General features: G+C 66.4%; 49 protein-coding genes and 3 pseudogenes (1 of these 52 running past the window's edge). 28 read left to right on the top strand and 24 right to left on the bottom strand.

The features are described 5' to 3' along the window. Positions 1–30 carry the 5' portion of a LacI family DNA-binding transcriptional regulator gene (locus tag WT53_RS11280; protein WP_060259778.1) on the bottom strand. It extends 1026 nt beyond the left edge of the window, so 30 of the gene's 1056 nt are visible here — the first part of the coding sequence; the start codon lies at positions 28–30; the stop codon falls past the left edge of the window. Between the two features lie 189 nt (positions 31–219). Here WT53_RS11280 and WT53_RS11275 point away from each other — a divergent pair, with 189 nt between their 5' ends. From WT53_RS11275 to WT53_RS11255, 5 genes are all read left to right on the top strand, one after another. Further along, positions 220–1377 carry an ABC transporter ATP-binding protein gene (locus tag WT53_RS11275; RefSeq protein ID WP_034205843.1) on the top strand — a complete coding sequence of 386 codons (1158 nt, stop codon included), beginning with the start codon at positions 220–222 and terminating at the stop codon, positions 1375–1377. An 8-nt stretch (positions 1378–1385) separates the two neighbouring features. Next, on the top strand, positions 1386–3380 hold the full coding sequence (locus WT53_RS11270) for a beta-galactosidase (protein WP_034205842.1): 1995 nt from the start codon (positions 1386–1388) through the stop codon (positions 3378–3380). Between the two features lie 66 nt (positions 3381–3446). Then, a complete protein-coding gene (locus WT53_RS11265; protein ID WP_034205841.1) occupies positions 3447–4706 on the top strand; it encodes an ABC transporter substrate-binding protein in 1260 nt (419 codons plus the stop codon). 54 nt (positions 4707–4760) lie between these two features. Then, complete coding sequence (locus WT53_RS11260) at positions 4761–5705, top strand: carbohydrate ABC transporter permease (protein WP_034205840.1); 945 nt, start codon at positions 4761–4763, stop codon at positions 5703–5705. 21 nt (positions 5706–5726) lie between these two features. Next, positions 5727–6578, top strand: coding sequence for a carbohydrate ABC transporter permease (locus WT53_RS11255; RefSeq protein WP_034205839.1), 852 nt, complete (start codon positions 5727–5729; stop codon positions 6576–6578). A gap of 217 nt (positions 6579–6795) precedes the next feature. Here the strand turns inward: WT53_RS11255 and WT53_RS11250 are convergent, their stop codons facing one another. After that, on the bottom strand, positions 6796–7194 hold the full coding sequence (locus WT53_RS11250) for a nuclear transport factor 2 family protein (RefSeq protein ID WP_179949010.1): 399 nt from the start codon (positions 7192–7194) through the stop codon (positions 6796–6798). Positions 7195–7276: 82 nt separating this feature from the next. Between WT53_RS11250 and WT53_RS11245 the strand changes: the two genes are divergently transcribed. Next, a complete protein-coding gene (locus WT53_RS11245) occupies positions 7277–8218 on the top strand; it encodes a LysR substrate-binding domain-containing protein (protein ID WP_034205837.1) in 942 nt (313 codons plus the stop codon). An 82-nt stretch (positions 8219–8300) separates the two neighbouring features. Here WT53_RS11245 and WT53_RS11240 read toward each other — a convergent pair whose 3' ends face one another. Beyond that, positions 8301–8684 carry a hypothetical protein gene (locus WT53_RS11240; RefSeq protein WP_034205836.1) on the bottom strand — a complete coding sequence of 128 codons (384 nt, stop codon included), beginning with the start codon at positions 8682–8684 and terminating at the stop codon, positions 8301–8303. Between the two features lie 165 nt (positions 8685–8849). After that, entirely contained in the window at positions 8850–10298 is a 1449-nt protein-coding gene (locus WT53_RS11235; RefSeq protein ID WP_034205835.1) for a DEAD/DEAH box helicase, read from the bottom strand. Between the two features lie 106 nt (positions 10299–10404). On the opposite strand from WT53_RS11235, the pseudogene WT53_RS11230 reads away from it, so the two are divergent. The 7 genes and pseudogenes from WT53_RS11230 to WT53_RS11200 form a co-directional block, all read left to right on the top strand. Next, positions 10405–10647: pseudogene (locus tag WT53_RS11230) on the top strand (heme-binding protein); the annotation flags it as partial. A 44-nt stretch (positions 10648–10691) separates the two neighbouring features. Continuing rightward, on the top strand, positions 10692–12866 hold the full coding sequence (locus WT53_RS11225) for a malate synthase G (protein ID WP_034205834.1): 2175 nt from the start codon (positions 10692–10694) through the stop codon (positions 12864–12866). 566 nt (positions 12867–13432) lie between these two features. Next, positions 13433–14998 (top strand): sensor domain-containing diguanylate cyclase, encoded by a 1566-nt coding sequence (locus WT53_RS11220; protein ID WP_034205833.1) that lies wholly within the window; start codon positions 13433–13435, stop codon positions 14996–14998. Positions 14999–15159: 161 nt separating this feature from the next. Further along, positions 15160–16545, top strand: a complete 1386-nt coding sequence (locus WT53_RS11215) for a cache domain-containing protein (protein ID WP_034205832.1) — start codon at positions 15160–15162, stop codon at positions 16543–16545. A gap of 31 nt (positions 16546–16576) precedes the next feature. Beyond that, positions 16577–17221, top strand: a complete 645-nt coding sequence (locus tag WT53_RS11210) for a response regulator transcription factor (RefSeq protein ID WP_034205831.1) — start codon at positions 16577–16579, stop codon at positions 17219–17221. Positions 17222–17429: 208 nt separating this feature from the next. Further along, on the top strand, positions 17430–17993 hold the full coding sequence (locus tag WT53_RS11205; RefSeq protein ID WP_034205830.1) for a PAAR domain-containing protein: 564 nt from the start codon (positions 17430–17432) through the stop codon (positions 17991–17993). Next, positions 17993–18586, top strand: coding sequence for a type VI secretion system amidase effector protein Tae4 (locus WT53_RS11200; RefSeq protein WP_034205829.1), 594 nt, complete (start codon positions 17993–17995; stop codon positions 18584–18586). The genes WT53_RS11205 and WT53_RS11200 overlap by 1 nt, the downstream gene beginning before the upstream one ends. 686 nt (positions 18587–19272) lie before the next feature. On the opposite strand, the gene WT53_RS11190 is transcribed toward WT53_RS11200, so the two are convergent. After that, positions 19273–19869: a phospholipid-binding protein MlaC gene (locus WT53_RS11190; RefSeq protein WP_034205827.1), complete on the bottom strand. Its 597-nt coding sequence runs from the start codon at positions 19867–19869 to the stop codon at positions 19273–19275. Between the two features lie 326 nt (positions 19870–20195). Between WT53_RS11190 and WT53_RS11185 the strand changes: the two genes are divergently transcribed. After that, the gene (locus WT53_RS11185; RefSeq protein ID WP_060259775.1) at positions 20196–22829 is read left to right on the top strand and encodes an MMPL family transporter; all 2634 of its coding nucleotides are present in this window, start codon (positions 20196–20198) and stop codon (positions 22827–22829) included. Further along, a complete protein-coding gene (locus WT53_RS11180) occupies positions 22822–23814 on the top strand; it encodes a VacJ family lipoprotein (RefSeq protein ID WP_059780213.1) in 993 nt (330 codons plus the stop codon). Before WT53_RS11185 ends, WT53_RS11180 begins: the two co-directional genes overlap by 8 nt. Before the next feature lie 112 nt (positions 23815–23926). Here the strand turns inward: WT53_RS11180 and WT53_RS11175 are convergent, their stop codons facing one another. The 5 genes from WT53_RS11175 to WT53_RS11155 all read right to left on the bottom strand — a co-directional run bounded on the left by WT53_RS11175 (position 23927) and on the right by WT53_RS11155 (position 29329). Continuing rightward, positions 23927–24583 carry a phosphorylase gene (locus tag WT53_RS11175; protein WP_052100230.1) on the bottom strand — a complete coding sequence of 219 codons (657 nt, stop codon included), beginning with the start codon at positions 24581–24583 and terminating at the stop codon, positions 23927–23929. A 54-nt stretch (positions 24584–24637) separates the two neighbouring features. Then, the gene (shc, locus tag WT53_RS11170; protein ID WP_059786231.1) at positions 24638–26611 is read right to left on the bottom strand and encodes a squalene--hopene cyclase; all 1974 of its coding nucleotides are present in this window, start codon (positions 26609–26611) and stop codon (positions 24638–24640) included. 12 nt (positions 26612–26623) lie between these two features. Continuing rightward, positions 26624–27877, bottom strand: a complete 1254-nt coding sequence (gene hpnE / locus WT53_RS11165) for a hydroxysqualene dehydroxylase HpnE (RefSeq protein WP_060259772.1) — start codon at positions 27875–27877, stop codon at positions 26624–26626. 13 nt (positions 27878–27890) lie between these two features. Continuing rightward, positions 27891–28739: a presqualene diphosphate synthase HpnD gene (hpnD, locus tag WT53_RS11160; protein ID WP_034205821.1), complete on the bottom strand. Its 849-nt coding sequence runs from the start codon at positions 28737–28739 to the stop codon at positions 27891–27893. 257 nt (positions 28740–28996) lie between these two features. After that, entirely contained in the window at positions 28997–29329 is a 333-nt protein-coding gene (locus tag WT53_RS11155) for a hypothetical protein (protein WP_060259769.1), read from the bottom strand. Positions 29330–29520: 191 nt separating this feature from the next. On the opposite strand from WT53_RS11155, the gene WT53_RS11150 reads away from it, so the two are divergent. After that, the gene (locus WT53_RS11150; protein ID WP_034205819.1) at positions 29521–30405 is read left to right on the top strand and encodes an alpha/beta fold hydrolase; all 885 of its coding nucleotides are present in this window, start codon (positions 29521–29523) and stop codon (positions 30403–30405) included. Between the two features lie 19 nt (positions 30406–30424). Here the strand turns inward: WT53_RS11150 and WT53_RS11145 are convergent, their stop codons facing one another. Genes WT53_RS11145 through WT53_RS11135 form a run of 3 tightly spaced genes read right to left on the bottom strand, consistent with a single transcriptional unit; the run spans position 30425 to position 32347 of the window. Then, on the bottom strand, positions 30425–31363 hold the full coding sequence (locus WT53_RS11145; RefSeq protein ID WP_060259766.1) for a GGDEF domain-containing protein: 939 nt from the start codon (positions 31361–31363) through the stop codon (positions 30425–30427). Continuing rightward, entirely contained in the window at positions 31360–31986 is a 627-nt protein-coding gene (locus tag WT53_RS11140; protein ID WP_034205817.1) for a chemotaxis protein CheC, read from the bottom strand. The genes WT53_RS11145 and WT53_RS11140 overlap by 4 nt, the downstream gene beginning before the upstream one ends. Next, positions 31979–32347 carry a response regulator gene (locus tag WT53_RS11135; protein WP_011548759.1) on the bottom strand — a complete coding sequence of 123 codons (369 nt, stop codon included), beginning with the start codon at positions 32345–32347 and terminating at the stop codon, positions 31979–31981. Before WT53_RS11135 ends, WT53_RS11140 begins: the two co-directional genes overlap by 8 nt. A 482-nt stretch (positions 32348–32829) precedes the next feature. Here WT53_RS11135 and WT53_RS11130 point away from each other — a divergent pair, with 482 nt between their 5' ends. Beyond that, a complete protein-coding gene (locus WT53_RS11130; RefSeq protein WP_034205816.1) occupies positions 32830–35079 on the top strand; it encodes a hybrid sensor histidine kinase/response regulator in 2250 nt (749 codons plus the stop codon). A 58-nt stretch (positions 35080–35137) separates the two neighbouring features. Here WT53_RS11130 and WT53_RS11125 read toward each other — a convergent pair whose 3' ends face one another. Beyond that, complete coding sequence (locus WT53_RS11125; RefSeq protein ID WP_034205815.1) at positions 35138–35692, bottom strand: NADPH-dependent FMN reductase; 555 nt, start codon at positions 35690–35692, stop codon at positions 35138–35140. 378 nt (positions 35693–36070) lie between these two features. Here WT53_RS11125 and WT53_RS11120 point away from each other — a divergent pair, with 378 nt between their 5' ends. Together WT53_RS11120 and WT53_RS11115 are read left to right on the top strand one after the other, a co-directional pair. Continuing rightward, entirely contained in the window at positions 36071–36670 is a 600-nt protein-coding gene (locus tag WT53_RS11120) for an RNA polymerase factor sigma-70 (RefSeq protein ID WP_034205814.1), read from the top strand. After that, complete coding sequence (locus WT53_RS11115; protein ID WP_034205813.1) at positions 36648–36863, top strand: zf-HC2 domain-containing protein; 216 nt, start codon at positions 36648–36650, stop codon at positions 36861–36863. Before WT53_RS11120 ends, WT53_RS11115 begins: the two co-directional genes overlap by 23 nt. A 136-nt stretch (positions 36864–36999) precedes the next feature. Here WT53_RS11115 and arsC read toward each other — a convergent pair whose 3' ends face one another. Continuing rightward, entirely contained in the window at positions 37000–37356 is a 357-nt protein-coding gene (gene arsC / locus WT53_RS11110) for an arsenate reductase (glutaredoxin) (RefSeq protein ID WP_034206293.1), read from the bottom strand. A 984-nt stretch (positions 37357–38340) separates the two neighbouring features. Here arsC and parA point away from each other — a divergent pair. Both parA and WT53_RS11095 read left to right on the top strand, forming a co-directional pair. Then, the gene (parA, locus tag WT53_RS11100) at positions 38341–39003 is read left to right on the top strand and encodes a ParA family partition ATPase (protein ID WP_006480195.1); all 663 of its coding nucleotides are present in this window, start codon (positions 38341–38343) and stop codon (positions 39001–39003) included. A 23-nt stretch (positions 39004–39026) separates the two neighbouring features. Continuing rightward, entirely contained in the window at positions 39027–40088 is a 1062-nt protein-coding gene (locus WT53_RS11095) for a ParB/RepB/Spo0J family partition protein (protein ID WP_060259760.1), read from the top strand. A 91-nt stretch (positions 40089–40179) separates the two neighbouring features. Here WT53_RS11095 and WT53_RS11090 read toward each other — a convergent pair whose 3' ends face one another. Then, positions 40180–41547, bottom strand: coding sequence for a replication initiation protein (locus WT53_RS11090; protein ID WP_034205810.1), 1368 nt, complete (start codon positions 41545–41547; stop codon positions 40180–40182). A 1819-nt stretch (positions 41548–43366) separates the two neighbouring features. Here WT53_RS11090 and WT53_RS11080 point away from each other — a divergent pair. Further along, positions 43367–44545: pseudogene (locus tag WT53_RS11080) on the top strand (DNA-binding protein); the annotation flags it as partial. Positions 44546–44683: 138 nt separating this feature from the next. On the opposite strand, the gene WT53_RS11075 reads toward WT53_RS11080, so the two are convergent. From WT53_RS11075 to WT53_RS11065, 3 genes are all read right to left on the bottom strand, one after another. Beyond that, positions 44684–45703, bottom strand: a complete 1020-nt coding sequence (locus WT53_RS11075; protein ID WP_034205809.1) for a tyrosine-type recombinase/integrase — start codon at positions 45701–45703, stop codon at positions 44684–44686. A gap of 102 nt (positions 45704–45805) precedes the next feature. Beyond that, positions 45806–46183 (bottom strand): DUF2471 family protein, encoded by a 378-nt coding sequence (locus WT53_RS11070; protein WP_034205808.1) that lies wholly within the window; start codon positions 46181–46183, stop codon positions 45806–45808. A 141-nt stretch (positions 46184–46324) separates the two neighbouring features. Then, positions 46325–46936, bottom strand: coding sequence for a helix-turn-helix domain-containing protein (locus tag WT53_RS11065; protein ID WP_034205807.1), 612 nt, complete (start codon positions 46934–46936; stop codon positions 46325–46327). 158 nt (positions 46937–47094) lie between these two features. Between WT53_RS11065 and WT53_RS11060 the strand changes: the two genes are divergently transcribed. The 4 genes from WT53_RS11060 to WT53_RS11045 all read left to right on the top strand — a co-directional run bounded on the left by WT53_RS11060 (position 47095) and on the right by WT53_RS11045 (position 51037). After that, positions 47095–48294 (top strand): glycine C-acetyltransferase, encoded by a 1200-nt coding sequence (locus tag WT53_RS11060; RefSeq protein ID WP_034205806.1) that lies wholly within the window; start codon positions 47095–47097, stop codon positions 48292–48294. Positions 48295–48307: 13 nt separating this feature from the next. Further along, positions 48308–49336: an L-threonine 3-dehydrogenase gene (tdh, locus tag WT53_RS11055; RefSeq protein ID WP_034205805.1), complete on the top strand. Its 1029-nt coding sequence runs from the start codon at positions 48308–48310 to the stop codon at positions 49334–49336. A 552-nt stretch (positions 49337–49888) separates the two neighbouring features. Beyond that, on the top strand, positions 49889–50494 hold the full coding sequence (locus tag WT53_RS11050; protein WP_034205804.1) for a TetR/AcrR family transcriptional regulator: 606 nt from the start codon (positions 49889–49891) through the stop codon (positions 50492–50494). A 63-nt stretch (positions 50495–50557) separates the two neighbouring features. Beyond that, the gene (locus tag WT53_RS11045) at positions 50558–51037 is read left to right on the top strand and encodes a nuclear transport factor 2 family protein (RefSeq protein WP_034205803.1); all 480 of its coding nucleotides are present in this window, start codon (positions 50558–50560) and stop codon (positions 51035–51037) included. A gap of 468 nt (positions 51038–51505) precedes the next feature. Here WT53_RS11045 and WT53_RS11040 read toward each other — a convergent pair whose 3' ends face one another. Next, positions 51506–52591, bottom strand: coding sequence for a tartrate dehydrogenase (locus tag WT53_RS11040; protein WP_034205802.1), 1086 nt, complete (start codon positions 52589–52591; stop codon positions 51506–51508). A 115-nt stretch (positions 52592–52706) separates the two neighbouring features. On the opposite strand from WT53_RS11040, the gene WT53_RS11035 reads away from it, so the two are divergent. Beyond that, positions 52707–53630 carry a LysR substrate-binding domain-containing protein gene (locus WT53_RS11035; RefSeq protein WP_034205801.1) on the top strand — a complete coding sequence of 308 codons (924 nt, stop codon included), beginning with the start codon at positions 52707–52709 and terminating at the stop codon, positions 53628–53630. 65 nt (positions 53631–53695) lie between these two features. Here WT53_RS11035 and argC read toward each other — a convergent pair whose 3' ends face one another. After that, on the bottom strand, positions 53696–54637 hold the full coding sequence (gene argC, locus WT53_RS11030) for an N-acetyl-gamma-glutamyl-phosphate reductase (protein ID WP_034205800.1): 942 nt from the start codon (positions 54635–54637) through the stop codon (positions 53696–53698). A 121-nt stretch (positions 54638–54758) separates the two neighbouring features. Between argC and WT53_RS11025 the strand changes: the two genes are divergently transcribed. After that, on the top strand, positions 54759–55643 hold the full coding sequence (locus tag WT53_RS11025) for a LysR family transcriptional regulator (RefSeq protein ID WP_034205799.1): 885 nt from the start codon (positions 54759–54761) through the stop codon (positions 55641–55643). 42 nt (positions 55644–55685) lie between these two features. Here WT53_RS11025 and WT53_RS11020 read toward each other — a convergent pair whose 3' ends face one another. The 3 genes and pseudogenes from WT53_RS11020 to WT53_RS33460 all read right to left on the bottom strand — a co-directional run. Beyond that, the gene (locus tag WT53_RS11020; protein WP_060259753.1) at positions 55686–56150 is read right to left on the bottom strand and encodes a hypothetical protein; all 465 of its coding nucleotides are present in this window, start codon (positions 56148–56150) and stop codon (positions 55686–55688) included. 60 nt (positions 56151–56210) lie between these two features. After that, a complete protein-coding gene (locus tag WT53_RS11015; RefSeq protein ID WP_034205797.1) occupies positions 56211–57428 on the bottom strand; it encodes a patatin-like phospholipase family protein in 1218 nt (405 codons plus the stop codon). Positions 57429–57554: 126 nt separating this feature from the next. Then, positions 57555–57671 (bottom strand): annotated as a pseudogene (locus WT53_RS33460) (3-hydroxybutyrate dehydrogenase); the annotation flags it as partial.

Here is a 57671-nt window from a genome sequence, read left to right as displayed (position 1 = left end):
GCGGCGCGCCACTTCATCCAGAGTTGCCATCGTTTGCCCACTATATGAGACGTCGATCCAATATTTGCTTCGCTCACCGAAGCGGCGCACTATCGCCGCACACCTTGCCGCCCGACCGACGGGCGCGACTCGGCCGCGATCACGTCGCCTCTTTTTTTGATCGCGATGATTAAGCGCTTAATCATGCAGTAAGGCGCATTAAAACATGGAGCGGAGACAATGGCGAGCATCTCGATGCGACGCGTGCAGAAAGCCTATGGCGAGCATGCGCCGGTCATTCGCGACGTCGATCTGGAGATCGGCGCGCACGAGTTCTGCGTGTTTCTCGGGCCGTCCGGATGCGGGAAATCGACGCTGCTGCGCATGATCGCCGGGCTGGAGGATTTGAGCGCGGGCGAGCTGTCGATCGACGGCCGCCGCGTCGACGACGTGCCGGCCGCCGAGCGCGGCGTCGCGATGGTGTTCCAGAGCTACGCGCTGTTTCCGCACATGACGGTGTACGAGAACATGGCCTTCGGGCTGAAGCTCGCGCGCGTGCCGAAGGCCGAGATCGACCGGAAGGTGCGCGACGCTGCGCGGATCCTGCAGCTCGACGCGCTGCTCGAACGCAAGCCGAAGGCGCTGTCGGGCGGCCAGCGGCAGCGCGTCGCGATCGGCCGCGCGATCGTGCGCGAGCCCGGCGTGTTCCTGTTCGACGAGCCGCTGTCGAATCTCGACGCGGCGCTGCGCGGCCAGACCCGCATCGAGATCGCGCGGCTGCACCGGCAGTTCGAACGCGCGAGCGTCGTCTACGTGACGCACGACCAGACCGAGGCGATGACGCTCGCCGACAAGATCGTGCTGCTGCACGCCGGCGCGGATACCGCGCGGCACGGCAGCATCGCGCAGGTCGGCGCGCCGCTCGACCTCTACCACCACCCGGCCAGCCGCTTCGTCGCGGGTTTCATCGGCTCGCCGCGCATGAACTTCCTGCCGGCCGTCGTGACCGCGTGCGACGCGCATCGCACGACCGTCTCGCTCGTGCCGTCCGGCGAAATCTTCGTGCTGCCGCGCGACGGCTCGGCGCTCGGCGCCGGCGCCGCCGTGACGCTCGGCATCCGCCCCGAACACCTGACGCTCGGCGCCGCGCCCGATGCGACGACGCTCGCGCGCGACGTCGCGCTCGTCGAACGCCTGGGCGAGCAGACCTACGTGCACCTCGATCCGTGCGGCCAGCCCGGTGCGACGCCGCTGATCGCGAAGGTGCCGGGCGACGCGCAGGTGCGCACCGGCGAACGCGTGCCCGTGCACGCGTCGGCCGCGGCCTGCCATCTGTTCACCGAAGACGGCCGCGCGGTGCCCGCGTGCGCCGACGTCCACGTTCACCACTACGCATAAGGATCGGCATGCGCCTCGGAGTCTGCTACTACCCGGAACACTGGCCGGAATCGATGTGGGCCGACGACGCCCGTCGGATGAAAGCGCTCGGCATCGCGCAGGTACGGATCGCCGAATTCGCGTGGAGCCGCATCGAGCCGTCGCCGGGCGAATACGACTGGGGCTGGCTCGACCGTGCGGTCGACGTGCTCGGCGCGGCCGGCCTCGAGATCGTGATGTGCACGCCGACCGCCACGCCGCCGAAATGGCTGGTCGACCGCCATCCCGACATCCTCGCGATCGGCGCCGACGGCCGGCCGCGCGCATTCGGTTCGCGCCGCCACTACGATTTCTCGTCGCCGACCTATCTCGAAGCGTCGCGCCAGATCTGCACGGCGGTCGCCGAACGCTACGGCCGTCATCCGGCCGTGCGCTACTGGCAGACCGACAACGAGCTGGGTTGCCACCAGACCGTCGTCAGCTACTCGCCGGCCGCGCTCGTGCGCTTCCGTGCGTGGCTGCAGGCGCGCTACGGCACGATCGATGCGCTGAACCGTGCGTGGGGCACCGTGTTCTGGAGCATGGAGTATCGCCATTTCGACGAAGTGGACGCGCCCGTGGGCACCGTGACCGAAGCCCATCCGTCGCACCGCCTCGACTACCGGCGCTTCGCGTCCGACGAACTCGCGCGCTATCACCGGATGCAGGTCGACGTGATCCGTGCACACTCGCCGGGCCGGCCGGTCGCGCACAACTTCATGCAACTGTTCACCGAGTTCGATCACTACGAAGTCGCGCGCGACCTCGACCTCGCGACGTGGGACAGCTACCCGCTCGGCGCGCTCGAGGAGCTGTGGTTCGCGCCCGACGTGAAGGCGCGCTGGCTGCGCACCGGCCATCCCGATTTCGCGTCGTTCAATCACGACCTGTACCGCGGCATGTCGAAGCTGCCGTTCTGGGTGATGGAACAGCAGCCGGGCCCCGTGAACTGGGCGCACTGGAACCCCGCGCCGCTGCCGGGCATGGTGCGGCTCTGGAGCTGGGAAGCGTTCGCGCACGGCGCCGGCTGCGTGTCGTACTTCCGCTGGCGGCAGGCGCCGTTCGCGCAGGAGCAGATGCACGCGGGCCTGAACACCCCCGACAACCGGCTCGACGAAGGCGGCCGCGAAGCGCAGCGCGTCGCGCAGGAGATCGCCGCCGTGCTCGACGCCGGCGCGGATGCCGACGCGGACGGCCCGGTGCGCGCACCGGTCGCACTGGTCTTCGACTACGAGGCGAAGTGGCTGTTCGAAGTGCAGCCGCAGGGCGCCGATTTCCACTACCCACGTTTCGCATTCGAGTACTACTCGGCGCTGCGCTCGCTCGGCCTCGACGTCGACATCGTGTCGGCGCACGCGCCGCTCGACGGCTACCGCCTCGTCGTCGTGCCGCCGCTGCCTATCGTACCGGACGATTTCGCGTCGCGGCTCGCCGCGTCGGGGGCACATGCGGTGTTCGGGCCGCGCACCGGCTCGAAGACCGCCGACCTGCAGGTTCCGCCGGCGCTGCCGCCCGGCCCGCTCGCGTCGATCCTGCCGGTACGCGTGTGGCGCGTCGAATCGCTGCGTCCGAACGTGATCGAACGGATCGACGGCACGCTGCGCGACGGTTCGCCGTTTGCGGGCGAAGCGCGTCACTGGCGCGACCTCGTCGAATTGAACGACGGCGGCGCACACAGCGTCGTGCACGCGCGCTTCGCCGACGGCCATCCGGCGTGCATCTCGCACGGTACGCTGCACTACTGGGCCGCGCCGTTCGACGATGCGACCACCGTGCGACTGTTCGCCGATGTCGCGGCCGAAGCAGGCCTCGCGCCGACGCCGCTCGGCGACGCCATCCGCGTGAGCCGGCGCGGCGGCCTGACTTACGTGTTCAACTACGCGAACACACCGCACACGATCGACGCGGTGCCGCCGTCCGCGTTCGTGGTCGGTGCCGCGCAGGTCGAGCCGCAAGGCGTCGCCGTGTATCGAAGCCGTTCGTAGCAACCGCCCCGGCGCCGCCGCGCGCCGGTCACGCACAAACAACGACACACAGGACTGGAGACACTCATGACCCATCGCCCTCTTCGCGTCGCTGCCCGCCTGGCGAGCGCCGCCGCCATCGCGTTCGCCTCGTTCGGCGCGACGACGCCCGCCGACGCCGGCACGCTGACGATCAACATCGCGTTCAAGGGCGCGAGCCAGCGCGCCGTGTGGCAGTCGACGATCGAAGCGTTCCACAAGGCGCATCCCGACATCGACGTGAAGCCGACCTTCGTCGACGAGGAAGCGTACAAGGTGCAGCTCCCCGCGTGGCTCACGACCGTCGCGCCGGACGTCGTGAACTGGCACGCGGGCGAGCGGATGACGTACTACGCGAAGCGCGGGCTGTTCGAGGACCTGAGCGGCGACTGGACGAAGAACGGCTGGGATGCGATGTACGCGTCGACGCGCAGCGCATCGTCATACAACGGCAAGCAGTACGCGGCGCCGACCGTCTACTACTCGTGGGGGCTGTTCTACCGCAAGGACCTGTTCCGCAAGGTCGGCATCGCCGACGAACCGAAGACGTGGGACCAGTTTCTCGATGCGTGCAAGAAGCTGAAGGCCGCGGGCATCACGCCCATCGCGATCGGCGGCCGCGATGCGTGGACGCTCGCCGGCTGGTTCGACTATCTCGACCTGCGGCTGAACGGCAACGCGTTCCACCAGCAACTGATGGCCGGCGACGTGCCGTACACCGACCCGCGCGTGAAAAAGGTCTACACGACGTGGAAATCGCTGATCGACGCCGGTTACTTCATCGACAACGCGCTGTCCTACGATCTCGACGGCGCGCAGCCGTTCCTGTTCCAGGGCAAGGCCGCGATGATGCTGATGGGCACCTTCATCGCGGCGGGTTTCCCGCCGAACGTCAAGCAGGAAATGGGCTACTACCGCTTCCCGATCATCGATCCGAAGGTGCCGACCGCCGAAGACGGCCCGGTCGAATCGCTGCACATCCCGACCAAGGCGAAGAACAAGGCCGACGCGCACACGTTCCTCGCGTTCGTCGAAACGCCGGAGATCGGCGCGAAACTGGCCGAAGGGCTCGGTTCGCTGTCGGCCAACAGCAAGTCGCCGGAGCCGGCCGATCCGATCTCGCGCATCGGCTTCCGGATCCTCGCCGACACGAAGGGCGGCGTCGCGCAGTTCTACGATCGCGACATGACCAAGGAAATGGCCGACGAAGGGATGAAGGGCATGCAGCAGTTCCTCGCGAATCCCGCGCAGCTCGATACGGTGCTCGCGCAGCTCGAACAGACCCGCAAGCGGATCTACAAGAAGTGACCGCGTGACCCAACCGGCGGCCGCGCGCCGCCGTGTCCGTTCAGGAGGCTTGCCGTGTCCAGTCCGATCGCGTCCCCCCCGCCCGCCGGCACCGCGCCGCCGCCGCGCGGCCCATCCGCCGCCACGCTGCCCGCGCGCCGCCCGTCGCCCGCCGTGCGGCGGCAACGGCGCGCCGCGTGGCTCTTTCTCGCGCCGGCCTGCGCGATGGTGGCCGTCTATGTGATCTGGCCGATCCTGTCGACGCTGTGGCTGAGCCTGTACAACTGGGACGGGATGACCGAGCGCACCTTCGTCGGTCTCGCGAACTATGCGGAGCTGCTGCACGCGCCGACGTTCTACACGGCGCTGCGCAACAACGTGATCTGGCTCGTGCTGTTCATGCTCGCGCCGCCGCTCGGCCTCGCGCTCGCGCTGTACCTGAACCAGGCGGTCGGCGGCATCCGGCTCGTGAAGTCGCTGTTCTTCGCACCGTTCGTGCTGTCGGGCGTGGTCGTCGGGCTGATCTTCTCGTGGTTCTACGATCCGACCTTCGGGCTGCTCGCGCTGCTCGCCGGCCATGGCATCCCGGTGCTCGGCGACGCGCGCTATGCGACGTTCGGCATCGTGTTCGCCGCGCTGTGGCCGCAAACGGCGTACTGCATGATCCTGTACCTGACCGGCCTCACGTCGGTCAACCCGGAACAGATCGAGGCCGCGCGAATGGAAGGCGCGCGCGGCTTCGCGCTGCTGTGGCACGTCGTGCTGCCGCAACTGCGGCCGACCACCTTCATGGCGATCGTCGTCACGGTGATCGGCGCGCTGCGCAGCTTCGACCTGATCTCGGTGATGACGGGCGGCGGCCCGTTCGAAAGCTCGACCGTGCTCGCGTATTACATGTACGACCAGGCGATCAAGTACTACCGGCTCGGCTATTCCGCGTCGATCGCGGTCGTGCTGTTCGCGATCATGCTCGTCTACATCGTGTTCCAGTTGCGCCGCATGCTGCGCAACGAGCAGTGACCTTTCGGGAGTGCGCTCATCATGTTTCCGACACCCGTCGCCCACTGGAAGCCGGTATCGCGCCGGCTGTACAAGCTGTCGCTGCCCGTCGCGCTGCTCATCTGGCTGCTGCCGATGATCGCGGTGTTCGTCACGTCGGTGCGCTCGACCGAGGAGCTCGTCGAAGGTCACTACTGGGGCTGGCCGCGCCGCTTCGCGATGATCGAGAACTATCGCGACGCGCTGACCACGTCGCCGATGCTGCATTACTTCTGGAACAGCGTGCAGATCACCGTGCCGTCGGTCGTCGGCTCGATCGCGCTCGCGGCGATGGCCGGCTTCGCGCTCGCCACCTACCGGTTTCGCGGCAATACCGCGCTGTTCGGCACGTTCGTCGCCGGCAATTTCGTGCCGGTGCAGGTGCTGATGATTCCGGTGCGCGACCTGTCGCTGCGGCTCGGCGTGTTCAACACCGTCGAAGCGCTGATCCTGTTTCACGTCGCGTTCCAGACGGGCTTCTGCACGCTGTTCCTGCGCAACTTCATCAAGCAGTTGCCGTTCGAGCTGATCGAGGCGGCGCGCATCGAAGGCGCGGGCGAATGGACGGTGTTCTGGCGAATCGTGCTGCCGCTGATCCGGCCGGCGCTCGCCGCGCTCGCGATTCTCGTGTTCACGTTCGTGTGGAACGATTACTTCTGGGCGCTGTGCCTCACGCAAGGCGACGAGGCGGCGCCGATCACGGCGGGCGTCGCGGCGCTGAAGGGGCAATGGACGACGTCGTGGAATCTCGTATCGGCCGGATCGATTCTCGCCGCGCTGCCGTCGGTCGCGATGTTCTTCGCGATGCAGAAGCATTTCGTCGCCGGGCTCACGTTCGGTGCGACGAAGGGCTGAACGCGCCGCGTCTTCTCATCTCCCCCTCCGCATCGTGAGGTTGCCCGCTTCGGCGGGCTTTTTTCGTTGCGGATTTTGTTGCGGATCCGGGTAGGGTCGCCTGGCGAACCCGGCCCGCCGTCCAGGCTTCGACGTCATCGACCGATCGAACTCGTCGCTCGGCGGAGCTTCGACGCGCGTGGGCGTCAGGGCACGACTTTGCCCGACATCGATTCAACTAGGCATACTTGTCGCCGACCGTACTGCGAATCGGATGGGTGTCGTACACGATGACCATCCGTTCGATGAGCCCCGCCGTGTCGAACTCGAACACGTCGACGCATTCGAAGCGCGCCACCGAACCGTCTTTCAGGGTCCAGTCGTAGATGAAGTAACCTGTCGCACGTCGAGCCCCGCTCGTGCTGACGCAGATATCGATCGGCGTGATCCTGCTTGCTCCCGATGCGGCAGCGACCTTCGAAAAGAAGGGCCCGGGATGCATCCAGCCGAGAAATGGCGAGAAAATCTGCGCGTCCGGCGTAAACAGCGCGCAAATGGCGCTTACGTCGCCTCGCTCCAGTTCCCGAAGGTAAGCGCGAACCTGTTCCGTGTAGAGTGATTCCGACGTTGAGCCCAAAATTATCCTCCGATCATTCGTCGACGACCCCGTTCATTCGCGAGAACAGGGCATCCGGTAGACGCACGATAGCGACGCGCCGATGACCGAACAATCGAAAAATTTGCAACCCGGGTATGCGGCGCATGCATATCCGCTGGCCGATCTGACGCGGCCGCTCCCGCCGCTGGCGGCGATTCAGTCGTTCGTCGCCGCGGCGCAGCTGGGCAGCGTCAGCAAGGCCGCGGATCATCTCTGCCGCACGCAGGGCGCAGTGAGCCGCCAGATACAGCAGCTGGAAACGCATTACCGATGCGCACTGTTCGTGCGCCATGTATCGGGGCTGACGTTGACGCCGGAAGGCAATGCACTGCTGACGGTCGCGGTCGACGTGCTCGCGCAATTGGTCGGGCATGCGGATGCCCATGCACGGGCGACCTCGGTGCTCACGTTGAAGTTGCCGTCCACGTTCGCCGTTCGCTGGTTGCTCCCACGGCTGCCGGACATTCATCGCGCGATGAGCGGGACGGAGCTGCGTATTTCGACATCCGCGGACGACACGCCGGATTTCGCCACGTCCGACGTCGACGCCATCATCGTGCGGGGCACGGGACAATGGACCGGCACGGAAGCGATACCGCTGTTTCCCGAGCGGCTCACGCCAATGTGCGCGCCCGCATTGGCGACATCGCTGCGATCCGTTGCCGACCTCGCGCATGTCGATTTGCTCCATCCCGGGCCCAGCCGCGCAGAGTGGCGATGCTGGCTCGATCACGTGGGGGCACGCCAGATCGATGCGGGACGCGGGCTCGTATTCGATACCCTCGAATTGACGCTCGCGGCATCGACGGAAGGACACGGAATTGCAATCGGCGACCCGCGCATGGCGCGAGACCGACTCCGTGCCGGATCGCTCGTGACACCGTTCGAGGATGTGGCTGAAGACGGCCTTTCCTACTTCCTCGTCTATCCGCCGCAACGGGCGGCACAACCGAAAATTCGCGCCCTCGCCGATATCCTGCTACGACTGGCGCGAGAAGATTGATCGACAGGCAAGCGTCCGATACGCGGTGCGGCGCCGACCTTCGAATGGCGCCCCCAAACCTGTCGACGAATGACGGTCCCGGTCAGAGATCTCCGCGCACTTCACCGGTTCCCAGCGCGCTGCGCTGCCGGTTGACTTCCGCCCAAAGCGCATCGCTGTCGTCTTCGCGCAATACGGCAATGCAGTCCAGTTGATCGTCGGTCACGCCGAAGTACGCCAGAATTTCCCGCCGAACGCCGTCGATGAACTCCGCGTATTCCGGCGTGGCCTGCGCCTGCGCGTGCAGAGCGTCGTATTCCGCATCGTCCACGCCGCCGCCATGCTCGTCGATATAGCGCGAGATCCACTGGTCTCGTTCGCGGTCGTAATCGGCCTCGGCGCGCATCGCTTGCGCGGCCGTGTAGAAATCCAGTTGGGCAAAGGCGGCGATCGCCGCCGTCGTCGTCTTGTCGAATGTCGTCGTCATTCCATCTCTCACTTCAGTCATCGCCCATCATGGGTCACGCGGGGAAGCCGCGATCGCGCGCGGTTTCAGGTCGCGAACGAGAAAGCCGGCAGCGCGGTTCCGAACCGCGGTCACTGCATCGGACGGTTCGATCGTATCGGGCACGTTGAAAGGGAAGGGTTCAGTCTACCTGGACGGTTTGCCAGGTTTGCCACGCCCGCCGGCCGATTTGCCGGCAGCCTTCCCCGCCGGCGGCTTGGCCGCAGGTTTGCTGCGCGGCTTCTGCACGCTGAACGGGCTACCGATGGTGTAGTCCCGATCCTGACCCGCGGCCGTCGCATGCTGCGCGCCGGACTTGCGCTTGGCTTCGCCACCTTGCGTACGCGGCTGCTTGCCCGGCGCCTGCCTGGCGACCGGCGCAGCGTGCGGCACCTTGGGCTTCTTCGGCTTTTTCGGTTTCTTGATGATCTGGCCCGTCGCGCTGGTTTCCGGCACGCGGTGTTCGGCTTCGAAGCCCGGCTCTTCTTCCCGCCGCAGCGTCTGCCGGATCAGTGCTTCGATCGCGGCCAGTTGCGGCGCTTCATCGGCGCACACGAGAGACACCGCCACGCCGCTGGCGCCCGCGCGGCCGGTGCGGCCGATACGGTGCACGTAGTCTTGCGCGACGATCGGCAGATCGACGTTGATCACCAGCGGCAGATCGTCGATATCCAGCCCGCGCGCCGCCACGTCGGTGGCGACCAGCATCTGCACCTCACCCGTCTTGAATCGCTCCAGCGCGCGCAAACGCGCGGGTTGCGGCTTGTCGCCGTGGATCGTATCGACCGCGTAGCCCGCTTTCTCCAGCATGAGCGCCAGATAATCGACGCCATTGCGGGTCTTGACGAATACCAGCGCGTGCTCCCACTTGTTTTGCGCCACCAGGTGCATGAAGAGATCGGGCTTGTTCCGCTTGTCGACCGGCACCACCCATTGCTTGATCTTGCTCGCCGTGGCGTTGGGCAGGCTGACGCTGATATCGACCGGGTTGCGCAGAATGCCCGCCGCCATCTTCCGGATTTCGTCGGAGAACGTGGCCGAGAACAGCAACGTCTGGCGCTCGGCGGGCAATGCGGCAAAGACCGCGTCGAGTTCGCGCGCGAAGCCGAGATCCAGCATGCGGTCGGCTTCGTCCAGCACCAGCGCCTGCACCTGATCGAACTGCACGGCGTTCTGGCGATGGAGGTCGAGCAAGCGGCCCGGCGTGGCAACGAGCACATCCACGCCCTTGCGCAGCTTCATCATCTGGGGATTGATGCTCACGCCGCCGTACGCGGCCAGAAATCGCAGATCGAGCCCTTTGCCGTATTCGACGAAGCTTTGCAGCACCTGTTCGGCCAGTTCCCGCGTGGGCACCAGCACCAGCACGCGCGCGCGGTTGCTGGACACCGCCGGGCCGTGTTGCACCAGCCGTTGCAGCAGCGGCAGCGCAAAGCCGGCCGTCTTGCCGGTGCCGGTCTGCGCCGCGGCCATGACGTCCTTGCCGCCGAGCACGGCGGGAATCGCCTTGGCCTGCACCGGCGTGGGTGTCTGGTAATTGAGGCTCTGCACATTACGCAGCAACGGCTCGATCAGGCCAAGCGAGGCAAAAGACATGGACATATTCCGGGCGAAAACCGCAATTCTAGCGGTTGCCGCCGAGGTTGCGCCCCGTCCGCGCCGCCGCGCAACCGCATAGCCACCGCCCCGATATGCTTCTCGTGCGCAACCGGCATCGGCGACAACGCGCGCGGCGGCGCGCGGCCGTCGCGAGACGAAGGCGTATGAGGATATGATCGACGGTGGGCGCACCGCGTTCCTGAGCGCGCCGTCGGCGGGATGGCTCGACGGCGGCGTGCCGGTCGCGGTCGGCGGCCGGATAACGGGCGCGATCGGCGTGTCTGGCGTAAAGTCCGAACAGGACGCGCAGATCGCCCGCGCCGGCACACGAAGCGTCGCGGAATAACCAGCCAAGCCGCACGCGTTTTTCATTCCCCGGGAGGATTCACGATGATCGACCAAGCAGGACTGCAAGTCGCGCCAGCGCTGAGCCAGTTCATTGAAAACGAAGCGCTGCCGGGCACCGGCATCGACAAGGCCGCGTTCTGGAGCGGTTTCTCGGCCCTGGTGCACGATCTCGCGCCGCGCAACCGCGAACTGCTCGCCGAACGCGACCGCCTGCAGCAGGAACTCGACGCGTGGCATCGCGCGCACCCCGGCCCGGTACGCGACCATGCCGCGTATCGCGCATTCCTCGAACAAATCGGCTATCTCGTGCCGGTCCCGTCGAACGTCGCGGCAGCCACCGCGAACGTCGACAGCGAGATCGCCACGCAGGCCGGCCCGCAGCTCGTCGTGCCGCTGTCGAACGCGCGCTATGCGCTGAACGCCGCGAACGCGCGCTGGGGCAGCCTGTACGACGCGCTGTACGGCACCGACGCGTTGCCGGAAGACGGCGGCGCCGAACGCACGTCGGCCTACAACCCGACGCGCGGCCAGCGCGTGATCGACTACGCGCGCGGCGTGCTCGACAACGCCGCGCCGCTCGCGAGCGGCTCGCACCGCGACGCGCTGCGCTACCGCGTGCAGGACGGTCAGCTTGCGGTCGAAACCGGCAAGGGCGTCGTGCATCTCGCGCAGCCCGCGCAATTCGTCGGCTACCAGGGCGCGGCCGATGCGCCGTCCGCGATCCTGCTGAAGCACAACGGCCTGCACCTCGAGATCCAGATCGATGCGTCGACGCCGATCGGCCGCGCCGATCTCGCGAACGTGAAGGACGTCGTGCTCGAAGCCGCGGTCAGCACGATCATCGACTGCGAGGATTCGGTCGCGGCGGTCGACGCCGACGACAAGGTCCAGCTCTACCGCAACTGGCTCGGCCTGATGCAGGGCACGCTCGCCGAGGAAGTCGCGAAGGGCGGCAAGGTCTTCACGCGCCGCCTGAACGCCGATCGCGAGTACACGACGCCGGCCGGCGGCACGCTGTCGCTGCACGGCCGCTCGCTGCTGTTCGTGCGCAACGTCGGCCACCTGATGACCAACGGCGCGGTGCTCGACCGCGACGGCAACGAGATTCCGGAAGGGATTCTCGACGGCGTCGTCACGACGCTGTGTGCGCTGCACGACCTGAAGGCCAAGCGCAATTCGCGCACGGGCTCGATCTACATCGTGAAGCCGAAGATGCACGGCCCGGCCGAAGTCGCGTTCGCCGACACGCTGTTCGCGCGCATCGAGGATCTGTACGGCCTGCCGCGCAACACGCTGAAGATGGGCATCATGGACGAGGAGCGCCGCACCAGCGTGAACCTCGCCGCGTGTATCGCCGCCGCCGCCGCGCGCGTCGCGTTCATCAACACCGGCTTCCTCGATCGCACCGGCGACGAGATGCACACCGCGATGGAAGCGGGCCCGATGATCCGCAAGGGCGACATGAAGTCGTCGGCGTGGATCCAGTCGTACGAGCGCAACAACGTGCTCGCGGGCCTGTCGGCCGGCCTGCGCGGCCGCGCGCAGATCGGCAAGGGCATGTGGGCGATGCCGGACCTGATGCACGCGATGCTCGAGCAGAAGATCGCGCATCCGCGCGCCGGCGCGAACACCGCGTGGGTGCCGTCGCCGACCGCCGCGACGCTGCACGCGCTGCACTACCACCTCGTCGACGTGCAGGCCGTCCAGCAGGAACTCGAGAAGACGCCGTACGCGAGCGAGCGCGACGCGCTGCTCGAAGGGCTGCTGACGGTGCCGGTCGTCGAGCGCGCCGCGTGGAGCGAGGCCGAGATCCTCAGCGAAGTCGAGAACAACGCGCAGGGCATTCTCGGCTACGTCGTGCGCTGGGTCGAACAGGGCGTCGGCTGCTCGAAGGTGCCGGACATCCACGACGTCGGCCTGATGGAAGATCGCGCGACGCTGCGCATTTCGAGCCAGCACATCGCGAACTGGCTGCGCCACGGCGTGATCACCGAGGCATTCGTGCTCGACGTGTTCAAGCGGATGGCCCGCGTCGTCGACCAGCAGAACGCCGGCGACCCGAACTATCGCCCGATGGCGCCCGGCTACGACCAGTCGACCGCGTTCCAGGCCGCGTGCGCGCTCGCGCTGCAAGGCACGTCGCAGCCGAGCGGCTATACCGAGCCGCTGCTGCATCGGTTCCGGCTCGCGTTCAAGGCGCAACGGCACGGCGCATGATCCTGCGCATGCGGGCGCGCCCGCATGCCGGGTGCCGGCCGTACGCCGGCCTCGCGAAACGGGCAGCCTCGCGGCTGCCCGTTTTCCTATTCGCGCTCACCCGAGCGTTGAAACCGATAATGGGCGCCTGTCGTGCGCTTTCGCGGACGACGCCCGCCGGCCGTTGATTCGCCGGGGTCCGCAACCGTTTGCCGCACGACCTGTGCCGCCGCCCCGCAAAGCCTTGCGCCACAACGCTCCGCCCGATATCGGCAAGCGCCGGATCATGCCGTAATTTGACCCTGATCAATGGCTTGCGACATTTTCCGCGCACGCAAACACGCGCGTTATACTCCGTGGCATTCGCGCCGCGCAATTCGTCGGATCGTCGAATTGCGGCAGATGTTAACAGTGAATACAGGATTTATCGGTTTATCCGGCCGCGATTGCCGATAATCGGCGCCGGTTTTCTCCGCTGAACGGCAGGCATGCACGGAAAGGGCCGCGCACCGGGTCGCCACCCGCAGTCATACGAATAATCGCATCGGCCCGCCGCCCGGCGACGATGCCTCTCCGATCCACGGACCATGGCAGAAACCGACTACGCAGTGCCCAGCGAATCCGGCCTGACGAGCCGTGTCGCCGCTCATCTGCGCCGGTTCCTGCTGCCGCATCTGATCTTCTACACGGGGCTGCTGATCGCGCTGATCCTGCTGCTCCTGTGCGGGATCGTGCTGTACGAAGGCCGGATCGATGCGCGCGACCGTTCGCGCAGCATGCAGCAAAATCTCGCGCTGATCGCGTCGTGGGACATCGAACGCAACATCGAGATCTATTCGCTGTCGCTGCAGGCCGTCGTCGAAGGCATGAACGACCCCGCGGTCGTCGCCTTGCCGATGCCGCTGCGCCGCCAGGTGCTGTTCGACCGCGCGACGACGGCCAAGTACCTCGGCGGCATTTACGTGCTCGACGCGAAAGGCGACATCGCGGTCGACGGCAAGAGCGACGTGCCGCGCCAGGCCAACTTCGGCAACGAGCCGTATTTCACCGTGCACCGCGACCGGCCCGACGTCGGCCTGTACGTCAGCGATCCGTATCGTTCGCGGCTGCGCGGCGGCTCGCCGAGCATCGCGCTCAGCCGACGCATCACGCGGCCCGACGGCTCGTTCGGCGGCGTCGCGGTGATGTCGATCCGACTCGAATATTTCCAGAACCTGTTCTCGCGCCTGTCGCTCGGCGATCGCGGCTCGGTCGCGCTGATCAACACGGACGGCAGGATGGTCGCGCGCGAGCCGTACGACCCCAAAATCGTCGGCCGCGACATCAGCCGCGCGAGCACGTTCCGGCACTTCATGACCGCCAGCGAAGGCAGCTTCGCCGATACCGCGTCGATCGACGGCGTGCGGCGCCTGTACGTATTCCGCCACCTCGAACACCTGCCGCTCATCGTCATGGTCGCGCGCTCCGAAGCGGACACCTACGCCGCGTGGTACGACCGTGCGATCCCGATCGGCTCCGCGATGGTCGTGCTCGCGATCGGCTTCGTCGGCCTGTCGCTGCTGCTCGACGTGCAATTGCGCAAGCGCCATCGCGCGGAAACCGAGCTGCAGGCACTCGCGCGCACCGACGGCCTGACGGGGCTCGACAACCGCCGAATGCTCGACGTCACGCTCGCGCGCGAATGGCGGCGCGCCGCGCGCTCGCAACATGCGCTGTCGCTGCTGTTCATCGATGTCGATTACTTCAAGCGCTACAACGACACGCAGGGCCACCAAGCCGGCGACGACGCCCTCGCCGCGGTCGGCCACTGCATCGCCGGCTGCCTGCGCCGCCCGGCCGACTATGCGGCGCGCTACGGCGGCGAGGAATTCGTCGTGGTGCTGCCGGACATCGACACGGACGGCGCGGTGACGATCGCCGAAACGATCCGCACGGGCATCCTCGATCTCGGCATCCGGCACGACGCCGGCACGGCCGGCCGGCTGACGGTGAGCATCGGCGTGACGACCAGCTATCCCGAACGCGACGACAACATCCAGGCCGCGCTGAAGCTGGCCGACGATGCGCTGTACCGCGCGAAGGAAGGCGGGCGCAACCGCATCGTCGTGCAGGCGGCCACGCCGCCGGATGAACTCGCATCGCGGCGCGCCTGAGCAGTCGGGCAGCAGGGGGGCGAGCGCCGTCCGCAGGCAAAATCGCCGACAATATCGGCTCGATACGCCACCGCGCCACCGCGGGCCCAGCCCGCGGTCGGCCCGCGCCAAGCCGGCCGCCCCTCGCCGGCCGCGCGGGCTCGCGGCCGCTTCGCACCACCATGAGACTCAAGGCAAAGATCTTCCTTCTGGCCATCGTGCCGTTCCTGCTCGCGATCGCCGGCATCGGCTTCGGCGTGCGCCAACAGGCGACGTCGCTCGCGCGCACGCAGCACGCGACGATCCAGGCCGCGTACCTGTCGAGCAAGGAAGTCGAGCTGAAACACTACGTCGAGCTCGCGACCAGCGCGATCATGCCGCTCTACGACGCGAGCGGCCGCAACGCGCGCGACGACGCGCTGCTGCGCACGCAGGCGCTGGCGATGCTGCAGAAGATGGATTTCGGCCCCGACGGCTATTTCTTCGTCTACGACCTGCACGGCAATTCGCTGATGCATCCGCGCGAGCCCGAGCGCGTCGGCCACAACTTCTGGTCGATGCGCGATCCGCAAGGCGCGCTGACCATCCAGAAGCTGATCGGCGCGGCTTCGCAGGGCGGCGGCTACGTGCGCTACGCATGGCAGCGGCCGTCGACGGGCCGCGTCGCGCCGAAGCTCGGCTACGTCGTCGCGCTCGAGCGCTGGGGCTGGATGGTCGGCACCGGCATCTATCTCGACGACGTCGACACCGCACTGCAGCGCATCGACGCGCGCGCGTCCGCGAACATCGAGCGCACGATGAGCTGGCTCACCGCGATCGCGCTCACCGGCGCGGCGGCGATCGCCGTGTGCGCGCTGGTGCTGAACGTCAGCGAGTCGCGCAGCGCCGATGCGAAACTCAAGCTCCTCGCTCAGCGCGTCGTCGAATCGCAGGAGCAGGAGCGCGCGCGGCTGTCGCGCGAACTGCACGACGGGATCAGCCAGATGATGGTGTCCGCGAAGCTGATGCTCGAATCCGCGCTCGCGCGCTTCGAGCGCGGCACGTCGCGCGTGCCCGAAGCCGAGCAGGCGCTCGCATCGGGCGTCGGGCGGCTCGGCGACACGCTGCGCGAAGTCCGGCGCATCTCGCATGCGCTGCGGCCGTCGATGCTCGACGATCTCGGCCTCGCGGCCGCGCTCGAGCAACTCGTGCGCGAGCTGGGCGCCGAAAGCGGCATCGACATCGGCTATACGCAGGTCGCGCACAGCGGCACGCGGCCGCTGCCCGAAGCCGTCAACACCGCGCTGTTCCGGATCGCGCAGGAAGCGCTGAGCAACATCGTGCATCATGCACGGGCGTCGCGCGCGGCCGTCACGCTCGACGTCGGCGCGCAAACCGTCACGCTGACGATCGCCGACAACGGCTGCGGCTTCGACGCCGAACGCTCGCAGGCCGACGCGCGCCGCGGCATCGGCCTGCGCAACATGCGCGAGCGCCTCGACGCGCTCGGCGGCACGCTGTCGGTCACGTCGCAGGTCGGCCATACCGTCGTGGCCGCACGCGTGCCGCTGCAGCGCGCCGCCGCCTGAACACGCGCCCCCTGACCGGAGACCTTTGCCCATGAGCGCCCCCGATACCGTCCGTCCCGCCGCCCGGCTGCTGCTCGTCGACGATCACCCGCTCGTGCGCGACGGCTTGCGGATGCGGCTCGAAGCGGCCGATCTGTCGGTGGTCGGCGAGGCCGGCAACGCGGACGAGGCGCTCGCGCTGGCCGCGTCGCTCGAACCCGATCTCGCGCTGATGGACGTCGGCATGAACGGCATGAACGGCATCACGCTCGCCGGCGTGTTCCACGAGCGTTTTCCGGGCATTCGCGTGCTGATGCTGTCGATGCACGACAACATCGAGTACGTGACGCAGGCGGTGCGCGCCGGCGCGAGCGGCTATTTGCTGAAGGATTCGCCCGCGAGCGAGATCGTCCGCGCGATCGGCGCGGTGCTGGCCGGGCAGACGTTCTTCAGCGAAGGGCTGGCCGCGCGGATGATCCAGGCCAGCGCGACCGCGTCGCCGCTGGATCGATTGACGCCGCGCGAACGCGACATCCTCGACGCGCTGGCCGAAGGACTGTCGAGCAAGCAGATCGCGCAACAGACGGGGCTGTCGGTGCGCACGGTCGAGACGCACCGGCTCAACCTGAAGCGCAAGCTGGAGATCGAGGGGCAGGCCGAACTGATCAAGTTCGCGGTCGAGCATCGGCGGCGGTAGGCCAAGCGCGCCCGGATTGCTCGCGCGACGCGCAATTCACCTTCCAATTTCATACTTGTCCAATCGATCTCACCCTGGGGCGATGGAATCCTTTCGCTTGCCGCAGCGGGCGACATCTTCATGAGCCGCGCATTCGAGTGCGTGACGTCGTCATGCGGCACACGGTATCGCCGACACGGGTTGGCGACCAGAACCGAGGAGCGAAATCATGATGCGCCGTATCGCGGTGGTCGGAGACGCGTTGGAAACCGGGGGAAGCATTCTTGCCTACGCGGGGCCGACATTCACTTTCGGCAGCCCCGGCCGTCAGGTTGCGTTGATCGGCGGTCTCGCGTTCTGCGATGCATGTCAAGGTACCGGACCGATCGCCAAGGCCGGCGGGCCACGACGCCTCAAATTCATGGGCGAAACAGCCGCGGACGGTGATGTCGTCTTATGCGGCTGCCCAACCCCACCACGCATCGTTGCGGTTCTCGCCGGCGAATCATGGTGCGACGACATGGCGGAAACGTCAGGTGTTGTGACATCCGGAAGAAATCGGGATGGCAGCGTCGTGTCGATCATCGCAGGCACTTACGACGAATCCGTCCACGTCATCGGAAGTGGTGCGTCAATCGGTTATCCGTACGTTATCGAAACGTCGGACGGACGCATCCACTCGGGCCACCTCGACGACCGCGGTTATCTGCCGCGCATTCACACTGCGAGTGAGGATGAATACATCGTCTACTGGGGCGACGAAGCCCTCGCCAGATTGAGCGGGGACGCATAATGCCGAACCCGAGAACAGCCGTGAAGACGACCGCCGTGCCGAAATCGCACAAGGTAGTCGAGTTGAAGTCCGTGACGTTTTCCGAGCTCTGGAACAACTACCCGCACGGAAACCCGTACGATGATCCGAACGGACAGTACAAGAACCAGTGTGCGATCCGGATAAGTGTGACGCTGCACAAGGTCGGCATCGCAATGAAGTCGTTTTCGCAGAAACAGGTTCGGCCGATGCCTGGCAAACCGACGCTGGGCCGACTTCTGATCGACGGCAAGCCGACCGCGACTCGCGCATACGAGCTCGCGGAGTGGTTGAAGCTGCGGCCGGTCGCGGGCGTACTGGCTCCCGAGAACATCACGGGACCGAATTGGGCGCGTAAGGTATCCGGGCGGACCGGAATCATATTCTTCGACGGCTATTGGCTGCAGGATGGCGACTCACCAGACAACTTGAGTGGCGGTCACATCGACCTCTGGAACGGGAGCAAACTCACCGGCTTCGGATCGGGCGTGCGGATTTCATGGAATATAGTCTTACCGGGCATCTGGTCGGATTTCCGAAATTCGAAAACTATCTTGTTTTTTCCCGTCCAATGAAACTCGTGACTGTGGTAGTAGGCGCACTTGTCGGTGGGGCACTCGCGACAATGATCTGTTGGGGAGCGCTCTACGTGTACGGGGCATTCGTCCTGCGCGGCAAGGGAAGCCTCTTCGACACGAACCCCGAGATCGCGAATCTGTTTTTCGCCGCATGGGGCGGATTGATTTTAATTTTCGCAATGGCCGCCGCAGTTGTCGTGACTCGCAGGAAATACCATTAACCATCCGGCCCACGGGCAATGCAAAATGAGACGCGTCGGATACTCGCCCCTGTACTGGATCGCCGGCCTGATCGCGACTTGGCTCGCATGCTGGATCGGAAGCCGGATCAACTGGCGAATTCATATCGGCTTGCGACTGCCTTCGGGCCGGTTGCCATGAGATCGACCTGTGCTCACCGCCGTGACCGCTTGTCGCTCTGCTAGTCGGGTTTCAGATTGGGCCATCGCTCGAGTTTGCCTTCGCGGGCTGGAGAGTAGGGCGGCGACGAGCAACACCGCAAAAGGTACCGTGCTCCTTGGCCACATTGATTACCGCTACGATGCTGTTTTTCTCGCTTCGTATGTAATTCGCTGAGTCAGCATCGCGCAGTAACCCATCCCCTCTCTACCGCTCGACCGACCTACGAACAGAAAAGGCGCCCGAAGGCGCCTTCCTTGCATCCGAACGACGCGCAACAGCCGTCAGTTCGTCCGCGAATTGTGCTTCTGCAAATACGCGATCAGCCCGTCGATCCCGCCCGTCGCGATCTGGCTCTTGAACTGGCCCTGATAGACCTGGATCAGCCACGCACCCGACATGTCGATGTCGTAGATCTTCCAGTCGTTGCCGACCTTGCCGAGACGATAGCCGACCGACTGGCTGTCGCCCGGCGTCGTCACCGTCGACTGCACGAGCGCGTCGGCGCCCGACGCGCCGCCGGCCTTGAACGAGAACTTCGCGTCCTGGTTGCCGAGCTGCGCGAGCGACGCGGCGTAGGTGCGCGTCATCAGCAACCGGAATTGCTTGTACAGCTCCTGCTGTTGTTGCGGCGTGGCCTGCTTCCATGCGTCGCCGACCGCAATGCGCGTCGTGCGCTCGAAGTTCGTCACGGGCAGGAAACGCTGCTCGACGACTTGCGTGATTTTCGCCATGTCGCCGCCGCGCGCGGCCGGATCGGCCTTCATCGCATTGACGGTGCCCTCGACCGCGGTGCGGACGACGTCGACCGGCGCGCTCTGCGCGAAAGCGGAAACCGACACGGCGGCCGCCGCGACGAAAGCAAACAAATGACGTTTCATACGAATTTCGCACTCGATGGAAAAAAACGGCCGGCGCTTTGCATCGGCCGGTGGAGCAAAGTATACCGGGCCTGACGCCGCGTTGCCGCCCGGTGACCGACTGTTACCTTTCAGCGCCGTTTGTCACAGGCCCGCGAACGGGGCGTCGACGCCCCGCCGCGCCGATCATGTCAATATCCTCATACGAATGAACCGGCTGCGCGATCCGTTTGCCGCGCCGGGAGCAAATATCCTTCCCGCCCCGAATCTCCCAACGTCACGACCGTCGTCTCGTCGCGCCGGTATACTTGGCTACTTTGCCCTTGCCAGCCGCTCCCCACCGCCACATGGTGACATCTCTCATCGTCCGACTCGTTGCGTGGTCGGTGCGCCGCCCCGTCTGGGTCGTCGTCCTGTCGCTCGTCATCGCCGCCTTCAGCGGCGTCTACGTCGCGCAGCATTTCAAGATCAACACCGACATCAGCAAGCTCGTCGATGCGGAACCGCAATGGGCCGCGCTCGGCAAGGCCGTCGATAAGGCGTTCCCGCAACGCAACGGCACGATCCTCGCGGTCGTCGAGGCGCCCGCGCCCGAATTCGCGACGGCCGCCGCGCATGCGCTGACCGAAGCGCTGCGCAAGGATGCCGACGCCGGCCGCATCGGCCCGGTCGCCGAACCGGGCGGCGGGCCGTTCTTCGAGCACAACGGGCTGCTGTTCCTGTCGCCGCAGGATGTTTCCGATACGACCGAGCAACTCGCGAGCGCGCGTCCGCTCGTCAATGAACTCGCGAAGAACCCGAGCCTCACCGGGCTCGCCACCACGCTGTCCACCACGCTCGGCCAGCCGCTCCTGACCGGCCAGGTGAAGCTGCCCGCGATGGCGAAGCTGCTCGCGCGCAGCGCGGCGACGGTCGACGACGTGCTGGCCGGCAAGCCGGCCGCGTTCTCGTGGCGCGCGCTGGTCGACAACGATGCCGCGCGGCAGCCCGCGCGCGCGTTCGTCACCGTGCAGCCGGTGGTCAACTACGGCGCGCTGAAGGCCGGCGCGGCAACGAGCCAGGTGATCCGCGACGCGGCCCGTTCGCTCGACCTCGAAAAACGCTACGGCGCGGCCGTGCGCCTGACCGGCGAACAACCGCTCGCCGACGACGAATTCGCGTCGGTCGAAGACGGCGCCGCGCTCAACGGCGCGCTCACACTGCTCGCCGTGCTCGTCATCCTGTGGCTGGCGCTGCGCTCGAAGCGGATGATCGGTTCGGTGCTCGTCACGCTGTTCGTCGGCCTCGTCGTGACGGCCGCGCTCGGCCTCGCGATGGTCGGCTCGCTGAACATGATCTCGGTCGCGTTCATGGTGCTGTTCGTCGGCCTCGGCGTCGACTTCTCGATCCAGTACGGCGTGAAGTACCGCGAGGAACGCTTCCGCGACGCGCGCATCGATCACGCGCTGATCGGCGCCGCGCACTCGATGGGCATGCCGCTCGCGCTGGCCACCGCGGCCGTCGCGGCGAGCTTCTTCTCGTTCATCCCCACCGCCTATCGCGGCGTATCCGAGCTCGGCATGATCGCGGGCGTCGGGATGTTCGTCGCGCTGCTGACCACGCTCACGCTGCTGCCCGCGTTGCTGCGTCTGTTCGCGCCGCCGGGCGAATCGAAGACGCCGGGCTTTCCGTGGCTCGCGCCGGTCGACGATTACCTCGATCGCCATCGCAAGCCGATCCTGATCGGCACGCTCGCGGTCGTGATCGGCGCGCTGCCGCTGCTCGCGTTCCTGCATTTCGACTTCAACCCGCTGCACCTGAAGGATCCGAACAGCGAATCGATGGCGACGCTGCTCGCGCTGAAGGATTCGCCGCAAGCCGCCGTCAACGACGTCACGCTGCTCGCGCCGTCGCTCGCGCAAGCCGATGCGGCCGCGAAGCGCCTCGACGCGTTGCCCGAAGTCGGCCGCACGACCACGCTGTCGACCTTCATCCCCGCCGACCAGCCGGCCAAGCGCGCGGCGATCGCCGGAGCCGCGAGCGAGCTGCTGCCCGCGCTGACGCAGCCGGCCGCGCCGCCCGCGACCGACGCGCAACGCGTGGCCGCGCTCAAGCGCGTGTCCGACCTGCTGAGCTATGCGGCCGAAGATCACCCGGGCCCGGGCGCGGCGGCCGCGCAGCACCTGTCCGCGTCGCTCGCGAAGCTCGCCGCCGCCGACAGCGCGACGCGCGACCGCGCCGAACGTGCGTTCTCCGATACGCTGCGCATCGCGCTCGACCAGCTCGCGTCGCTGCTGCAGCCGCAGGACATCACGCTCGAATCGCTGCCGCCGGCGCTCGTGCGCGACTGGGTCGCGCCGGACGGCCACGCGCTCGTGCAGATCTCGCCGAAGGTGCCGAAGGGCGTCGACCCGAACGACGACACGATGCTGCGCCGTTTCGCGAAGGCCGTGAAGGCCGCGGAGCCGGGCGCGACCGGCGGGCCGATCTCGATCCTGCATTCGGCCGACACGATCATCAACGCGTTCCTGCACGCGGCGCTGTGGTCGATCATCTCGATCACGATCCTGCTGTGGGTCACGCTGCGCCGCTTCGGCGACGTGCTGCGCACGCTGGTGCCGCTGCTCGTGTCGGGCATCGTGACGCTCGAAATGTGCGTCGTGCTCGGCATGTCGCTGAACTTCGCGAACATCATCGCGCTGCCGCTGATGCTCGGCGTCGGCGTCGCGTTCAAGGTGTATTTCGTGATGGCGTGGCGCGCGGGACAGACGGGGCTGCTGCATTCGAGCCTCACGCACGCCGTGCTGTTCAGCGCCGCGACGACGGCGACCGCGTTCGGCAGCCTGTGGCTGTCGCACCATCCGGGCACGTCGAGCATGGGCAAGCTGCTCGCGCTGGCCCTGACCTGTACGCTGATCGGCGCCGTGGTGTTCCAGCCCGTCCTGATGGGCAAACCGCGCGTCAAACGCGCCAAGAACCAATCGCAAGGAATCAATGAATAAGGTGCGAATCATTGCGGCGACCGTCGCCGCCAGCGCGATGCTGACCGGCTGCGCGACGGGACCGAACCGCAATCCCAACGACCCGCTCGAGCCGATGAACCGGGCGATGTACAAGTTCAACGACACGGTCGATTCGAACATCGCGGTGCCGATCGCGAAGGGTTACCAGAAGATCACGCCGACGCCGGTGCGCACCGCGATCAGCAACTTCTTCTCGAACCTCGGCGATCTCGGCAACATGGCGAACAACCTGCTGCAGTTGCGCATCACCGATGCGACGCAGGATCTGATGCGCGTGGCGATGAACTCGGTGTTCGGCGTCGCCGGCCTGATCGACATCGCGACGCCGGCCGGGCTGCCGAAGCATCATCAGGATTTCGGGCTGACGATGGCGCGCTGGGGCATGCCGTCCGGCCCGTACCTCGTGCTGCCCGTATTCGGGCCGAGCACGATCCGCGACGGCGTCGGCCGCGCGGTGGACGTGCGCTTCAACCTGCTGAACTACATCGAACCGGCCGCGCGCAATCCGATGTACATCGCGCAGTTCATCAGCGCGCGCTCGGACCTGCTCGGCGCGACCGACCTGCTGAAGCAGGCCGCGCTCGACCCGTATTCGTTCGTGCGCGACGCGTACCTGCAGCAGCGCAAGTCGTTGACGTACCGGAGCCAGTCGGCGTCGGCCGCGCCGCCGAGCTACAACGAACCGGGCGAATCGGGTGCCGTGCCGGCGGCCGCGCCGGGCGTGCCGGGGCTCCCGAACTACGAGGATCCGGGCGACGCGGGCGGCGCATCGGGCGCCACGCCGAACAACGCACCGGCCGCGCCGGGATTGCCGCAGTACGACGATCCGGGTGCCGACAACGCGATGCCCGCAAGCGCACCGGCGGCCGCTTCGGCCGGTGCGACGACGGCGCCGGCCGCCAACGGCGCGCCGATCGCGCCGGCGATGCCGACGCTGCCCGCGAGCAGCCCGGCCGCGCGGTAACGCCGCAACCGCGGTCGCGCAAAAGCAAAGAGCGCTGCATGGCAGCGCTCTTTTTTTCGTCCGCGCGAAACGCGAACCGGAAAGCGGGAAGGAGGGCGGCGCCGCGCGCCGCTCAGACGATCCGCATCGCGCCCGCCCGCTCGAACGCGTGCCGCGCCTGGATCAGGGTCGTGCGCGCCGCGCGCGCGTCACTGGCGACCTGCAGCAGCGGGCCGAGCTGCGACGGCTGCTTCAGCAGTTCGCGCAGGATCGGCAGGATCGCCGTGCTGCCGTCGTCGCGCAGGCCGGCCGTTGCCGCACGCGGCAGCGTGCGCCACGCCGGATCGACGATCGCGCGACACACCGCGAACGGCACGCCGCGCGCGGCCGCGAAGGCGGCGGCGATGTGCGACTCCATGTCGACGGCCAGCGCGCCTTTCGCGCGATGCAGCGACGCCTTGTCCTGTTCGCCGACGACCGGCGCACCGACGGCCGCGACCGTGCCGCGCGCGACACGCGCCCACAACGGCGTGTCGTGCAGCGCGGCGACGAGCCGCGTGCTCCAGCCCGCATCGGTCTCCACGCGGCCGAACGGCCCGTCGATCGCGCTCGCGATCACGAGCGCGCCCGGCGCCAGATCCGGCGCGAGGCCGCCCGCCGTGCCGAAGCTGACGATGCCCGCGCAACCGCGCGCGGTCGCGTCGGTCAATGCGCGCTCGAGCCGGTCGGCCCGCGCGGCGAACACGGCCTCGACGCCGTCGCCGCGCGCGATGCGCGCCTCGAACGCCATCCCCGTCACCGCGATGACGGGCAATGCGCCGTTGTGCCGTGACACGCCCACGCGTTACATCCCGACCGTGACGCGCGTCGCGTTCGCGCGCTTCAGGTTGCGGTAGCGCGCGAGCGCCCACAGCGGGAAGAACTTGCGATAGCCGTGGTAGCGCAGGTAGAACACGCGCGGGAAGCCGGTCGCGGTGAAGCGCGTCTCGTCCCACAGGCCTTCTTCGTTCTGCCGCGCGACCAGGTAGTCGATCCCGCGCGCCACGGCCGGGTTGTTCACTTCGCCGGCGGCCATCAGGCCGAGCAGCGCCCACGCCGTCTGCGACGCCGTGCTCGGCGCCTGCTCGAAGCCGCGATAGTTCAGCTTGTAGCTGTCGCCGTCCTCGCCCCAGCCGCCGTCCTTGTTCTGGATCGACAGCAGCCACTGCGCCGCGCGCTTCATGCGCGGATCGTCCGGCGTCAGGCCGGCCGCGTTCAGCGAGCACAGCGCGGTCCACGTGCCGTACACGTAGTTCATCCCCCAGCGGCCGTACCAGCTGCCGTCCGGCTCCTGTTCCTTCAGCATGTAATCGAGCGCTCGGCGAGCCGGCTCGCTGTTCAGCGGCGTCTCGCCGAGCTGCGACAGCATCGACAGGCACCGGCCCGATACGTCGGCCGTCGGCGGATCGAGCAGCGCGCCGTGATCGGAGAACGGGATGTTGTTCAGGTAGTACTGCGTGTTTTCCGGTTCGAACGCGCCCCAGCCGCCGTCGCTGCTCTGCATGCCGACGACCCATTCGCGCGCACGCGCCATCGATTCACGATACGTGTCCGACTGCGTGAGCTTCTGCGCGCGATCCATCGCCATGACCACCACGGCCGTATCGTCGACGTCCGGGTAATACGCGTTCGCGTACTGGAACGCCCAGCCGCCGGGCCGAACGTGCGGGCGACGCGAGATCCAGTCGCCGCGCACGTCGAGGATCTGCAGCGGACGCAGCCATTCGAGGCCGCGCAGCACGGCTTCCTGCGCACGCGCATCGCCGGTTTCGAGCAGCGCATGCGCGGCGAGCGACGTGTCCCATACCGGCGACAGGCACGGCTGGCAATACGCTTCGTCGTCGTGCACGACGAGCAGCTTCTCGACCGACTTGCGCGCGAGCGCGCGGTTCGGATGGTCTTCCGCATAGCCGAGCACGTCGTACATCATCACCGCGTTGGCCATCGCCGGATAGATCGCGCCGAGGCCATCCTCGCCGTTCAGGCGCTCGTCGACGAACGACACGGCCTGACGGATCGCGCGTTCGCGCGTATAGCTCGGGAACAGGCCGTCGACCGCGCGCAGCGCATGGTCGACCACGCGGAAGAACGCGAACCAGCCGGCGCTCTGGTGCCCCTGGCGCGGCAGCAGCCCGGCGTTGACGGGCGGATCGATGAACAGCTCGTCGATGCGCACGCCGCGCGGGTTCTTCGCGAGCGGACGCTTCGCGTTCAGCACCAGCAGCGGCACGATCACGGTGCGCGCCCAGTACGACACTTTCGACAGGTGGAACGGGAACCACTGCGGCAGCAGCATGATCTCGACGGGCATCATCGGCACCGCGCGCCACGGAATCGCACCGTACAGCGCGAGCTGGATGCGCGTGAACACGTTCGACATCTCGGCGCCGCCCATCGCATGGATGGCCTTGCGCGCGCGCTGCATGTGCTCGGCGTTCTCGTCGTCGCCGATCACCTTCAGCGCGAAATACGCCTTCACGCTCGCGCTGATGTTCGGCGCGCCATCGGTGAACAGCGGCCAGCCGCCGTCGGCCTGCTGGATGCGGCGCAGATATTTGCCGATCTTCCGTTCGAGCTCGAGGTTCGGCGTCTCGCCAAGATAGTGGACGAGCAGCACGTATTCGGCGGGAATCGTCGAATCGGCTTCGAGTTCGTAGACCCAGTGCCCGTCCGGTTGCTGGGCGGCCAGCAGCGCGTCGGTCGCACGCGCGACAGCCGCGTCGACGCCGGCCGGCACGGCGCCGGCGGACAAGGTAGCCATTTCGGTGAGATCGTTCATCGGTCCCTCTGTTTATTGCGTCTGGAGCACGTCCGCGGCCAGCTGGCCGGAACGGATCGCGCCCTCGATCGTGGCGGGCAAGCCGGTGGCAATCCAGTCGCCCGCGAGTACAAGATTGGTCCAGCGCGTGCGCACGGCCGGCCGTTTCATTTCCTGCGACGGCACCGCCGCAAAGCCCGCGCGCGGCTCGACGACGAGCTGCCACGCGGGGATGGTTTCCGGGTTCGTGCCGCTCACGCGTGCGACGTCTTCCCAGATGCGTCGCGCGAGTGTGTCGCGCGGCAGGTCGAGCCAGCGGCCCGCATCGCGGATCGTCGCCGCGAGCAGACCGTCGCCGGTCCGCACCGCATCGACGACACCGTTGACGACGGTCGTCTGCAGCGGATCGCCGGCCGGCTTCTCGAGCGCGAAATACGCGGTCACGACCGCGCTGAACGTATCGGGCGCGGCGAGCTCGGGCACGAGCGGCTGCGCGACTTCGGGCGGCACGGCCAGCACGACGGCGTCGCCCGGCGCGAGATCGATGCGCTCGCCGCCGACCGACACCGCATCCACCGCATTGCCGTGCGCGCCGAATTCGAACGCGTCGAGCCGCGAATTCAGGCGGATCTGCGCACCGCCGTGCTGCAGCATCCGCAGCGCCGGTTCGACGAACGCGCTGCCGAGCCCGCGGCGCGCGACGAGCGGACGGCAGCCGGGCCCGCCCGCCGCAAACGTGCCGCACAGCGCGGCGCGCGCGAGTTCGGCGCTCGCGTGGCGCGGCTCGATATTCAGCACCCCGACGAAAAACGGCCGCAGCCAGCGATCCCACAGCACGCCGTCGCATCGCATCGTCTGCGCGAGCGAGCGGCCCGTGCGCGCGAACGCGAGCGGGGCGAGCGCGAGGTAGTCGAGCGGCGTCGTGCCCGGCGCGCGCGACGCGGCATCGAACAGCCACGACGGCCAGCGGCCGTTGCCGAAACGCAGCGTCCAGCGCTGCTGCGACGCGATGTCCACAACCGGGAATTCAGCCAGCGCGGGCCCCGCGAGCTGATCGGCCGCGCCGATCGCGCGCAGGTAGCGCTGCGTCGCGGGCTGTCCCGCGAAAACCGTGTGCAGCCCGCTGTCGAGCGTCGTGTTCAGCGTCCCGTCGAACCACGAGCGGCAGCGGCCGCCCGCGTGTGCGTGCGCGTCGTGCAGCACGATGCGCCGCCCGCGACGTTGCAGTTCGACCGCGGCCGACAGGCCCGCGAGTCCTGCGCCGATCACGTGGACGGTTCTGGGCATCGCGTCGGCCGACTCAGAACAGCGCGTAGCGCGCGGCGATCATCAGCATGCGCGCCTTCGGCTTGCGCAACGGCGCGCGCGGCGCGGCAAAGCCGCGTGCGATCGCGGCGTCGAGAATGCAGCGATACGCGCCCGACATGATGCGCGGCGCCTTCACCTGCGCACGCGGGCAGGTGTCCATCACCGCGTCGGCCTGACGGAAGTGCTCGAGCGCGCGCTCGACGAGCGTCGCGCACACGCGCGGCAGCGCCGGATCGCGCACGATCGTCGCCGGATCGGTGATCGCGATGCCTTCGCGCGCGAGCAGTTCGCGCGGCAGGTAGCACCGGTTGATCGCCGCGTCGTCGTCGATGTCGCGCAGGATGTTCGTCAGTTGCAGCGCGCGGCCGAGGTGGTGCGACAGCGCGATCCCTTCGGCTTCCGGCATCCCGAAAATGCGCACCGACAGCCGGCCGGCCGCGCTCGCCACGCGATCGCAGAAGAGGTCGAGCGTCGGTTCGTCGGGCGCGCAGATGTCTTGCTCCGCGTCCATCGCCATGCCGTCGATCATCGCGTGGAAATCGGCGCGCTGCAGGTTGAACGCGCGGATCTCGCGATCGAGCGCGGCCAGGTGGCGCGGGGGGCGCCCGGCGAAGCATGCGTCGATGTCCGCGCGCCAGCGATCGAGGCCCGCGTTGCGCTCGGCGCGCGGCAGGTCGCTGTCGGCGATGTCGTCGACCGCGCGGCAAAACGCGTAGACCTGGAACATCGCATCGCGCTGCGCGGCCGGCAGGATGCGCATCGCCAGATAGAAGGAGCTGCCCGATGTGACGGCAGCGGCGTCGGTTTCTTGTTCGTCCACGACGGAATGGGAAACGGCCAAGACGAGCTCCACGGAGACACCCACGCGGGGCGATTGAAGAAGCCATGCCCGGCTGGGATGGTCAGGGCGTCAAATGCGTGCGAGATATGCGAACGATCGACGCAGACAGGCACAAATTACCGGCCGGAAGCCGGAATTGGCCGAAAGTATAGCAATCTTTGAAGTTCGATGGCGGACACGCGCCAGGTGGGGCGGGGTGCCGAGCGCCGTCTGGCGCGCGTGCGGCCCGCTTTGGCGAACGGACGCCGCGCGGCGCGTCAGCCGTACACGATGTCGCGCTGCAGATCGAGTGCGATGAGCCCCATTTCGCGGGTGAGCTGCAGCATCGAGCGGCGCTCGAGGCGCGAGCCCATGAAGCTCGTCACGCGGCCGTCGGGCTCGGTGGTGAACTGGAAAACCGCGCCGCCCGTGCCGAACCACGCGCCCGGCACGTCGGGCGATTCCTGCCAGTCGATCTGTTCGAACACCCGCGCGATGCCCGCGCGCACCTGGTCGACCGGGCCGATCGGCGGCGCGACGTCGCCCAGATCGTCGAGCGAATAGGGGCCGGGTTTGTTCGGCTTCCGGTAGAAGAGATAGTCGACGTTCATGGGGCGCAATCGCAGGCAAAGCAACAAATTAGCGCGCTTCGGCACAAATTCAAATCGGATCCGGACGAAATGTCGCCTGCGCGACACAACGGGACGGTTCGTTGCCGGTCGGGAAACGTGGGCGCGCGATCGCGTCTCGATGCCGGCGGGTTCGTCTAAGATGACACCTTTCTCGAAAAAATACGGACACCATGGAGACGAACGCCCCCGCCACCCCGCAGTCCGATCATCCCGTTTTCGTGCTCGTGCACGGCGCGTGGCATGGCGCGTGGTGCTACGCCCACGTGGCGGCCGCGCTCGCCGCGCGCGGCTACCTGTCGATCGCGCGCGACCTGCCCGCGCACGGCATCCATGCCCGCTTTCCCGCGTCGTATCTCGCACGGCCGCTCGACAAGGACGCGTTCGGCGCCGAGCCGTCGCCGGTCGCGAACACGACGCTCGACGACTACGCGACGCAGGTGATGCAGGCCGTCGACGACGCGTACGCGCTCGGCCGCGGCAAGGTCGTGCTGGTCGGGCACAGCATGGGCGGCCTCGCGATCACCGCGGCGGCCGAACGCGCGCCGGAGAAGATCGCGAAGCTCGTCTATCTCGCGGCGTTCATGCCCGCGTCCGGCGTGCCGGGCCTCGACTACGTGCGCGCGCCGGAAAACCGGGGCGAGCTGCTCGGCCCGCTGATGCTCGCGAGCCCGCGCGCGGCCGGTGCGCTGCGCATCGATCCGCACAGCGGCGACGCCGCGTATCGCGAATCGATGCAGCGCGCGCTGTACGAAGACGTGTCGCAGGCCGACTTCGACGCGGTCGCGAACCTGATGAGCTGCGACGTGCCGGCCACGCCGTTCGCGACCGCGATCCCGACGAGCGCCGCACGCTGGGGCGCGCTCGACCGCCACTACATCAAGTGCCTGCAGGATCGCGTGATCCTGCCCGCGCTGCAGCAGCGCTTCATCGACGAAGCCGACGCGTTCGCGCCCGGCAACCCGACCCACGTGCACCAGCTCGACAGCAGTCATTCGCCGTTCGTGTCGCAGCCGGCCGTGCTGGCCGGCGTGCTCGCCGACATCGCGAAAAGCTGAGCGGGACGGGCGCGCTCGGTCAGGCGTACGCGACCGACCGATCGCGCCCGAGCCGTTTCGCACGATAGAGCGCGGCGTCGGCTTCGTTGACGAGCACGTCGCAGGTCAACGCGCCGGCTTTCGCGCACGCGGCGCCGACGCTCGCCGTGACCGGCACGCCGACGCCCTCGGCATCGACCGGCATGCTGCCGATCGCCTCGCGGACCTTGTCGGCCACCCGCATCGCCTCGTCGAGATTCGTGCACGGCAGCAGCAGCGCGAATTCCTCGCCGCCGAAGCGGCCGAACGTATCCTGCGCGCGCACGATCGACGCGACCCGGCGCGCCGTCTCGCGCAGCACGGCGTCGCCGGCCGCATGCCCGAAGCGGTCGTTGATCGTCTTGAAGTGGTCGAGGTCGAACAGCAGCACCGACAGGTCGCCGCCGTAGCGCTGCCAGCGCAGGAATTCGTCGCCGAGCCGCGCCTCGAAGAAGCGCCGGTTCGCGATGCCGGTCAGCCCGTCGCGATTCGCGTGTTCGCGCAGCTTCGCGACCGCTTCCTCGCGCTCTCTTTGCATCACGCTCACGTGCGTGACGTCCGAGATCGTCACGCACACGGCCTCGACGTCGCGGCCGCGCGTGAGCGGCATGAACGTGCAGTCCTGCTGCATGTAGTCGACGCCGCCCGTGATCGGCCGGTCGTGCTCGAAGCGGAACAGGTAGGGCCGCTGCTCCCACGAGCTGAAGGCGAAGCTGCCGAGCTGAAACACGCTCTCGAGCTTGCGCGACAGCCATGCGCGCGGCAGGTCCGGAAAGCAGTCGAACAGGTTGCGGCCGATCACGTCGGCGGCCGGGACGCCGCTGTGGTCCTGCATGAAGCGATTCCACATCAGGACGGTCATCGAACGGTCGAGCACGAACAGGCCGAAGCCGACTCGCTCGATCACGAGGTCGCTCAGCGACGGGGCGGCGGCCGTCATAGCGCGGACAGCAACGCGTCGAGCGCGTCGCCCATCAGCCGGATCGAATCCTCGGCCATCAACATCACGAAATGCGCGCGGAACGTGTGATCCTCGAGCCCGAAGTTCACCTCGAGCAGCAACGCGACGCTCCACCCCAGTTCGTTCGGCTGGAAGACGTCGTCGAACGACACGTTCGCGCCGAGCAGCCCCGGCGGAAAGAACACCGGCTTGCGGCCGAGTTCGTCGAGGATCGACGCGACGCAGGCGCCCATCAGCACGTTCGCGACGTCGAACACGAGCTCGTCCGGCGTCGCCATCCCGCCGTACACGCCGTCGCCGAACGTGCGATCGACGACCGACATGAGCCGCGCGACGCCCGCCGTGCGGCACAGCACGATCGCCTCGCCCTTGATGTCGGAACGGAAGCCCTGGCGCACCGCGGTCACGTTGTCGTGGATGCCCGTCATCTCGCGCAGCGCGGCGCCCGCGTCGGCCGCTTTCACGACGCGCACGCGCGGCACCGACAGCTCGATGAAGTGCCCGAGCAGCAACGCAAGCCGCGCGGCGGCGCGGCCCATTGCAAGGTTGGCGATTTCCTGCAACGCGTCGCGTTGCTCCGCCGTGAACACCGATTCAGGCATACAACCCATACTCCTTGAGAATGGGCAGCAATGCCTCCGACGTCACGGGCTTGGCAACGAATGCGATCGCGCCCAATTCGCGCACGCGTGCTTGCGCCTGCGGCTGGATATCGGCGGAAACCACGATCACGAACGTGTTCAGATCTTCGTGGCGCAGTGTTTCCAGGACCTGATATCCGCTCATGTCGGGCATCGTCAGGTCCAGAAACATCACGGAAGCTTTGCCGTCACGATAGAGCGCCAAGGCCTCGCGACCATTCGCTGCATACGCGACGTCAACGTCCCAATCTCCCGGCAGCGCCTTTGTCAGAAGTTTGCGAGCGAGCAGCGAATCGTCGGCAATTACAATCGGCAAAGGCATGGGGCGATGCGGTATACGGAATGGTCTCTCTCGCGTTAACGACCGCGCGGCGCATTTCTTGAATGCCATGCGTTTCGGGCGCGGGGCAACCGCCTTGCGGCCGCGCACGGGCGCCGCGACGCAGGTGCGCGCGACGCACCGCGCGGCAATCGCCGGCGGGCGCATGTATCTGTCATAGGGGAAAGCAAGGCGCGATTCTCGGAGTAAACCGGAGGCGATGCAACTCGCCATTTTCACCATTTCGAACAGAATCGGTCCGATCGCGCGCCATTCCGAAAACAGCCGCGACCATTTTCGAGATAAGCACGCAAAATTTTTCCTTGTGTACGTTTGCGCTGCCGGATTCGTCGCGTTTTCAATCTGACGGAATCTGACGGTTTCCGGCGGGCGGATTCGACGGATCGCGTGCGTACGGCGCCGCACGGCGGGCCACCGCAACTCGTTTATGATGGCAGGCACCTCTGCTTCACCCCCTTTCCTCGATGACGTCCGAACGGCCTGCCGCTCCCCAAGCTTCCGCCCCCCCTCCCGCCGACGACTGGCAGGACGACGGCAGCTACGCGTCCGGCGCCCCCGAGCACGATTTCGCGGTGCGCCGCGTGACGCTGATCGTGCTGCTCGTCGCGGCCATCGTGCTGCCGTGCATCTACGTGGTGGTGATGGCGTACAACGACCTGAAGGCGCGCGAGGCCGCCGCGAGCGACGTGACGATGCGCACGGTGCGCGTCGCCGAGGAGCATGCGCTCAAGGTGTTCGACCTGAGCGAAACGCTCGATGCGCGCATCGTCGACCTCGTGCAGGACATGGACGACGCGACCGTGCGCAGCAAGGAATCCGACATCCACGAAGCGCTGAACACGATCGGCGGCGGTTATCCGCAGGTGGCGGCCGTGTCGATCTTCGGCGCGAGCGGCATGCTGCTCGCCAACAGCCTCTACTATCCGGCGCCGTACGCGTCGATCGCGAACCGCGACGACTTCGCCGGCATCCGCGACGGCAAGGTCATCGAACACATCTCGCGGCTGATGATGGGGCCGCTCAAGCTCGAGAACATTCCCGTGTTCAACACGGGCGTCGCGCGACGCCATAGCGACGGTTCGTTCGCCGGCATGGTGTCGATTGCGCTGAAGTCGTCGTATTTCAACGCGTTCTACCGCGACCTGCTCGGCGGCGCGAACACGCCGATGACGATGGCGCTCGCGCGCTCCGACGGCGCGGTGATCGCGTCGTATCCGCCGCCGCCGTCGCTTGCGCACACCGACCGCTCGGTCACGTTCGGCAATACGCACAACGATCCGCGCGCGGGTGTCGTGCGCGTGCGCCACGACGGCGCGAGCAGCGAGATCGTCGCGTATCGCCAGGTCGGCAGCTATCCGGTCTACGTGAGCTGCGCGTACCGCACGTCGGCGATCTGGCATGAATGGTACGAACACCTGAGCGTGCTGTTCCTCTCGATGTTCGCGCCGTCGGTCGCGCTGTGGTCCGTGATCTGGCTATCGCTCAAGCGGCTGAAGGCGGAAGAGCAAGCGTGGGACCGCTGGCAGGCCGAAGCGTCGATGCGGCGCTCGATCGAATCGGCCTACCGGCAGTCGCGCAAGATGCAGGCGCTCGGCAATCTCGTCGGCAGCGTCGCGCACGACTTCAACAATCTGCTGATGATCATCTCGAGCAACGTGCAGATCGCGCGGCGGCGCGGCGTGCAGCATCTCGACAAGGAGCTCGACGCGATCGAACGCGCACTGAAGAACGGGCAATCGCTCACGCGCCAGTTGCTCGGCGTCGCGCGCAAGCAGCCGCTGCACAACGAGACGATCGACGTCGGGCAATGGGTCGGCACGTGCCGCGAACTGCTGAAGACGTCGCTCGGATCGAAGTCGTCGCTGGTCGTCTCGATCGAGCCGGGCGTCTGGCCGATCCGCGTCGACGTCGCGGAGCTCGAGCTCGCGGTGATCAATCTCGCGGTCAACGCGCGCGATGCGATGACGACCGGCGGACGCTTTACGGTCGGCGCGCGCAACGTCACGCTGCGCCGCGAGGACGGCTTTCCGCTGACCGGCGATTTCGTGCAGATCTCGCTCGACGACACGGGTTCGGGCATGGCGCCCGACGTCCTCGCCCGCGCATTCGAACCGCTGTTCACGACGAAGCCGCAGGGGATGGGGACGGGGCTGGGCCTGCCGCAGGTATTCGCGTTCTGCGAACGCTCGGGCGGCCTCGCGACGATCGACAGCGCGGTCGGCGCGGGTACGTCGGTGCGTCTGTACCTGCCGCGCGCGCGCGCCGAGGATGTCGTCGCGCGGCCGGCGGCCGGCGCGCACGACGCGGGGGGCGGCGCACACGCGGGCTTGCACGTGCTGCTCGTCGAGGACAACGGCGAAGTCGCTGCCGGCACGGAAGCGCTGCTGTCGCTGCTCGGGCATCGCGTGACCTATGCGCCCACCGCCGACGACGCGTTGCGCCTGATCGAAAGCGCCGCGGCGAACGACGCGTTCGATCTCGTGATTTCGGACATCCACATGCCGGGACGCCTGAACGGCATCGACCTGGCCGAAGCGATCGAAAAGCGGCCGGGGAAGCTGCCCGTGATTCTCGTCACGGGTTACGCGGAGGAACTCGACCGTACGCGCACCGTCAACGTCCGCGTGCTGTCGAAGCCGTTCGACATCGCGCTGCTCGACGAGATCCTGCTGGGCATCCGCGAAGCGCGCGACGCACGACACACCGGCGCGTGACCGACTGCGTGCGGCCGGCGCGACGGCGTGAACGGGCGCGTCGATCGGCCCGCCGACGTCAGGCCGATTTCAGCAGGCGCACCCAGCCCGCATAGCGATCGACGAAGGCCTGCAGGAACTTGCGGGTGTCCTCGCTGACGATCTGCCCCTGGTCGTCGATGCGCGCCGGATCGTGCTTGATGAACATCTCGGGCTGACCGAGCGTCTTCACGTCGAGGTACGCGAGCACGTTGCGCAGGTGCTGCTGCGCGAGCGCGGTACCGACTGCGCCCGGCGACGTGCCGAGCACCGCGCCCGGCTTGCCCGACCACGAGTTGGAACCCCACGGGCGCGAGCCCCAGTCGAGCGCATTCTTCAGCACGCCCGGAATCGACCGGTTGTACTCGGGCGTGACGAACAGCAGCGCGTCGGCGGCTTCGATCGATTGCTTGAAGCGTTTCGCGACTTCGGGGAAATCCGCGTCGTAGTCCTGGCTGTACAGCGGCAGCTCGCCGATCTCGACGAACTCGAACGAAAAATCGGCGGGGGCGAGCGAGATCACGGCGTGCGCGAGCGCGCGGTTCGTCGAAGCGCTGCGCAGGCTGCCGACGACGACCGCAATACGATAGGACATGGCATTCTCCTTCCGGTGAGTGAGGAATCGGATCGATTGCTTCCGAACGGGCGACAAAGGTCTGTTTATAGGCAAGCCAGCCCGCGAGCCGTCCCACGGGGCCGTCCGGCCGACTTTCCACAAGGTTTTCCACAGAAATTGTGGATAACTCGACCGTTATGTTCCGACGTTACAGATTGCCGCCGCGCGGCGATGTCGACGCGCGCGACAACGCGCGACACGGTTCGGCAAGCATAGCGCAGCGCGGCGGCCGGTTTCGTGAATTCGTGACGGAACATTGCGTTGCAGGCCGGCACCGCGCCCAGTAAGCTGCTCGCACCGCGACGCGCCCGCTGCGCGACACTCGCGCGATTCGCTTCGAGACACTGCCAACCAGACATGCCGTCCGCATACGACGACCCCACCTATCTCGCGCAACTGCGGCGCGACCTGCTGCGCTTCGCGCGACTCCAGCTCCGCGATGCCGACGCAGCCGAAGACGCCGTGCAGGAAGCGCTGGCCGCCGCGTGGTCGCATGCCGGCGATTTCGCCGGGCTGTCGGCGCACAAGACCTGGGTATTCGGCATCCTGCGCAACAAGCTGATCGACGTGCTGCGCGCACGGCAGCGGATGGTGAGCCTGAGCGCGCTCGATGCGGAGCTCGACGGCGAATCCGTACTCGATCGCGAACTGTTCAAGGAGAACGGACACTGGGCCGCGCATGCGAAACCGCGACCGTGGCCGAAACCCGAAACGCTATTGCAGCAACAGCAGTTCTGGACGCTGTTCCAGGTCTGCCTCGACCATCTGCCCGAGCAGATCGGACGCGTGTTCATGATGCGCGAATTCCTCGACGTCGAGATCGCGGACATCTGCAGCGAGTTGACGTTGACGACGAATCACTGCAGCGTGCTGCTGTACCGGGCGCGTACGCGCCTGCGAACCTGCCTGAGCGAAAAAGGAATGACGACCGAAGATGCTGCCGGGGAAATGTACTGACGTGACACGACTGCTGTCGGATGCGCTCGACCGGCATCTGACGCTGCACGAGCGCCTGCAGGTGCGCGTGCATTTGCCGACCTGCAGCGGATGCCGCGCCTATCGCGGACAGATCGCGCTGTTGCGGACGGCCGCGAAAGCGGCGGCGGGGCAAGGCCCGGACGATGACGATGGGTCGCCCGGTGGAGCGTAGGCGCCGCGGTGTCGACGTAGCGTTCCGGCGGCGGCGAGCAGATTGCCCGGCGATCGCGTCGGCCTGGACTGCCGTTGCGTGTGCCGGGTTGGACCCGGCCACGTTGGCGCAATAAGAAAAATACGCCGGGCAAGAATTATTCGAACAGCGCTTTCACCGACTCGGGCGGGCGACCGATGGCCGCCTTGCCTCGGTACACGACGATCGGGCGTTGCAGCAAAATCGGATGAGCGACGATCGCCGCGTAGGCTTCGGCGTCGGTCAAATCTGCGCGGGCCAGATTCAATGTCTGGTACGGCTCCTCGCCGTCGCGCAGCATGTCGCGAACCGGACGGCCGAGCTGCCGATGCAGCGTTTCCAGTTCCTCGACCGTCGGCGGCGTCTTCAAGTACTCGACGACGTTCAGCGGCGCGCCGGCGGTATTCAGCGACTCGACCAACGTCAGCGTCTCGCGGGACTTCGAGCATCGGGGGTTGTGGTAGATCGTGATCATCATTCAAGCCTGGATGGTGGAGCCCTGTATTGTAGCCAGTCTGCATCGGGCGCTCGGTGGGGTGGTTCGACCGAGATCGGGGTGGCTTTCCTTTCGACAGGTCGCTGAGACGGTTCGGTTTGGCGATGCGCGATGATCGGGAGAGGGACGTGCGTCAGGTCCGGGAAGACGCCTCAAAGAGTGGTTCTGTTTATGCGCATAAAGTCGGGGCGGCGTGCTTCGCGGACGAGGAATCGCGGTTAGCCCAGCCAATGCTTCGTGGGCGCTGCCTGTTCGGAAGGCATGCATGATGGTGAGCAAGGCGGTTGGTTTATGCGCATAAAGCCCGTGATCGTCGAGCGAGATACTGGCGTGACGCTAGGTCGGGTCGGGACACATGTCGAAGCGATACAGCACCCGGCAATCGCTGTATCGATAGGCCGGCCTGCCACGGCATCGTCGCGCGACTGATCCGAGCGAGGTTTCCGTGTGCGGGCACTTCGTCGCGCGCACCCGTTGCGTCTGGTTTATGCGCATAAACACTGCGGCCCGACCGGACGTTGCCTCGATGCGTGTCATTCCTCTCAACCACACCCCTTGTGGACACGCATCGCACTCGGGCTCGCAGGTCACTCCTCTCCCTTGCGAATGTCGGGTGCTCCCGCGACGGCGTTACTCGCCTCGGCCCTCCGGCGACTTTATGCGCACAAACTCCCGGCTTGCAGGTAACGCCGCTCGTCCAGCGAAAGGGCAGCGCACCGAGGCATCTTCGCGACGAGCGGCGCTCCGACACAATAGTCGCGAGGGTCAACATCGAGCGGTCTGCCTTCGGCATCCGCCTCGTCGTCGCCAGCACAACACTCAACCGCGCCACCCATCGCCATCATCTCGTTTATGCGCATAAACCGATAGCCCGAATGGCCAACGCGTAGTTGTTGAACGACAATTTCATTGAAATTCAAATATCGTCCTGTAGAATTCCAACGACCCAAACAGGAGTGAAAATTGGCCGCGGAAATCATTGCAGTCACTCAACAAAAAGGCGGCGTCGGCAAAAGCACGATTGCCATGCATCTCGGCGCCGCGTTCCATGAAAAGGGGAAGCGCGTCCTCGTCATCGACGCAGACCGCCAAAACACGCTGGTTCACTGGTCGAGCGCATCCGGCGACAGCGACAACGGCATCCCGTTTCCGGTCGTCAATCTTGCCGAAGCCGACGGCCAGATCCATCGCGAGATCAAGAAGTTCATCAACGACTACGACATCATCGTCGTGGACTGCCCGCCGTCGATCACCGAGAAAGTCTCCGGCGTCGTCCTGCTGGCCGCATCGATTGCCGTGATCCCAACATCGTCGTCGCCGGCCGATTACTGGTCGAGCGTCGGGCTGGTCAAGCTGATTCAGCAGGCGCAGGTGATGAACGAAGACCTCCGCGCGGTCTTCCTGCTGAACAAGACCGAAGAGAAGCGCATGCTGACCCGCGAGCTCAAGCGTGCACTCGAGGAACTCGGCTTCCCGCTGCTGAAGACGCAGATTCCGACTCGGGAAGCGTACAAGCAGGCGATGGCGCTCGGTCAGACCGTCCTGCAGATGAACGATCGCGGCGGCAAGCTGGCCGCCGCCGAAATTCGCGCATGTGCCGACGAAATCGTCGCCATGCTGCCCTGACTTTATGCGCATAAAGGAGTCACATGAAACCTTCCCAATTTGCCAAAGGATTCCAAGCGCGCCCGGATATCACGACGAGCGAAAAGCGCACGGCGCTTGATCGGCTCAATGCGATCGATGGCATCGTCAAGTCCGAGACGCCCGCCGCCGCGCCAACCAAATCCACGAAGAAAGACATCGCACCGCCGCCTGCTCCGGAATTCACGATCGATCCGTCGATCGACGAATCGCAGCAATATCGCGCGTGGCGCCTCGAGAATCGCTATGCGCCGGGGCAGGTGATCGAGCTCCCGCTGAAGGCGATCAAGCACAGCCCGTTCAACCCGCGTCACTTCTACCTGAAGTCGTCGATTGCCGAACTCGCGGTCAACCTCGCGAAGCAGGGGCAGCAGCAGGCGATCCACGTGATCCCCGATTACGACAATCCGGGCACGTATTTCGTGAGCGACGGCGGCCGTCGCGTGCGGGCGCTGAAGGAGGCGAACAAGGAGTCGGTCAAGGCGATCGTGATCGACGTGCCGATCGGCATCCAGAGCTACAAGCTCGGCTACGATCTCAACGTTCAGCGCGATTCGCAGACGGTGTTCGACAACGCCGTCGTGTGGCGACGCTTCCTCGACGAAAAGCATTTCCAGAGCCAGAAAGAACTCTCCGAGCATCTGGGTCTCGACGAGTCGACGGTGGCCGTCGCGCTGTCGATCGGCAAGTTGCCGGAAGCGATCATGCAGGAAATGGTCGCGCGCCCCGATCGCTTCGGGTCGAACATGGCCTATCAGGTCGGCCGCTATCACAATGCGCGCGGCACAGAGGCGACGCTGCGGCTGATCAACAAGATCGTGTCGGACGATCTCAGCACGCGCCAGGTGTCGGACATCGTCAAGGGCCGCGTCGCGGCGCAGGAGACGCCGAAGGCCGCGGGCCGTCAGCGCTATGCGCAGCGTCTCGAGATCAAGCTCGGCGGCAAGTCGGTCGGCGACCTGAAGTCGTATGGCGAAGACCGCATCGAACTGCGCCTGCGCGGCCTCCCGAAAGACAAGCGTGACGCGATCCTCGAGCAGCTCGAGCGGATGCTGTTGTCGGAGTGATGGAAGCGGCCGGCAGGGCCCGATGAGGACGCCGGCCCCACCCAGGCACGGTTAGGACCGGCGGCGGCCCGTCAACGGGCCTGAGCGGGCCTCAAGCGGCCCGCGACTGGTTCAGCGTGAACGACAGCAGATCGCCATCCGTCGGCTCGCCCCAGGTCTTCTGCGCCAGCCAGTCGAAAAAGGCCGTCTCGGCCAGCTTGGAATCGAGGCCGCGCTTGCGCCAGTCGTCGCGCAGATGCGAGCCCATCGTCGGCAATGCCTCCGACTCGAACGACTCGCGCGCCACTTCACGCTCCGCGTCACCCTGCTCTTCGTACAGCACCTTCGCTTCCTTGCGACGGAACGCCGCGAACTCGCTCAGCAGGCGGGCCTTCAGATCGTCCGGTTGCGCCGCCGCGACCTTCGCGGACGGCATGCCGGCCGGCAGCGCGTCGACCGACTCGACCGGCGGCGCATACCCCTTCTTCAGCGCATCCTTGAACAGCGCCGGCGCGCTGCGCACCGGCGGCAGCGTCGTGCTGCGCATCCGCTGCTCGGTCATCTGCAGTGCGGCGCGAATCCGGTTTTCCTCGCTGTCCGCATAGAGCGTCTGCGCTTCCTTCAGCGGAATCCCGAGCTTCACCATCCGGTCGACCAGCGTGCTGTCGAACACGTTCGGGTGTTCGTCGAGCGCGAGCATCGGCTGCTTGCGCTCGGTCACGCGGAACTGGATCTCGGCAACCCGGCGCCCTTCGCGATGCTCGATCAGCTCGACGAAGATGTTGGTGACCGCGTTGACTTCCGCGATCGCGGGCCGCAGGTAGTCGCGCTTGAAGTACTTGTACTCGCGCTTCGCTTCGTCGCCGGCTTCCGTGTCGGGCGTGCCCGACAGGATCGGCCGCCACCATTCCCACGGCTCGCGCATCGTCAGGTGGCTCGGGTTCGTCAGGTAGCGCACGCAGATCTCGTACAGCGCGAGACCGGCGCTGCTGCGCAGCTGGCTCTGGAACTGCAGGCTCAGGCGCGCATACTGGACCGGGTCGAGCAGTTTCTTCTTGATCTTCGGTGCGAACGAAAATTCGACCCACACGCGGCGGGTCGTCGGATCCTCGAGAATTTCCGCATCGGCGATCAGCGTGGAGATCCCCCACTTGCGGCCCGGCTTCTGGCTCGAGGTGCCCGTGCTCCATTCGACCTGCACCGACACCATGCGGCGCAGGTGTTCCTTCACCAACGCGGTGTCGTTCGAATCGAAAGCGGAGTTGGCGACGATGTCCGACAGCAGCGCGCGATACGTGTCGCCCGAGTCGTCGGCCTGCTGCGCGACGGCCAGCAGGACATTGAACAGCTTGCGAGTGAGGAGCGTGATCTTGCCGCTCTTCGGCTGAATGGCGATCGCCTCGACGGCCTTTCGCAATTCGGCTGAACTGGCACTCACCACATCCACATCGGTTTTCTTGGCGCGCTTCGTCGTGGCCATACGTCGGGTCGGAGGAGAAGTTTCCCGGAAGGATAGCGCCTGCGGTGATGTGCGTCCAGAACGACATGCTCACCATAGCCGGTGAAGCGCGCCGGCAAAACGGCGCTCACCCGAACCGCTCCCGAAAAGGCTCACCGGTCCGCCAGTGCGGCGTTCCGGACTCTTCCAGACGTGCCGCGGCATGCGCCGATTCACAGAATTTCACCTGTGCGCGACACGTGCGAAATTGGCTCCCGTATCGGCTCACCTTTCGATTTGTCGTAATTTTGCGACTTCACAGCCGTGAGTCCGACACGGGGTCGCAATTGCACAGCCGTTCCTCGCCTCGCGTCGCACATCGGCCTGTATGCATGTACAGGCACGGCTCCCCGGAAGACCGGTTCGGCTTCGACACGCGCAAAACCGCCGGCGAAACCGGCACGTGCGGCCCGATCGGCGGGCGCTCGGCCAGTCCGGGCGCGCATTGTACAGTGCCGAATCGTGTCCGGTCCCGAAAATGCTCACCTCAGGCACAGTCTGTTGATTCGACCGGATGCCGACGAAGGCCCGACACACGCGGGACTGGCTGCCAACCGCTCCCGAAAACGCTCACCTTTCGGAGAAAATGCGGCACAGCAGCGGGCACGGAAATGGCTCCCGAAAAACCTCACCGTAACCGGCGCGGTATCAAAAATCCCAATCGGTTCCGATACTTATGCATGGAAGGCATTTGGCTGTGCAGCGCAGGGTTCCCCCGAAAAGCCTCACCTTTCGACCAAGATCCTTCATACGACAACCGTATGTCGGCCCCCGAAAAATCTCACCTGTGCCAAAAGGTGGCACAGCAAAAACGGGATTTCTTCCAGTCCTGGCGGGCTTTTCGGCGAATTCGGCCGGTCACGGCTCCCGAAAAGCCTCACCTTTGACCATTTTTTCAGCAAATCCGGCTCCTGAAAAATCTCACCTGTGAGTCGAGTCGCAGCCTGTGGTCCATGCCCCGAAAAAGCTCACCTTAAGGAGATCGGAGCAGGAAAACCCGCATTTCCCTCCCGAAAAACCTCACCTTTGGGGCATCACAGGCTCTGGAGCGCACTTTTGCTGTGCAAAATGGCGTTCGCGTCCCGGAAATCCTCACGGCAAATTCCCGTGGAGTCCCGTGAAACCTCACCTTTCGCCAAATCTGCCCAAAAGATGGGCAGAATCGGGGCGCGAAGCAGGTCCTGCAAATTCTCACCTATGTCTGCACAGGCAGAAAACTGTGCCGACATACGCCGCGCGGGTTTCGTGGCTGTGTGGCCCCGAAAACCCTCACCTATGGGAAAACTCGTGTTTTACTGTGATCCCGAATCCGCTCACGACCTTTCCTGCAACGGCTCACGCAGCCCCCTGAACCCCATCACGTCAGCTCCCGCAGAAGATCACCTTGGCTCCCGTAAAACTTCACCTTGTCGGCCGGAAAGCCTTGCCCCATAAGGCTGTGCCGTGGCGTTAACGTTTTTAACTAAGGGTTCAAGGGTGTTTACTTCTAATACTCTCAAGACATCGGACGACGAGTTTTCCACAGACACCCCAACCCCTGAACACCCACGGGCAACCGGATTCGCCGTCATGTGAAACAAATGCCCAAATTGGGGGCCCGCCGGAAATTGCTTGTAGAACAAGGGTTTGGCCGACTTTCTTCGCTTTGTTTCACGGAATCCCGGGCCTCCTTCGGCAAGATGGGCTCGCAAACCCGATTTCTGTGCAAAGCGACGTAAATTCACAACGGACCCTCGAAACAAGTATCAATAAATACGTATTTCGTTATGATTGCCACATTTCATTGTCTGTGAGTGTGACCATGACCCTGGACGAAATGCGTCAAGTCATTCGGCAAGAACTGGAATCGCTGCGCGCCAGCGGTGCACGGCGCCAGGAATTGTCGCTGCACGCGTGCAAGCGCTTGTTCTTCGATCTTGGTATCCGGCCGTCGGCCGCGAACGTCCGCGATCTCACCCAGACCGGCAGCGCCAGCGATATCCCGAAAGACATCGATCACTTCTGGGAACGCATCCGTTCCGCGTCCAAAATCAGGCTCGACGGCGCGGCGATTCCTAAAGCCGTCGAGGAAAAAGCCGGCGCGTTGCTCGGCGCACTCTACGAAGAGGCATTGAAAGCCGCGCGCGACAGCCTGGATGGAGATCGGGAACAGGTTCGCGCCGACATGGCGGACGCCGAGCAGCGATTGCGGGACGCAACCGTCCGCCAGGAAACGCTCGAGGGAGCGCTCGCGCGCGGTGAAGCGAGAAACGAGCAATTGCAGGCGCGGGTGACCGAACTCGAGGTGCAGCTCGCGTCGCAAACCACCCACGGTTCGGCAAGCGAAGCCACGTTGCTCACCACAGTCGCCCGACTGGAAAAGGAACTGGCCGCGGCTGCCAGCCGGATCGATGCTGAACAGGCACAGAACGCCGCGCTGCGCGACCGCATCGATGCGCTGCAAGCCGAATTGCAGCAGCGCACCGAGCACTACGCGCAACAAATCAAGGATGCGGTGGCCGAAGCCGAACGCCGTGTCAAGCCGATGCTGGTCGAACTGGACTCGTTGCGCAGCATGGCGTCGACCTACCAGAGTGGGTTGCGCGACGTTCAGCGCAAGGAGTTCGATTTCCTGCAGCAATTGAGTTCGGCGAAGGCGCGTGCCGACCGGCTCGAAGAACAGTTGCGCGCCCAGAGCGACGAACTGGACCGCGCAACGCGCGACATGAGCTCGTTGCGTGCGAACCGCGGAATGAATCCGGAAATCGCCGGGTTGCTGCGGCGCCTGGCCGACGCCGGACAACTGGATGCGGATGCGTATGCCGTTATCGGCACCTCGCTGGATCACGAGATTCCGGCGCCGACCCGGTGCCCGCATTGCGATGGCGAGCCGGAACTGTCACATGGCGACGAGGGTTTCGAAGTCACGTGCCCCGAGTGCGAGCACGCGTCGGGCGCATGGCCGTCCCGCTTCGAAGCCGCCGCGCGTTTCGCGCATACCTGGCCCGAAGGCCGGCAACGCTGCACAGGTGAGAGGATCCGGGAAGCCAGCGGTGAGGATTTTCGGGAGCTGTGAAAGGGTGAGGCTGCGCCACGAAAGGCTGCTCACGGATCGATCCGCGTGAGCAGCCGTTTCCGATCAGTGAGTTTCGTCGCGGTCGGACGCATCACCGCTGCTATCGGCCAGCCCGTCGCGCCAGTTTTTCCAGGCGCGATGCAGGCGATTCGACGAGATCGGCCGCATGAAGCCCAGCCATTTGCCGACGCGCTCGGGCGGCACGTCGTGCTCGAACAGTTCGGCCGCGTAGGTGTTGCGCAAGGTTTGCGGACTTGCACGCGCGGTGCGTGACGACGTGAGCCCGGCCGATTCGACGATCGCGTCGATCGCGCGCAGCATCGTCGCCTTGTGCATCGGCCGCCCGGCATGCGATGCGGGGAACACGAGCTCTCCCGGAATCTGCTGGCGTTTGCGTTCGGTGAGCCAGGCTTCGAGCAACGCGATCGCGAACGAGGCCAGATGGGTGTCGCGCGCGTAATCCGGATGCGTCGACTCGATCCGCAGCGACGTCGTGCTCGTATTGATGCAACTAATCGTAAGTGCGCGCGCTTCTCCGGTTTTGATGCCGGCACCGAGAAATGCGGCGACGAGCGCCCGGTCGCGACGTTCCTTCCAGTACGCGGAACCCGATACGCCAATCGGCGAAAACAGATACGCGAGCAACGTCGCGCGCTCCGCCGGCGTGAGGAAACCGGTCGGTTCGTTGTCGCGGGCCTTGCGCCAGTTCGCTTCGCCATCCTGAGCAATGAAGCGGGCCGGGTTGGTCGATGCGTACTCGGTGCGGCGGACATGATCGAGCACACGCTCGATCAGCCGAAGATAGCGCATCCGCTGCGTTTTCTTGATCGGCAACTCGCCGACGAAGTTCGCGATGGTCGGCGTATCGACCGTCGCCAGGTTCTTTTGATGTGCACGCATCCACGCGAGAAACGCGCCCCATTGCGCACGATAGACATCGGCCGACGAGCGGCGATAGTCCTGCATGGCCAGCCACGCGTCGAACGCGGCTTCGGGCGAGACGACCCAGTCGGACGCATCGCGGTCGAACAGATCCTTTTCTTCCGGCGGGGCAGTGGTGTCGGGAGAGGCGGGAAGGGACATGGTATCAATTCCGTTAGTTGCGTATATGGTAACCCTTTCCGCAACGTATCGGGCAGCAAGCGGGTGAGCCGGCCGCGGTGCGCCGCGGCCGGGGCTGGGCCATCAGTCGCCCCACGCCTTGGTTTGGCGGTGAGCGCGCGCGGGACGCGCGGTATCGTGCGTCGTTGCCGCGGCTTCGTACGCGAGAACGGCGAACGAAAAGACCGCGGGCAACGCATTCGAGCGCCCGAAGTCGATCGGATCGTCCGTTTCGGGAAACGTCATGTCCGACGGCCGTTCGAACAGTTGACGCATGCCGGCGTCGTGCCGGCTGGCGAAGCCGAGATCGGCGAGCGCTTCGGCTTCGATCGCGTGCAGCAGGCGCCACGTCAGCGGCACGCGCTGGCGGATGTAGCGCCCGGCGATATGGCGAACGATCAATTCGAGGTCGTGCGCGGCAGCCTTGAAGCTGAGCGCGGCCAAGTCTTGTTCTTCTGTCATTGCAGGCTCCTGTCGACCGGAGCGGGCGCCTCGGTGCGCCCGCTCCGGCCCTTGCATGGCGGAATGTCCGTTTACTGTACAAACATACAGTACTTTCCGCAACTGGCCTGCGATTGGCCTTTTGGCTATCTATACGCGCCGTCAGCGATGTATCACGATCAACAAGGCCCGCGCCTCGGTTTTGCCGGGATTGCGGATCGCATGCGGCTCGTCGGCCGGGTAGCGCGCGGTGTCGCCCGCCTTCAGGCGCCGGCTGGCCGCGGCGGCTTCGATTTCCATCGCGCCCTGCAGCACGGTGAGGTGCTCGCGCGTGCCGGGTTCGTGCGCGTTCGATACCAGTGCGCCGCCGCCCGGCAGCGTCAGTTCGTACCACTCGAACTTGCCGGCGAGGTCGATCGGGCCCCATACGCGCAACTGGTACCGGCCGTCGTGGCCCGCGAGCGTCGGAATGTCGTGCGGGCCGTCCACGCGGATCGTCTCGGGCGCCTTCGGCTGCGAGAACAGTTCGTCGAGCGTGATGCCGAGCGCGTTCGTCAGCCGCCACGCGACGGCGATCGTCGGGTTGGCCTTGTCGCGTTCGATCTCGGAGAGCATCGATTTCGATACGCCGGCTGCGCGCGACAGGTCGTCGAGCGTCAGCTTGCGCTCGTTGCGCAGCCGCTGGATCTGCTCGCCCACGCGCGGCGGGGTCGCGGCCGGCGGCTGCGGGGCGGCGTCGGCGCGCGTGCGCCGCGATCCGGAGGAACTTGCCATTTGGATTCCGTTCGCTTAGAGTTGTTCGATATTTCGAATTCTAGTTCGGAATATCGGATAAATGCGGTCAACCGAACGACCGACTATAACAGTAGCAGGCCGCAGCGCCGCCACGAGCCGTGCGCTGCGGAATGCGAATCCCTGTCAGGAGCTTTGCGATGCGTGATGCCTTTCTCGCCCAGGTGCGCGGGACGCTCGACCAGATCCGCGCGGACGGTTTTTACAAGACCGAGCGCGAGATCGCGAGTCCCCAGGCGGCAGCCGTGCGGCTCGCCGGCGGCGCCGGCGTGCTCAATTTCTGCGCGAACAACTATCTGGGTCTGGCGAACGATCCGCGCCTGATCGATGCGGCGAAAGCCGGCCTCGACCAGGACGGCTTCGGCATGGCATCGGTGCGCTTCATCTGCGGCACGCAAACCGTCCACAAGCAACTGGAAAGCGCGCTGGCCGCGTTTCTCGGCACCGAGGACAGCATCCTCTATTCGAGCTGCTTCGACGCGAACGGCGGGCTGTTCGAGACGCTGCTCGACGAGAACGACGCCGTGATCAGCGACGAGCTGAATCACGCGAGCATCATCGACGGCATTCGCCTGTGCAAGGCGAAGCGTCTGCGCTACAAGAACAACGATCTTTCCGACCTCGAGGCGAAGCTCAAGGAAGCCGACGCCGCGGGCGCGCGCCACAAGCTGATCGCGACCGACGGCGTGTTCTCGATGGACGGCATCATCGCCGATCTCAAAGGCATCTGCGATCTCGCCGATCGCTACGGCGCGCTCGTGATGGTCGACGATTCGCACGCGGTCGGCTTCATCGGCACGCACGGCCGCGGCACGCCCGAGCACTGCGGCGTCGAAGGCCGCGTCGACATCGTCACGGGCACGCTCGGCAAGGCGCTCGGCGGTGCCTCGGGCGGCTATGTCGCCGCGCGTCGCGAGGTGATCGAGCTGCTGCGCCAGCGCTCGCGTCCCTATCTGTTCTCGAACACGCTCACGCCGAGCATCGCCGCGGCGTCGCTGAAGGTGCTGGAGCTGCTCGGCAGCGACGAGGGCGCGACGCTGCGCGAGCGCGTGCGCGAGAACGGCGCGCGGTTCCGCAAGCAGATGACCGAAGCCGGCTTCACGCTCGTGCCCGGCGCGCATCCGATCATCCCGGTGATGCTCGGCGACGCCCAGCTCGCGACGAACATGGCCGACAAGCTGCTCGGCGAGGGCGTCTACGTGATCGGCTTCTCGTTCCCCGTCGTGCCGCGCGGCCGCGCGCGCATCCGCACGCAGATGAGCGCCGCGCATACGCCCGCACAGATCGACCAGGCGGTTGCCGCGTTCGTGCGCGTCGGCCAGTCGCTCGGCATCGTCTGACGGAGGCGCGACCATGAAAGCACTGGCAAAGCTCGAACGTGGCCCCGGCCTCACGCTCACGCGCGTGAAGCGCCCCGAAGTCGGCCACAACGACGTGTTGATCAAGATTCGCCGCACGGCGATCTGCGGCACCGATATCCATATCTGGAAGTGGGACGACTGGGCGCAGAAGACGATTCCGGTGCCGATGCACGTCGGCCACGAATACGTCGGCGAGATCGTCGAGATGGGGCAGGAAGTGCGCGGTTTCGCGATCGGCGATCGCGTGTCCGGCGAAGGCCACATCACGTGCGGTTTTTGCCGCAACTGTCGCGCCGGGCGCCGGCATCTGTGCCGCAACACGGTGGGCGTCGGCGTGAACCGCGAAGGCGCGTTCGCCGAATACCTGGCGATTCCGGCGTTCAACGCGTTCAAGATTCCGCCGGAGATCTCCGACGATCTCGCGTCGATCTTCGATCCGTTCGGCAACGCGACGCATACGGCGCTGTCGTTCAATCTGGTCGGCGAAGACGTGCTGATCACCGGCGCGGGCCCGATCGGCATCATGGCCGTCGCGATCGCGAAGCACGTCGGCGCGCGCAACGTCGTCATCACCGACATCAACGACTATCGGCTTTCGCTCGCGCGCAAGATGGGCGCGACGCGCGCGGTCAACGTCGCGCGCGAGTCGCTGCGCGACGTCATGGCCGACCTGCACATGACCGAAGGCTTCGACGTCGGTCTCGAGATGTCCGGCGTGCCGAGCGCGTTCACGAGCCTGCTCGAGGCGATGAATCACGGCGGCAAGGTGGCGCTGCTCGGCATCCCGCCCGCACAGACGGCGATCGACTGGAATCAGGTGATCTTCAAGGGGCTCGAGATCAAGGGCATCTACGGCCGCGAAATGTTCGAGACCTGGTACAAGATGGTCGCGATGCTGCAGAGCGGCCTCGACCTGTCGCCGATCATCACGCATCGCTTCGCGGCCGAAGACTACGAGCAAGGCTTCGCCGCGATGCTGTCCGGCGAAAGCGGCAAGGTGATTCTCGACTGGACGGTCTGAGCCGCGTGTCGAGACGGGGCAGCGCGGCGCATTCGCCGCCTGCCCCGTGTTCGTTCGTACGCGCACCGTCGAACCTCGGAAGCGCGATTCGACGCTTGAGGTGAGAATATTCGGGAGCCGTGTCTGCGCGCCGAATCGCCAGACGATCCCACGTCGGTGACGGGTAATGGCACGTTCGCTTCACCTGTCGACACGCGCGCCGCTTCTTTCCGTCACGCCATTCGGCGCCCGTTTCTCCTCTTCCGCACCCTCCCCCGCTTCGCTTGGCGTGCGAGCGCTCGCATGCCACCGTGTGCGATATCGTGCCGATCCGGCATATCAACCGTGAGTCGCACGCAGCGTCGCGACTCACTGATGCACGATGCGATCGACATCGGTCGATCTCGATCGGTGCGTAGACCGCTACCTGGTCCGTTCACCCTTCGCTCCGCAGTGTCGGGTCGAAGACTCGACTTGACGCGCCGGCGCGTCGGCCACGATTCGCCCCTCCCACCGGCAGGGCCATTTCATCGGGGTATTGACGACGGAGAACGATCGTTCTACCGTAAACCCATGAACACATCTCCCGACACCTCCGGCGAACCCAGCGTTCGCGACCGGCTGCTCGACGCGGCCGAAGCGCTGATCTATTCGGGCGGCATCCATGCGACCGGCGTCGATGCGATCGTCAAGCGATCCGGTGCGGCACGAAAGAGCTTTTATTCGCATTTCGAATCGAAAGAGGCGCTGGTGGTCGCCGCGCTCGAACGTCGCGACGAGCGCTGGATGCGCTGGTTCGTCGACGCCACGCTGGCGCGCGGCAAGGCGCCGCGCGCGCAGCTGCTCGGCATGTTCGACGTGCTGCGCGACTGGTTCGGGCAGCCCGACTTTCACGGCTGCGCGTTCCTGAATGCGTCAGGCGAGATACCCGACGCCGACGATCCCGTGCGCGTCGTCGCCCGCATGCACAAGGCGCGCCTGCTGGCGTTCGTGCGCGAGCGCTTCGACGCCCTTGCCGACGAAACCGGCATCGAGCGCCGCGGGCTCGCACGCATCGCGCGTCAGTGGCTCGTGTTGATCGACGGCGCGATCGGCGTGGCGCTCGTCAGTGGCGATGCAAACGCCGCGCGCGATGCGCGCGCGACGGCTGAACTGCTGCTCGATACCGTATCGCGGTAGCCGACGCAGCGAATCCACCCGGCTGCGTGCATGCGCAGCCCGAACCCTGAACAGGAGCAACCCATGTCCGCTTCCCCCGAAGTTCGTCCGCCCGTTCCGCCGTTCACGCTCGAAACGGCGCGCCAGAAGGTGCGCGCCGCCGAGGACGCATGGAACACGCGCGACCCGCAACGCGTGTCGCTCGCCTATACGCCGCAAAGCCGCTGGCGCAATCGCGCGGAGTTCGTGACGGGCCGCGACGAGATCGTCGGGCTGCTGCAGCGGAAGTGGACGCGCGAACTCGACTACCGCCTGATCAAGGAGCTGTGGGCGTTCGGCGGCAACCGCATCGCGGTGCGCTTTGCGTACGAGTGGCATGACGATGCGGGCAACTGGTTCCGTTCGTACGGCAACGAGAACTGGGAGTTCGATGAAAACGGCCTGATGGCGCATCGTCACGCGAGCATCAACGATCTGCCGATTCGCGAGGCGGACCGTCTTTATCGCTGGCCGCTCGGCCGTCGTCCGGACGATCATCCGGGACTGTCCGACCTCGGGCTGTGATGCGCGTCTGCGTTCGACGGATCGACGAACGCATCGGCCGGATTCAATGGTGAGGAAATTCGGGAGCCGGCCGCCGAAGGTGAGATTTTTCGGGACGAGGTGAAATGTCGCGTCGAGCTGTGTGCGTTGAACAGATCGACGCGACATCGCACGAGTCAAGCGATGCATGCGTCGGAGTGTTGCGGTGTGCTTCCCTGCACGATGCATCTCACCGATCGCGCCGAAGTGATCGTGCATCGACGATCGGTGTGGGCGAGCGCGCCGTGCAACTCACCGATCGGATCGTCTTTCGACTTTCAAGGAACAACCTCACGAGCCGTGCGCGTTGCGATGTGCCGTTGCTCACCGTTCGATTGTCGCGCCGACGCATCGGTGGCGTCCGCACAAGTGCGTAACCGCATCGCGTGTCGCTCACCGCAGACGGATGCATGAGCGCAGCCCCGCGCGAACGCCGGGCGCGACCCTCACTCACCCCACAATCCGCGCGGCGATCGCCTCGCCCACTTCCTGCGTGCCCGCGTGGCCGCCGAGATCGCGCGTCCGCGGCCCCGTGCGCAGCACGTCCTCGATCGCGGCGACGATCGCATCGTGCGCGTCGCGCTCGCGGCCCGTACCGTTACCGAGGAAGTCGAGCATCATCGCGGCCGACCAGATCATCGCGATCGGGTTCGCGATGTACTGCCCCGCGATGTCGGGCGCCGAACCGTGCACGGGTTCGAACAGCGACGGGAACGTACGGTCGGGGTTCAGGTTCGCCGACGGCGCGATGCCGATCGTGCCCGTACAGGCCGGCCCGAGATCCGACAGGATGTCGCCGAACAGATTCGATGCGACGACGACGTCGAAGCGGTCCGGCTGCAGGACGAACCGCGCACACAGGATGTCGATGTGCTGCTTGTCGACCGCGATCTCCGGATAGCGTTCGGCCATCTCGGCCGCGCGCGCATCCCACCACGGCATGCTGATCGCGATGCCGTTGCTTTTCGTCGCGACGGTGACGCGCTTCGCGCGCCGCTGCGCGAGCTCGAACGCGAATTTCAGCACGCGCTCGGTGCCGTGCCGCGTGAAGATCGACTGCTGCATCACGACTTCGCGCTCGGTGCCTTCGAACATCGTGCCGCCGACCGACGAATATTCGCCCTCGGTGTTCTCCCGCACGATCATGAAATCGATGTCGCCCGCGCGGCGGCCGGCGAGCGGCGACGGTACGCCGTCGAACAGGCGCGCGGGCCGCAGGTTGATGTACTGGTCGAATTCGCGGCGGAATTTCAGCAGCGAGCCCCACAGCGAAATGTGATCGGGCACCGTCGCCGGCCAGCCGACCGCGCCGAACAGGATCGCATCCATGCCCGACAGTTGCGCTTTCCAGTCGTCCGGCATCATCGTGCCGTGCTGCGCGTAGTAGTCGCAGCTCGCCCAGTCGATCTCGACGAAGTCGAAACGCACGCCGAAGCGTGCGGTCACGGCGTCGAGCACGCGCAGGCCCTCGGGCATCACTTCGCGGCCGATGCCGTCGCCGGGGATCACGGCAATCCTGTAAGTCCTGTCGGTCATGCAAATCTCCTTGGCTGTTCGGCCGGCTACCGGGAAGGCAGCGGCCCGTCACGCCATTCTATTTATTTCCATATGGATTAAAATCGCGCAAAAGTTAATCGACTTTCCACGAATCGTGAACAAATCGCCGAACCTCGACGATCTGCGCGTGTTCAGCGTGGTCGTCCGCCTCGCGAGCTTCAGCGCGGCCGCCGAGCAGCTCGCGGTGTCGCCCGCGTACGTCAGCAAGCGCGTCGCGATGCTCGAGGCGCAGCTCGGCACGCGCCTGCTGCATCGCTCGACACGCCGCATGACGGTCACCGAAGCCGGCGAACGCGTGCTCGCGCGCGCCGAAAAGATTCTCGATGACGTCGATCATCTCGTCGAGGACGTGTCGACCACGCGCACGGTGCCGCGCGGCACGCTGCGCATGTCGAGCAGCTTCGGCTTCGGCCGGCACGTCGTCGCGCCGGCGCTGCTCGACTTCAGCGCGCGCTATCCGCAACTGAACGTGCGGCTCGATCTGTTCGACCGGCTCGTCGATGTTGCCGGCGAAGGCTACGACCTCGACGTGCGCATCGGCGACGAGATCGCCGATCATCTGATCGCGCGCCGCCTTGCGGCGAACCATCGCGTGCTGTGTGCGTCGCCCGACTATCTCGCTCGCCGCGGGACGCCGCGCTCGCTCGCGGATCTGGCCTCGCACGACTGTCTCGCGATCAAGGAGCGCGATCATCCGTTCGGCGTATGGCGACTGAACGTGCGCGGCGAAACGGCGACGGTGAAGGTCGGCGGCGCGCTGTCGACGAACCATGGCGAGGTGGCCGTGCAATGGGCGCTGGCCGGGCGCGGCATCGTGCTGCGCTCGATCTGGGAGGCCCGGCCGCTGATCGAGGGCGGCGCATTGTGCCGCGTGCTGCCGGATGCGATCCAGCCCGCGAACATCTGGGCCGTGTATCCGGAACGCGTCGCGGCGTCGGCGAAGGTGCGTGTGTGCGTGGATTTTCTGGTGGAGGCGCTGGCCGGCCTGGATGCCGCCGCGGGTGACGATACGGCCTGAAATCGGCTAAAGGTGAGCTTTTACGGGGGCGTGCGCAGGCACCGTCGACGGTGCCTGCGGGCGCATCACGCCGCGTGTCGCGCGCCGAGCATCAAGTCGAGATTCTGCACGGCGGCGCCGGATGCCCCTTTGCCGAGATTGTCGAACACGGCGGACAGCAGCACCTGGGTGCCGTCTGCGTTGACGAACACGCCGAGCCGCAGATCATTGGTGCCGTTCAACGCTTGCGGATCGAGATGCGTTGCCGCGCGTGCGTCCGCGAGCGGCATCACGTCGACGTGACGCGCATCCGCGTAGTGATGCGCGAGACAGGCATGCAACCGCTCGCCCGTCACCCCGGCCGGCAGCAGGCGCAGCTCGATCGGAATGGTGAGCACGATGCCTTGCCGATAGGCACCGTAGGCCGGCACGAAGAACGGGCGGTGTGCGAGCCCCGCGTGTTGCCGGATCTCGGGCACGTGCTTGTGCTCGAGTGCGAGGCCGTAGACCTGCAGCGGCAACGCGCGTGCGGCGGCGTCGCCCGCTTCGAATGCATCGACGGCGGCCCGCCCGCCGCCCGAATAACCGGACACCGCATGGATGCTCACCGGGTAGTCGCGCGGCAGCAGCCCTGCCTGCAGGAGCGGGCGAAGCAGGCCGATCGCGCCCGTCGGATAGCAGCCCGGATTGGTCACGCGCTTCGCCTGCGCAATGTGTCGCGCCTGTCCGTCGGCCATCTCGGGGAAGCCGTAGACCCATTCGGGTTGCGTGCGGTGAGCTGAACTGGCGTCGATCACGCGTACTGCCGGATTCCGGATGAAGCCGACCGCTTCGCGCGCGGCCGCGTCGGGCAGGCACAGGATCGCGATATCGCACGCGTTGAGTGCGTCGGCGCGCCGCGCGGGGTCCTTGCGTTCGGCGGCGGGAAGCGTGAGCAGCCGCACGTCGGTGCGCTCGCGCAGACGCGCGTGAATCTGCAACCCGGTCGTGCCCTGGTCGCCGTCGATGAAGATGGTGGGGAAGCGCATGATGGTCGTGTTCGTCGCGTTCGGTCGTCGGGGGAAACCGTATCGTCCACCGAACGCCTAGAATAGGAAAAGTTGAATTTGCTGATCGTCCGATTCAGCTTTTCTGAACGAGAGGTGTGTGATGCGCGAGATCAGTCTGGACCGCCTGCGTACGCTGGTCGCGATCGCGGACCAGGGCTCCTTCGTGGCGGCGGCGCAATGGCTTCATCTCGCCCCGCCGACCGTCAGCCTGCATGTCGCCGAGCTGGAAAGCCGCGTCGGCGCGCCGCTGCTGTCGCGTACCCGCGGCAACGTGCGCCCGTCCGTGATCGGCGAAGTGCTGGTGGAGCGGGCGCGGCGTCTGCTGGCCGAAGTCGAATCCACGCTGGACGACGTGCAGCGACAGGTGCAGGGATTGACCGGGCGCGTACGCCTCGGCGCATCGACCGGGGCGATCGCGCATCTGTTGCCGCAGGCGGTGGCCGGATTGCGCGCACAGCATCCGGATATCGACGTACAGATCGCGGTGCTCACGTCGCACGACACGCTGTCGCGGATTGCACAAGGCACGCTCGATGTCGGGTTGGTCGCGCTGCCGCAAGCGCCGGTCGCGGGGCTGACGATCCGCCCGTGGCGCCGCGATCCGGTGATGGCTTTCCTGCCCGCGGACTGGCCGCTTCCGGCCCGGGTGACGCCCGCGTATCTGGCCGCGCGGCCGCTGATTCTCAACGATGCGACGACGCGCCTGTCGCGGCTCACGACCGAATGGTTCGCGCTCGGCGGCCACCGGCCCGAGCCGCGGATCGCGCTCAACTACAACGATGCGATCAAGAGCCTGGTCGCCGCAGGTTACGGCGCGACGCTGCTGCCGCACGAGGCGGGCGCCCCGTTGCCGGATGCGCGCATCGTCATGCGGCCGCTACGCCCGGCGTTGTGGCGCGAGTTGGGGATTGCCCATCGAGCCGGCCCGGTCGAACGGGCGACGCAGCACGTGCTCGATGCGCTGCGGGCGCTCGGCGCGCGATAGCGTGTCGTCGCGCGGCTGGGCCGTGCGGCGCCGCACGCGCGTTCAGAGCCGGTTGTCCTTCGCGAGCACCAGCACGCGCGCCCAGCGCTGCGCATCGCGCTTGTCCATCATCGGCAGCTTCCATTCGCCGCGCACGGCGTCGCGCACGCGCACGACGAGATGCCAGCGGCCGTCGATCGGCGCGGCCTCGCAACCGTCGAGCTGCGACAGCGTATAGCGGCCGTCCGCGCCGTCATGCGACAGCCACAGCAGCCCTTGCGTCGCGGACACGCGCAACTCGCCCCATGCGCGATGCACGATATGCGTCCAGCCTTGTTCCTTCGTGTTCGGTGCGATGTCGCGGCGGCGCTTGAGCCACCATGCGATCAGTGCGATCAGGAGCGCGGCGGCCAGCACGGCGGCCGCGATCGCGACCGGCTGGCCGAACTGCGCGGCGATGACGTGAAACAGGTGAACGGCGCCCCATCCCAGGGCGATGAGCGCGAATAGCGCAATGAAAATCGGCATGTCGAATCGGAAAGGAGGACGGGCCGGCGCATGCGGCGCGCCGGCCCATTGCACGCGGCATTACCGGCGGCGGTGAATGTCGTGCGTGACGAAGCCCGCGTCGTTGACGGGCAGCGCGAGGCCGTCCTTCACCGCGAGCGTCTTGCGGATGTCGTCGAGACCCGCGGACCAGTGGTCGCGCATCGTCGACAGACCGAACTGATAGTCCTTGTAGTGATGCTCGTACGCTTTCTGCTGATAGATCAGATGCTGGATGTTGTACTTCTTCCCGCTCGACATCTCTTCGGCCTCGACGCACCACGGGTCGTTCTTGCGCTGCTCTTCCGGCACCTGGTCGAGCACGTGGCGCAGCACGTTGCGGTAGCGCTGTTCGCGCTGCAGCGTATCGGTGACGAAACGCGTGCGGCTCGAATACTGCACGTCCTTCGTGCGCTCGGCGACGTCGGCCATCGTGCGCGGCAGCGGCCCGCGCGCGCTCCACAGATCGACCTGGAACGCGAGCGTGTCGCGGCGCGGCCGGGCGCGGAGTACTTCCATCAGCGGCGTGTTCGACACGACGCCGCCGTCCCAGTAGTACTCGCCGTCGATCTCGACGGGCGGGAACGCGGGCGGCAACGCACCGGACGCCATGAAATGCTCGGGCGCGAGACGGATGCGCGAGTTGTCGAAGTACACGAAGTTGCCGGTGCCGACGTTGACCGCGCCGACCGACACGCGCGTCTCGCCCGAATTGATCCGGTCGAAGTCGCACAGTTTCAGCAGCGTCGTGCGCAGCGCCGACGTGTCGTACCAGCTGATTTTTTCCGGATGGTCGGACACGCCGGGCAGCGGCGGCGGAAAGCGCGGCACGAAGAAGCCCTGCTGGCCCTGCATCATCGCGCTGGCGGCCTGCGACGCGGTGAAGAACGTGCGGATTTGATCGATGCTGTTGAACAGCGCGAATTCGAACGCGGCCGGAATCGCCGGAAAGAACGCCGGCTGGCAGATCGTTTCCCAGAATTCGCGCAGGCGCTCGACGCGATGCTCGGGCGCGTTGCCGGCGATCAGCGCGGTATTGAGCGCGCCGATCGAGATGCCCGCGATCCAGTCGAGCGGAATGCCTGCTTCATGCAGCCCTTCGAATACGCCGGCCTGATACGCGCCGAGCGCGCCGCCGCCTTGCAGGACGAGCGCGATCGTTTCGTACGGCAGCGACCGCGCAGCGGCCGGCGCACCGGCTTCGTGGTGCAGGTCCGCCGCATCGACGGCCTGCTTTTCTGTACGCGCGTGCGGTTTCATCAGTTGCTCCGAGAAATCCCGCCGTGGACGGCGGTGATGGAGGGCGTGGCGTCGATCGACGACGGCACGTCATCGCAGGAATGACGGCGGCGCGGAAAAGCGCCTGCCGTCGGGGAAGCGCCGGCGTTACTGCATGAACCAGCCGTGGCTGACGATGAACGACTGGCCCGTGAGCGCGGCGCTCGGGAATGCCGACAGGAACAGCACCGTCTGCGCGACGTCCTGCACCGTCGTGAACACGCC

Source organism: Burkholderia sp. MSMB2157WGS (assembly GCF_001532755.1).
Taxonomy (GTDB): domain Bacteria; phylum Pseudomonadota; class Gammaproteobacteria; order Burkholderiales; family Burkholderiaceae; genus Burkholderia.
Note: the sequence above shows the minus strand (reverse complement) of the source record. Positions and strands in the feature narration are given on the sequence as shown.

Coding starts and splice junctions, on each gene's coding strand:
- WT53_RS11045 (WP_034205803.1), top strand. CDS start 50,558: ATGTCCGCTTCCCCCGAAGTTCGTCCGCCCGTTCCGCCGTTCACGCTC.
- WT53_RS11025 (WP_034205799.1), top strand. CDS start 54,759: ATGCGCGAGATCAGTCTGGACCGCCTGCGTACGCTGGTCGCGATCGCG.
- WT53_RS11145 (WP_060259766.1), bottom strand. CDS start 31,363: ATGACGGCCGCCGCCCCGTCGCTGAGCGACCTCGTGATCGAGCGAGTC.
- WT53_RS11205 (WP_034205830.1), top strand. CDS start 17,430: ATGATGCGCCGTATCGCGGTGGTCGGAGACGCGTTGGAAACCGGGGGA.
- WT53_RS11070 (WP_034205808.1), bottom strand. CDS start 46,183: ATGACAGAAGAACAAGACTTGGCCGCGCTCAGCTTCAAGGCTGCCGCG.
- WT53_RS11095 (WP_060259760.1), top strand. CDS start 39,027: ATGAAACCTTCCCAATTTGCCAAAGGATTCCAAGCGCGCCCGGATATC.
- WT53_RS11050 (WP_034205804.1), top strand. CDS start 49,889: ATGAACACATCTCCCGACACCTCCGGCGAACCCAGCGTTCGCGACCGG.
- WT53_RS11185 (WP_060259775.1), top strand. CDS start 20,196: ATGGTGACATCTCTCATCGTCCGACTCGTTGCGTGGTCGGTGCGCCGC.
- WT53_RS11265 (WP_034205841.1), top strand. CDS start 3,447: ATGACCCATCGCCCTCTTCGCGTCGCTGCCCGCCTGGCGAGCGCCGCC.
- WT53_RS11060 (WP_034205806.1), top strand. CDS start 47,095: ATGCGTGATGCCTTTCTCGCCCAGGTGCGCGGGACGCTCGACCAGATC.
- WT53_RS11065 (WP_034205807.1), bottom strand. CDS start 46,936: ATGGCAAGTTCCTCCGGATCGCGGCGCACGCGCGCCGACGCCGCCCCG.
- shc (WP_059786231.1), bottom strand. CDS start 26,611: ATGAACGATCTCACCGAAATGGCTACCTTGTCCGCCGGCGCCGTGCCG.
- arsC (WP_034206293.1), bottom strand. CDS start 37,356: ATGATCACGATCTACCACAACCCCCGATGCTCGAAGTCCCGCGAGACG.
- WT53_RS11120 (WP_034205814.1), top strand. CDS start 36,071: ATGCCGTCCGCATACGACGACCCCACCTATCTCGCGCAACTGCGGCGC.
- WT53_RS11235 (WP_034205835.1), bottom strand. CDS start 10,298: ATGTCTTTTGCCTCGCTTGGCCTGATCGAGCCGTTGCTGCGTAATGTG.
- WT53_RS11240 (WP_034205836.1), bottom strand. CDS start 8,684: ATGACGACGACATTCGACAAGACGACGACGGCGGCGATCGCCGCCTTT.
- WT53_RS11215 (WP_034205832.1), top strand. CDS start 15,160: ATGAGACTCAAGGCAAAGATCTTCCTTCTGGCCATCGTGCCGTTCCTG.
- WT53_RS11135 (WP_011548759.1), bottom strand. CDS start 32,347: ATGCCTTTGCCGATTGTAATTGCCGACGATTCGCTGCTCGCTCGCAAA.
- WT53_RS11210 (WP_034205831.1), top strand. CDS start 16,577: ATGAGCGCCCCCGATACCGTCCGTCCCGCCGCCCGGCTGCTGCTCGTC.
- WT53_RS11140 (WP_034205817.1), bottom strand. CDS start 31,986: ATGCCTGAATCGGTGTTCACGGCGGAGCAACGCGACGCGTTGCAGGAA.
- WT53_RS11130 (WP_034205816.1), top strand. CDS start 32,830: ATGACGTCCGAACGGCCTGCCGCTCCCCAAGCTTCCGCCCCCCCTCCC.
- WT53_RS11150 (WP_034205819.1), top strand. CDS start 29,521: ATGGAGACGAACGCCCCCGCCACCCCGCAGTCCGATCATCCCGTTTTC.
- WT53_RS11220 (WP_034205833.1), top strand. CDS start 13,433: ATGGCAGAAACCGACTACGCAGTGCCCAGCGAATCCGGCCTGACGAGC.
- WT53_RS11275 (WP_034205843.1), top strand. CDS start 220: ATGGCGAGCATCTCGATGCGACGCGTGCAGAAAGCCTATGGCGAGCAT.
- WT53_RS11255 (WP_034205839.1), top strand. CDS start 5,727: ATGTTTCCGACACCCGTCGCCCACTGGAAGCCGGTATCGCGCCGGCTG.
- WT53_RS11090 (WP_034205810.1), bottom strand. CDS start 41,547: ATGGCCACGACGAAGCGCGCCAAGAAAACCGATGTGGATGTGGTGAGT.
- WT53_RS11245 (WP_034205837.1), top strand. CDS start 7,277: ATGACCGAACAATCGAAAAATTTGCAACCCGGGTATGCGGCGCATGCA.
- WT53_RS11190 (WP_034205827.1), bottom strand. CDS start 19,869: ATGAAACGTCATTTGTTTGCTTTCGTCGCGGCGGCCGCCGTGTCGGTT.
- WT53_RS11020 (WP_060259753.1), bottom strand. CDS start 56,150: ATGCCGATTTTCATTGCGCTATTCGCGCTCATCGCCCTGGGATGGGGC.
- WT53_RS11225 (WP_034205834.1), top strand. CDS start 10,692: ATGATCGACCAAGCAGGACTGCAAGTCGCGCCAGCGCTGAGCCAGTTC.
- WT53_RS11075 (WP_034205809.1), bottom strand. CDS start 45,703: ATGTCCCTTCCCGCCTCTCCCGACACCACTGCCCCGCCGGAAGAAAAG.
- WT53_RS11125 (WP_034205815.1), bottom strand. CDS start 35,692: ATGTCCTATCGTATTGCGGTCGTCGTCGGCAGCCTGCGCAGCGCTTCG.
- tdh (WP_034205805.1), top strand. CDS start 48,308: ATGAAAGCACTGGCAAAGCTCGAACGTGGCCCCGGCCTCACGCTCACG.
- WT53_RS11015 (WP_034205797.1), bottom strand. CDS start 57,428: ATGAAACCGCACGCGCGTACAGAAAAGCAGGCCGTCGATGCGGCGGAC.
- WT53_RS11115 (WP_034205813.1), top strand. CDS start 36,648: ATGCTGCCGGGGAAATGTACTGACGTGACACGACTGCTGTCGGATGCG.
- WT53_RS11155 (WP_060259769.1), bottom strand. CDS start 29,329: ATGAACGTCGACTATCTCTTCTACCGGAAGCCGAACAAACCCGGCCCC.
- WT53_RS11175 (WP_052100230.1), bottom strand. CDS start 24,583: ATGGCGTTCGAGGCGCGCATCGCGCGCGGCGACGGCGTCGAGGCCGTG.
- WT53_RS11040 (WP_034205802.1), bottom strand. CDS start 52,591: ATGACCGACAGGACTTACAGGATTGCCGTGATCCCCGGCGACGGCATC.
- argC (WP_034205800.1), bottom strand. CDS start 54,637: ATGCGCTTCCCCACCATCTTCATCGACGGCGACCAGGGCACGACCGGG.
- hpnE (WP_060259772.1), bottom strand. CDS start 27,877: ATGCCCAGAACCGTCCACGTGATCGGCGCAGGACTCGCGGGCCTGTCG.
- WT53_RS11180 (WP_059780213.1), top strand. CDS start 22,822: ATGAATAAGGTGCGAATCATTGCGGCGACCGTCGCCGCCAGCGCGATG.
- WT53_RS11200 (WP_034205829.1), top strand. CDS start 17,993: ATGCCGAACCCGAGAACAGCCGTGAAGACGACCGCCGTGCCGAAATCG.
- WT53_RS11270 (WP_034205842.1), top strand. CDS start 1,386: ATGCGCCTCGGAGTCTGCTACTACCCGGAACACTGGCCGGAATCGATG.